Here is a 41,214-nt window from a genome sequence, read left to right on the forward strand (position 1 = left end):
GCGCAGGCGTTGCTCGAGCCGGCAGCGCTCGAGCGGCACCGCGCGCTCGTCGAGCGCCACGAGGACGAACTCGAGGTGCTGCTGCAGCCGTGCGGCGGCGCGCACGACGGGGTGCGGCCGCTGCTCGGGCGGTTGCGGGATGCCGGCGTGACCGTCGCGCTCGACACGGCCACGCTCGCTCACGACGCGTCGCTGCTCGAGTTCGCGAGCTGGGTCACGCAGTGCGCGACGCCCGGCGACACGGTGGCGCCGGCCGATGACGCAACTGTGCCGAGCGGCGGGCTGTTCTGCGGCCTGGTGGTGCGATGGCGCGATCTGCGCAACGGATGGCGGCGGCCCGAACGCGACGAAGCGCCCGCGCGCACGCCGCAAACCGTCGCGGCGGATGCGGCCGAGCATATCGCGGCCGGCGATCCGGGCGGACAGGTACTCGGCGCGCTGCTCGACGCCGACGACGCAACCACCGGCGCGGCGCTCGACACGCTGTCGGACGCGGTGCGCGCACGGCGGATCAGTGCGGCAACGCGGGCCGGCTGGCCGCTCGAGCGGCGCCTGTGAGCGCCGTCGTCGCGGCCGCCGACGCGCGCGCCCTGCCCGCCCGCGCAATCCTGGTCGGCATGATGGGCGCGGGCAAATCGACGCTCGGCCGCGCGCTCGCAGCATCGCTCGGCTGGACGTTTGTCGACAGCGACGACGAGATCGAGCGGCGCACCGGACGTTCGGTCGCCGCACTGTTCGATCAGGTCGGCGAAGGCGGCTTTCGTCTGCTCGAAACGCAGATCGTCGACGAACTGACGCAGCGCCCGAACGCCGTCGTGGCGACCGGCGGGGGCGCGGTGCTGAATCCACGCAACCGCGCGCGCCTGAGCGAGCGCGGTTGCGTGATCTACCTGCATGCGGACCCGGACGCGCTGTGGCGCCGCACGCGCGACGACCCGCGCCGGCCGCTGCTGCAGGTGGCCGACCCGCGGCAAACGCTCGCCGCGTTGTACTGCTTGCGCGACCCGCTGTATCGCGAATGCGCGCATGCGCTCGTCGATACGACTTCGCAGGATGTCGCCCGCGCGACGGCCGATGTACTGACGGTGCTGCTGGCGCGGATCGACGCACCGGATTGACGGCGCGCACCGCGAATGTTCGCTTCCCTGTCCTGGGTTCGGCAGCGAGAAGCACGAAGGCGGCCCGGACGGCGGGTATCAGACGCGTTTTCGAATCGGCGAGTTTGGATTCTTCATGGTGCTATTTTGATAAGAAAAGTTATCCGGATAGACGTGACAGATTATCCAGCTGCGTGTTTTGTGACAGATGAATCGGCTCGTCAGACCGCAGGAAAATCGTTCCTTTCGGTGAGATCGCGCCACGATTGAGCGCATTGAGGGCGACGTCGATCGCCGGTTAGGCGAGCAGCAGGCCCAGCGGCGGCGCATCGCAGTTCAACCGCGAATATCGCGGGCATTTGAGCCGGCCTCCCTGTGAAGAGGCTGAACGCGTGTAGTCGGGCAACACAGTGCCGATGCCCGGCGTCGGGCCGTCCACTCCACGCGCCCACTAGCCTGACTCGCAACCCGCCACCCCTCCCCGCATTTGTTCCCCCGACGCAAGACTGTTGCTCCACGGTGGGTATTCGAGATCGCAGCCGGCGCGCCTACAGTTCGCCCATCGGATTCACGGATCCGGTCGGCACCGAAGCCGAGAACCCTTCACCCATCGAGGCAAATCATGAGCGCATCCAAAGTCATCATCGTCACCGGCGCATCGCAAGGCATCGGCGCGGCAACGGTCGACGCATTCCGGGCCCGCGGCCATCGCGTCGTCGCAACGTCACGTTCGATCGGGCCGTCGAACGATCCCGACCTCGTCACCGTCGCGGGCGACATCGGCGACGCGGCCGTCGCACGGCGCGTGGTCGACGCCGCCGTCGAACGCTTCGGCCGCGTCGATACGCTCGTCAACAACGCGGGCATCTTCATCGCGAAGCCGTTCACGCAGTACACCGCGGACGACTATGCGCAGATCACGAGCGTCAACCTGAGCGGCTTCTTCCACGTCACGCAGCATGCGATCGGCGCGATGCAGAAGCACGGCGGCGGCCACGTGGTCAGCATCACGACGAGCCTGGTCGATCACGCGAACAGCAACGTGCCGTCGGTGCTCGCGTCGCTGACGAAAGGCGGATTGAATGCGGCGACGAAGTCGCTCGCGATCGAGTATGCGAAGGCCGGCATTCGCGTGAATGCGGTGTCGCCCGGGATCATCAAGTCGCCGATGCACGCGCCCGAAACGCACGCGACGCTCGCGTCGCTGCATCCGGTCGGCCGCATGGGCGACATGAGCGACATCGTCGACGCGATCCTGTACCTGGATTCGGCGCCGTTCGTCACGGGCGAGATCCTGCATGTCGACGGCGGCCAGAGCGCCGGGCATTGACGCGCGGTGTCGAAACCGCGAGCCGGCGCGCCTAACGCGATGCGCCGGCTCGTCTGGCGCGTGTCCCGGCCGGCTGCGTGGCCGGCGCGCGCGCCAGATGCTCGACGAGAAAGTCGACGAACACGCGCACGCGCGACGACAAAAAGCGCGCATGCGGATACAGCAGCATGAACGGCCGCGACCGGCCGCCGAGGCCGGGCAGCACTTCCACGAGCGTGCCGGCCCGCAGATCCTGCTCGACGATGAAGCGATAGGTCTGGAACAGCCCCGCACCGCTGCGCGCGAGCGTCACACCGGCAAGATAGTCGCCCGACGTGCCGTAGCTTCCCGTCGTTGCGACGTCGATCCCGTCCGATCCATCGTTGAACAGCCACGGAATCGTTCGCCCGCTGCTCGGCAGCTCGAACTGGATGCATTCATGTGCATGCAGGTCGTCGACGGCGGTCGGCGTGCCCGCGCGCTTCAGGTAGCCGGGCGTCGCGACGATCACGAGCTCGGCATCCTCCAGCTTGCGTGCGATCAGGTTCGAATCGGCCGGCGCGCTGCCGCGGATCGCGAGATCGTAGCCTTCCTCGGCGAAATCGATGTTGCGGTTGCTCAGGTGGGTGTCGACGCGCACGTCCGGATACCGCTCGCGAAACGCCGGCAGCAGCGGCAGCACGCGATAGTGCCCGTACGGTGTCGGCATGCTGATCCGCAGCACGCCGGCGGGCGTCGCCTGCTGGCCGGTCGCCTCGCGCTCCGCGTCGACGAGTTGCGACAGCGCGTCGCGACACTGCTCGAAATAGCGGCGGCCGGAATCGGTCAGGCGGATCTGGCGGGTCGTGCGCACGAACAGCCGCACGCCGAGACGCGCCTCGAGCCGCGCGACCGAACGGCTGACCGCGGCCGGCGTGACGCTCGCCGCGTTGGCCGCCAGCGTGAAGCTGCCGAGTTCGGCCGCGAGGCAGAACAGCTCGATGCTGCCCAGCAGCAGATCGTCGAATTGTCGTTGCATGAGGCGATTCCTGCCGTCTGCGGCGCGTGGCGCGCGATGACGCCGAGTGTGCATGAATCTCGCGGCGGAAACCAGCGGGCGTATCGGGCGCGATTCGTTACACCGCGTCGTGAGTCAATTGCGCTGCCGACATTTACCGGCTTCGGCCGCATGACTACAGTGACTCACAGGCAGCACCGATCGCCCGAACCCTTTTCCCGCAAGGAGCACGACATGACCGTCGAACAGAAACTGGCCGACCTCGGCCTCGCGTTACCCGAGCCGCCGAACCCGCTCGGCAGCTATACGGCCGCTAGCGAAGCCGGCAACCTGCTGTTCGTCTCCGGACAACTGCCGCTGGTCGACGGCAAGGTTGCCTGTACCGGCCGCGTCGGCGAGCAGTTGAGCGTCGACGAAGGCAAGCATGCCGCCCGGCTCGCGGCGCTGAACGTGCTCGCGCAGATCCGCCGGCACCTGCGCGGGTTCGAGCGCCTGCGCAAGATCGTGCGCGTCGAGGGGCACGTGAGTTCGGCCGACGGCTTTTTCGGGCAGCCGGCCGTGATCGACGGCGCGTCGGACCTGTTCGCCGCCGTGCTGGGCGAAAAGTCGGGCCACGCGCGCTCGGCGTTCTCCCAACGCCAGTTGCCGGCCGACGCGGCCGTGATCCTCGTCGTGATCGCCGAGATCGACCCGGCCTGACCGATCGGCCGCCCTGCGGGGCGGCCAGCCGTTTCCGGGGCGTTTTCACCTGCCCTGCCCGGATTCGTTGACTCGCGAATATCAGGGATCGATCGCCGGAAAGCCTTCTCCCGCAAAGCTGTACACGTTCCAGATACATTGAAATACAAAATATCGCATGCGATTTAATCGAATGCGCTTGACGGAGAAGGTCGTCTCGACGAAACTCCATCGCATGCGATCGAATCGCATCTGAAACAAACCACCCAACCGACGGAGCAAATGATGAGCAAGATCGACAAATTGCTGTACACGGGCAAGACGCATACGACTTCGGGCGGCCGCGACGGCGCGGCACGCAGTTCCGACGGCCGCCTCGACATCCAGTTGTCGTCGCCGGGCAGCGCCGGTACCGGCACCAACCCGGAACAACTGTTCGCGGCCGGCTGGTCGGCCTGCTTCATCGGTGCGATGCAGCTTGCGGCGCGTGCCGCGAAGGTAACGCTGCCGGCCGATCTCGCGGTCGACGCCGAAGTGGATCTCGGCACCGCCGGCGATGCGTACTTCCTGCAGGCCCGGCTGAACGTGAGCGTGCCGGGGCTCGATCGCGACGTCGCGCAGCGCATCGTCGATGCGGCACATCAGACCTGCCCGTATTCGAAGGCGACGCGCGGCAACATCGACGTCGACATCCGTATCGCTTGAACGATGCATCAGGCGGCCTGGCGCCGCCTTGCCGAATGCCCGCTTTCCTTTCTTTCTTATTGAGGTGAATGATGAATACCCGACTGATCGCCGCCCTTCTCGTGGCCGTTTCCGCATCCGCTGCCGCCCCGGCGTTCGCCGACGCAGGCGCCGTATCCCGCGCGCAGGTGCGTGCCGAACTCGTGCAGCTCGAACAGGCCGGCTATCGGCCGGGCCGCGCGAACGATCCGCACTATCCGGACGATCTGCAGGCCGCACTGACGCGCATTCACGCGAACGACACCGCAGTGGCCGAGGCCGCGACGTCCGGTTACGGCAGCGATGCCGCCGCCGCGACGCAGTCGGGCAGCCGGCCTGCGACGCGAATCGCCGAGCGCTCGATCTACTTCGGTCATTGAACGAAACCGCGAACGGCGCCGGTGGCCGGCGCATGGTGCGCAACTGCTGAATCCCCCTTTTCTTGTCGAGGTGAATGATGAAGACCCAACTGATCGCTGCCGTTCTCGTTGCCGTGTCGGCTGCCGTTGCCGCGCCGGCGTTTGCCGGTGACAGCACCGTGACGCGCTCGCAGGTGCGTGCGGAACTGGCCGCGCTGCAGAAGGCCGGCTACCTGCCGAACCGGCCCAACGACCCGAACTATCCGGACAACCTTCAGGCTGCGCTGCGCCGGGCCCACGACACCGATGCAATCGCGGCCGAGTCGCAGGCATCCGGTTACGGCAGCGACGCCGGCAGTGCAACGCAGTCGGGCAGCCGCAGCGTGGTTCGCATGGCCGAGCGCTCGATCTACTTCGGCCATTGAGCATCGCGCGTCGGAATCGTCGCGCCGATCCGGGCAGTTCGGTACGGGGTGTGAGAAACGGGAGCGCGCGAGCACGGCGCGCGCCTCGCCGGTCGTCGGCGAAAAACTGCGTTGCAGGTCGGCGCGCCCTACGTGCTCGTGTCGGCCCGGGAATCGACGGTGCGCCGTGCCGATGCGGCTGTCGACGCTCGCGGCCCGTGATCGTCGAAGCAGAACATCAGCCGTGGCAGGCCGGACAGCAACCCGTGCCCGAGCGCGCTCACGACGACGCACTTCCCTCTGTCGATGGCCGCATGCCGCTCGAATCGAGCGATGGCATGGCATCGAAGCCGCGCAAGATAGCGGCTTCCACAACTGCATCGCGCAACGGCCGCGCAACGGGCCGCTGATGGCCGGCCGCATCGATCCGGCGGTCGAAGCGATACACGATGGCGGGCGGGAAGTTCATCCACGCGACACCCACCCGGACGGCGCGAATGCGCATGGCCTCCAGGTCGCGCGCCGGGATCGGGCAGCGCGGCACATACGTGAACTGGTAGAACGCACCATCGGCAGCAAGGTGGCGCGCAAACGCGCAGCGAACGATCGCGACGGCTCGTTCAACCGGCATCGCGACGAGCGGCAACCCGCTCACGATCGCATCCGCGCGCGCCCCGCCGAAGAAGTCGCCCGTCATGCCGAGTTGCGCCGCATCCATCTGCATGACCCGCAGCGCGGGAAACTGATGCCGCAGCGTGTTCGCGAAAGCGGGATCGGCTTCCACCAGCACCAGCCGGTCGCTCGTGACGCCGCGTGCGAGCAGTGCCCGCGTGAACACGCCGGTGCCCGCACCGAGCTCGATCACGGTGGCGCCGTCGCGCGGGATATCGGCGGTGATCAGCGCGGCGAGCGCCGGGCCGGACGGCGCGAGCGCGCCGACGCGGCGCGGATGGCGCAACCAGGTACGCAGGAACAGCATCCAGTCGGGGATTCGCATCGACGGGCTCCAGTCGGGATCGATCGGTCAACGGCATGTCGGGCTAGGCGGCCGCGCGTGCGGCCAGGTAGCCCGCCGTGATGAACAGCGTGTTCCAGAGCGCGATGCCGGCCGCAGCACCCGACGCGAATCGCGCGAAACTCGTTTCCAGCAAGCCGGCGAGCGCCGGTGCGACGAGCCGGACGAACGGCACCAGTTGCGACCAGAGCGCAAGCCGCGTGGGCCGCGCGCGGATGCCGTCGATCAGCGCGTCGATTCTTGCGGGCTGCAGCCGGCCCAGCGGCGCGATGCGGTGCAGCAGGGTCAGCACGCTGTCTTCCGGCCACAGGTTGCCGAGCGCGTAATGCAGCAGGCAGCCGGCGAAACTTCCGAGCGCCGTGACGACGATCGCTTCCGGCAATGTCCATGCGCCTTGCGCGCTGGCGACGCCGATCATCGTGAGGAGCGCGTGGGACGGCAGCACGGGGATCAGCCGCTCGATCAGCGACAGGCCGACGAGGCAGGCAGTGCTGTTGGCGCCGGCCACGCTGAGCGCGAGGCCGAACGGGACGAGCGTGGCGAGCTGGTTCATCGCACCGCTCCCGCGCGGCCGGCGCTCGACGCGCACGACGCGCACAACGCACGTGGCCTTCCGTGCCAGAATGGCCCGCACCGGCGCGGCGCGAAGGTGGGGCGTCGTGCCGCATTGCATTGCAGCAACGGAATTGAAGGACGTGACACGGTCATCGCGAGCCTCTCGAGGAAACGCCAGATGCATTGCACCGGCAATGCGGCGAATGGCACGCATCGTGGCCCCCGGGCTTTAAGAAGTTTTTAATCGCGGTCGGTCAGGCTGGCGACCTCGACAATCGAGGAGCGAAACCGATGCATATCCTGCTGGTAGAAGACGATGTCATGCTGGCCGACGCCGTGTGCGCGGGCCTCAGGCAGAACGGCTGGCGCGCGGACTGGTCGGCGGACGTTCCCGCCGCGCGGCTCGCGCTCGTCGGCCACGACTACGACGCGGTGCTGCTCGACCTGCAACTGCCGGGTGCGTCCGGCTTCACGCTGCTCGCTGCGATGCGCGCGAACTACGACCCGACACCGGTATTGATCGTGACCGCGCGCGATCAGCTGAGCGACCGGATCCGCGGCCTCGACGCAGGCGCCGACGACTATCTCGTGAAGCCGTTCCAGCTCGACGAACTCTACGCGCGGCTGCGCGCGCTGACGCGGCGCAGCCAGGGCCGCGTGTCGGAACGCCTGGTCTACCGCGACGTGCACGTCGATCCGGCGCGCAAGGAAGTCACGCGCGCCGGCGAACCCGTTGTGCTCAGCATCCACGAGTACCGCACGCTGCTGGCGCTGATGGAGCGGCAAGGCCGCGTCGTCACGCGCACGCAGCTCGAAGCGCGCGTGTACGGCAACGACAGCGAAATCGAAAGCAACACGATCGCGGTGTACATCCATCAACTGCGGCGCAAGCTCGGCGACGAGCTGATCGTGACGGTGCACGGCTTCGGTTATCGCGTCGGGGAGAGCCCGGCATGAAGTCGTTACGCGTGCGCCTGCTCGCGACCGTGATGGCGGCGGTCGTCGTGTTCTGGGCGAGCTGGGGCGCGTTTCTCGGCATCGGCCTGTGGCGTGAGCAGCGCGGCTGGCGCGACGGCATGCTCGAGAGCGCCGCGCAACTGCTGCTCCTCGCATTGCCGGATACGATCGATCGCCTGCCCGCGGCGAACGCCCAGGCGGTCGTACCGAAAACGGCGTATGGCAAATACGACGTCGCGTTCCAGGTCTGGGTCGATGGCCGGAACGTGATGCACAGCGTGGACGCACCGGGACCGGCCCTCAAGGCCGACCTGCGGGACGGATACGGGGTGAGCACCGGGCGCGGCGTCGCGCACGACGAGACCTGGCGCGTGTACTCGCTGTCGGATCCGGCAGGCCGGATTCACGTCCAGACGGGCGGCCCGGCCACGACCTGGCAGGAGAAGGCGAACAATGCGCTGCAACTCGGCCTGTTCAACACGGCGGTGATGCTCGGGATGCTGGGCGTCGTGATCTGGTGGGTGATCCGCTGGTCGTTCGGGCCGGTGCGCGACGTCCAGCAGACGATCCAGCGCAAGGCGGCGTTCGATTTCTCGCCGTTGCCGCTGGTGACGCTGCCGCGTGAGTTGCGGCCGCTCGTCGAATCGTTCAATCGCCTGCTCGCGCGGCTGAGTCAGGCTGTCGACACCGAGCGCCGCTTCATCGGCGATGCGGCGCACGAGTTGCGCACGCCGCTCGCTGCGTTGTCGGCCCAGGCGGAAGTGGCGTTGCAGGCGGACAGCCTGGCGGACAAGAACGAAGCACTGCGCCGGCTGGCAACGGGCGTCGAGCGCAGCGCGCGGCTATCCGGGCAATTGCTCGAACTGGCGCGGCTGGATGCAGGGTCACGGGCCGACCAGCACGGGCCGGTCGACCTGTCGCGGCTCGTTGCACTGATCGCGAGCGACTTCGACGCGGCCGCGCATGCGCGCCGGCAGACGATGCGGATCGCGGTCGAACCGGTGCGCGTCTGGGGCGACCTGGACGAGATCGCCATTGCGGTGCGCAACCTGATCGACAACGCGCTGCGATACGGCCGTGACGGCGGGCGGGTCGAGATCACGTGCGACGTCCCTGCCGATGCAGACGGTGCACGGGTCCGGCTGCGGATCGCGGACGACGGGCCCGGTGTGCCGGCCGACGAGCGCGAGCGGATCTTCGAACGCTTTTACCGGGTACCGGGGACGGTGCAGCCGGGCAGCGGCATTGGCCTGTCGCTCGTCGCCCGGATCGCCGAGTCGCACGGCGGGCCGGTCGAGGTGACGGCCGGGATCGAGGGGAACGGGCTGACGGTGATCCTGTCGTTCCCGATATGGGTGGATCCGCAGCGCTGGCAGCGTTAGCTGGCGTGCCGCGCCCTGTCCGTCCGATCCCGGTCTATGCTGTGCGACCGACACCTTCAATCGAGGAGCAGCTCATGTCCGATGCAACGACCGGAAACGCGCCAGGCAGTGCACACCCGCTCGACCGTGTGGTGTGGAACGCGCTGACGGGCAGGCAACGCCGCTTGGCGCTCGGTCATGGCCGTGCATGGCGGTTTCCGGTAGCCATCGCGCCGTTTGCCGCGATGGAGGATGCGAGCGCGGCGTCGTTCGACGCATTGCGTCCGTTGATCGCGGCTCACGGGCCGGCGGCGCTGGTCACGCCGGACGAGATCGAGCTGCCGGCGGGATTGTCGGCGATCCGGCGCGCGAACCTGTTGCAGATGGTCTGGCAAGGGACGCTCGGTCCGGCACCCGAATCCGGCCATGTCACGCTCGCGGAAGCCGACGTGCCCGAGATGCTCGCGCTGACCACGGCCGCGCAGCCCGGCCCGTTCGGGCCGCGCACGTTCGAGCTCGGCCATTACATCGGCATCCGCAGCGAAGGCAGGCTGGCCGCGATGGCCGGCGAGCGGATGCAGGTCGACGGGTATACGGAGATCAGCGCGGTGTGCGTCGATGCCGAGTTCCGGCGGCAGGGGCTGGCGACGCGCCTGATGCGGTCGCTGATTGCGGAGATCGATGCGCGCTCGGATACGCCTTTCCTGCACGTCCTCGCGTCGAACCAGGTGGCGATCGAGCGCTATCTCGCACTCGGTTTTGTCGTCCGTCGCGAGATGCACCTGCTGGTGCTCGGCGACGGAAACGCATGACGACGCGGCCGGCACGGTGGACGTGCCGGCCGCGGCGGGTATGCGTGTTTATTCGTCGGTCGAGCGGATCAGGTTGCCGCGCAGCGTCACGATCGCCTTCTGCATCTTCGCGAATTCGTCCGGCTTCAACCCGGTGGCTTCGACCAGATTCATGTCGAGCCCCTTCTCCCTCACGCGGCGGCCGGTCTTCGTCAGGCTGACCAGCACCTGGCGCTCGTCCGACGGATCGCGGTGCCGTTCCAGGTAGCCCATCGCCTCGAGCTTCTTCAGGATCGGCGTCAGCGTATTGGATTCGAGGAACAGCTTCTCGCCGAGCTGGCCGACCGTCTGGTTGTCCTGCTCCCACAGCGCAATGATCGTGATGTATTGCGTATACGTGAGGCCGAGCTCCTCGAGAATCGGCTTGTAGGCCTTGCCGAACGCGAGGTTCGTCGAGTAGATCGCAAAGCACAGGAACTCGGACAGCTTCGGCGCGGCGGCGGATGGGGCTTCGGTCGGTTTCATGAACGTCCTCCAGCGGCGCGAACGGCCGCAGATGGACGCATTATATATCGCATGCGATCTTATCGGAAGCTCGATAATCGCTCCCGATGAACCGGCACGCCGTCAGCCCGCCCTGCGGCGCTTGCCGGTCTGTGTCCGGCTGACCGACAGCAGCGTGCATTGCACCGGATGTGCGATTTCGGTTGCGAGCCCGCCTGCGGCAAACAGCAGGATCATCAGCCAGCGTTTCATGCGTCCTCCACGACCGAGAGGCTCGCGCCGTCCGCTACCGTTGCATCGAGCGCATACGGGTCGACGCCGTCGAGGCAGCCGAGATTGACGCGCCAGCAGGCGGGGTCCTTGCGCGTCTGATGGAACGGATAGATGCCGCAATGGCTGCAGAAATAGTGGCGGGCCGTGCGCGTGTTGAACTGGTAGCACGTCAGCGCGCCCTCGCCCTCGACGATCTTCAGTTCGCCGGCGGCGAACATCGGGCTCATCAGTGCGCCGCGCCGGCGGCACATGCTGCAGTTGCAGCGAGTCGCCGGCGTCACGGCCGTTCTGACTTCGAATTTGACGGCCCCGCAATGGCAGGACCCGTTGAACCAGGTTGCAGACATGATGGACTCCCGAATCGGTCATGCCTGCTTTATAACGGACCCTCGAGCGTGCTTTGTATCGCGATGTATCCGGGGTTCGTGCAGATACAGAACATTGCAAATTGGCCGCGGGCCGCGACATATCGATTCGGCGATCGGGGTGCGCTCACCGATCGCCGCGATATGCGTGCGGTTCGCCGCCCGCGAATCGTGCGATCAATCCAGCACGTGCTGCAGCCGCTCGATCGCCGCCCGCGTTTCGCGTTCGAGCGCGGCGAACAGTTCGGCCGCCGGCAGCGACCGCGCGAGCGGCGCCGCCTGCCCGGCCCACTGCGCGCCGTAGCCGAATTCACCCTTCGCCTTCGCGGCCGCGTGCAGCGCCTTGCCGGCGTCATACGCGATCGGGTACGCGGGCGTGGCCGGCGCGTGCGGGTCGTCGCCGAGCGCGGTCAACCGGTTCGCGAGGCCGCGTGCGATCCGGCCCGAGATCGCGGCCGTAAACGTCGTGCGGCGCGCCGCATCGCCCAGCAGCGCGCGGCGATAGCCGTCGTCGATCGACGTTTCCGGGCACGCGACGAACGCGGTGCCGAGCTGGGCGGCCTGCGCGCCGAGCGCGAGCGCGGCGGCGATGCCCTCGCCGTCCATGATGCCGCCGGCCGCGATCACCGGCAGCGCGCATTCGCGCACGATCAGGCGCGTGAGCGCGAACGTGCCGAGGCGGTCGTCATGCGCGGTCGAATCGAACACGCCGCGATGCCCGCCCGCTTCGATCCCCTGCGCGACGATCGCGTCGACGCCGGCGGCGGCGATCTGGCGTGCTTCGTCGAGGTTCGTCGCGGACGCGAACAGCGTGACGCCCGCGCGCTTCAGCGCGGCGATCACGTCCGCGGACGGCAGCCCGAAATGGAAGCTGACGACGGCCGGCTTCTCTTCGACGAGCATCGCCTGCATCGCATCGTCGGCGACGAAGCTCGTATAGATCTCCGACAGCGATGCGGGCGGCGTCGCGCCGTATTCGCGGAACGCCGGCGCGAGCCATTCGAGCCACGCGCGTTCGATGGCCGCGTCGGCGTGCGCCGGCTGGTGGCAGAACACGTTGATGTTGAACGGCCGGTCGGTGAGCGCGCGCGTGTCGCGGATCATCTTGCGGGCGCCGTCGGCGTTCGTCGCGCCCACGCCGAGCGAGCCGAGCCCGCCCGCATTCGACACGGCGGCCGCCAGCGCCGGCGTGCTGACGCCGGCCATCGGCGCCTGGACGATCGGGGCGCGCATGCCGAGCGTGCGCAGCAGCGTCCGGTTGTCGGTCGATTGATTCATGTCGCTTGCCTCCTGCAAGATTCGTCATCGAAATGCGTCGGCCGGATGCGGGCCGATGCGCGTGGGTCGGGTTCGGATCGGTGCGCGTTCGTCGTGCCTTGTGCGCGACCGGTCATGTGAAAGTCATGTCGAATGCAATGGGTAGCCGCCGTGCGGTGTGGTGTCTGCCGTGACGGAAAACGCATCGCGCGACGAAGGGGGCGTCGTTTTCCTGCGCGCCACCCGTAACTGCACCCATCCTACGCCAGCCCGCGATCCGCCGGCCAGCCGCTATCGGCCGCGCGCCCAATGCGCGAGCCCCGCACAGGCCGCCAGCAGCGCGCCCGTCACGAAGAACACCGAATGCAACCCCAGCGCGACGCCGATCTGCCCGCCGATCACCGGGCCGACCACCTGCCCGCTGAACTGCGCGGACTGCAGATAGCCGAGCATCTGCCCGGTCGCGCGCTCGTCGACCGATTGCCGCACGAGCTTGCCGATCGACGGCAGCAACCCCGCGAGCGACATGCCCATCAGCCCGCGCAGCGCGGCAAGCTGCCACCAGTGCGTGACGAACGCCTGCGGCACCATCGCGAGCGCGGTCAACAGCAGGCAGCCGATGATCACGTTCCAGCTGCCGACACGATCGGCCAGCGCGCCGAGCCGTGCGGCGGTCAGCATGCTGCCGAGTGCCGAACACGCCATCACGACGCCGGCGACACGCGCAAGATGGTCGCCGCCCACGCCGAGGCCGCCGATATAGACGGTGATGATCGGCTCGATCGACATGTTCGCGAGCAGCACCATCATCGCCGTCACCAGCAGCGCGGCGACTGCCGCGCGATTCGTGCGGTGCGGCGTGCCGGCTGCGGCGCTCGAGGTGCGTGTGCGGGCATCGGTGGCCGCGTGGAAGTCTTCCTTCACGACGAAGATCGTCAGCAGCGCGGCGACGGCGATCATCGCGCCACCGGCGAAGAACGTGCCGCGAATGCCGAGCCATCCCGGCAGCAACCCGCCGACGAGCGGCCCGACCAGGTTGCCCGCGAGCGCACCGGTTGACAGGATCCCGAGCGCCCAGCCCGCGCGCTCGCGCGGCGCCTGCGTGCCGACCATCACGGTCGACGCCGACGCGTAGCCGCCGACCAGCCCCGCAAGCAGCCGCAGCGCGACGAGTTCGACCACGTTGTGCGCGACGCCGATCAGCGACATCACGATCGCCATCCCGATCGCGGCACGCACGAGCATCGGCTTGCGACCGAAGCGGTCTGCAAGGCGGCCCCACAGCGGCGCGGTGACGGCCGTGCCGAGGAACGTCGCGCCGAACGCGATGCCCGACCACTGGATCACGGCCGACTGCGCGTCGACGCCGAGTTGCCGCACGTACAGCGGCAGGAACGGCAGCAGCATGCTCAGGCTGACGAGCGTCGTGAACGACCCGAACACGCAGACGGCGAGATTGCGTCGCCAGTAGCGCGCGTTGCGTTCGGCGTAGCTGGCGGTGGGACGTGCGGCCCGTGTCGTGACGGGCGCATGCGAGATCGTGCTCATTGCGTGCTCACCGGCGTGACGAAGCTTGCCGATGACGGCACGCATGCGAAACGGGCGATGCCGATGCCGGACACCACGCGGTGCGTCAGTCCGAACGCACCGGCACGAAGCTGGACGGGAAGCGCTTGATGCATGTTGACCTCCATTCGCTGAACGGGCGCCATTCGCGTCCGTCGGTTGAAGGAAGTCTAGATTGAGCCGATTACCGAGTGAATCCATGCCGTGCGAAAGCCATTCTTCCGTGTTTCGGTTCAATCGTCGTCAGTAATGGCTGCCAGCCGCGCAAAGTGCTCGCGCAGGCGCGGCGCCGCGAAATCGACGAATGCGCGCACCTTCGGCACAGAAAGGCGTCCGTAAGGCGTGACGAGATGGATGGGCAGCGGCGCGTGTTCGCTGTCGCGCAGCACGATCCGCAGCGTGCCGTCCCGCACCGGTTCGGCCACGTGATACGAGAAGAGCCGCGTGACGCCGTGCCCGGCGACGGCCGACGCCACCGCGCCGCGAATCGTGTTGATGATGAAGCGCGGCGTGAACTGGACGACCTGCGGCAGCGCCGACGGTGCGGGCGGCGGGAAGCTCCACGAGTCGAGGCCGAAGTGCGTCATCGAGATGATCCGGTGCTGCGCGAGATCGGCCGGCGTCTCGATCGCCGGATGCTTCGCCAGGTAATCGGGCGACGCCACGACGACCCGCCGCACCGCGCCGACCGGGATTGCGACCAGCGTCGAATCGGTCAGGTGTGCGATCCGCAGCGCGACGTCCATTCCTTCGTCGATCAGGCTGACGGGACGGTCGAGCAACTGCAGCCGGATCGACACGGCCGGATGGCGTTCGATGAATTCGTCGAGCAGCGCGCGCAACACGTCCTCGCCCGCAGCGACCGGCGCAGTGACCGTCAACAGGCCGCGCGGCGCCGAACGTTCGTCGGCGACCAGCATGTCGGCTTCCTCGAGATCGGACAGGATGCGGCGGCACGCGGCCGCGTAGCGTTCGCCGGCCTCGCTGAGCCGGATCGTCCGCGTCGTGCGGTACAGCAGCGCAGTGCCCGTGTGCGCTTCAAGGAACGCGATCGCGCGGCTGACCGCCGCCGGCGAGCGGCCGAGCTTGCGGCCCGCGCCCGCGAGGCTGCCCTCGTCCAGCGTGGCGACGAACACCTTCATCGCATCGATTCGATCCATGGCGTATCAGCGGGGGCGAGCGGTCGTGTAGTGGGTGGTGGGCAGGCGAGCGTGCAGTCTACCGCACGCGGGTGAGGCGCTTTGCCGGGGGATACTGCGCTTGCCGTTTTGGCCCTACAATGCGCAGGCGAAGAAACCGCATGATCGGCCGTCAGGGTGCCGCGTTCATCGAACGCAGCGCCCGACATTCAAGCGGTTCCGCTGAATAACCAACAACATCCAACAGCACACATGAAAAGAAGAACATTTCTCGCGCTGCCCGCCGTGGCGGCGTCCGGCATGCTTGCCGGCTGCTCCGACGCCAACATCGGCCCCATCACCAATCGCATGCTGAAGGATCCGGAATACCGTGAAACGCTCTCGGCATTTCTGATCAGCGCGGACGGAAAGAGCCTCGTGGTCATCGGCAAGCAGTATCACTACATTTTCGATGTGCCTCCGGCCCTCGCCGTCAATCTCACGGCACCCTATCGCGCCAAGCTGTATACCGATTTCGATGATTTCGAGACGCACGGCGACAAGATCTCGGGGCGTTACGTGTTGCGGCTCGCGCGCGAGGACGCACCGGCCGGCTCCGAGCTTCGCGAGCGCGCGCTTGCCGACGGTTTCAAGGACGGGCGGTTTGAACTGACGGAGAGCGGCACGATCACCGGAAAGCGTTACCAGCCGAACGATGTCACGCCTTCGTCGATACCCCAGGCGTTCAATCATCCGTACAACGTCAAGGTGATCGAGCGACCGTCGGTGCTCGGTAAGGGGGCGAAGATCGCGCTGTCGCCGATCACGATTGCAGCCGATGGTGCGCTCGGCCTGCTGGGTGTCGCACTTGCGCCGATCGCACTTACCACGATCCTCGTGCTGGCCCACTAGGGTCACGGCATCGCGACGTCACCGAGCTGCGTGCTCGCGCGACGCAGCAGAATCCCGCGCTGAAAATGAAACGAGCCGGTACGCCGCGGCGAATTGCGGCGTACCGGCTCGTGTCGCGATGTCGCCGCATCACACTTCATACCGCACCGCATGCGCTTCGGTCGGCAGCGGCAAATCCCAGCGCAGCAGCATCGACTCGAGCACGCGGTTCGTCAGCGACGTGTCGCGCCGCGCGTTGCGGCGCAACAGTTCCGCGCGCGGCTGTTCGAGATAGACGAGCGTCACGTCGGCGTTGTACGCAAACAGCAGATCGAGCGTCTTCTTGCGCATCAGCGGCGACAGGTTCGTAGCATTCCACACGAACGGTTGTTGCGCGCGCAACAGTGCCTTCGCGGCGTCGACCGCGTGGTGCGCGACGGCGCCCTCGTTCTGCCCATGACGCAGCCCCAATGCATCGCGTGCATCGTCGAACGACACGACCGGCAGATCCGGATGATGCCGCGCCACCCACGTGTTCTTGCCCGACGCGGGCAGGCCCGACATCACGATGACCCGCGAGCCCGGTGTGCGAAACAGCGGATAGTCGGGGTGCACGTCCGCGCCGCGGAAGTAGCTGAGCGCGGTATGCGCGTCGGCGAACGCACGCGGCTGGCCGTAACAGCCCTCTTCCCGCGCCAGTTCGCGCAACAGTTCGATGTTGTCGAGCACGCGCTGCGTGTCGCCGCAGATGCGCCCGCGGATATCGGCTTCGGCAAGCAGGCACAGCAGCGGCAGGCTGACCTGCCACGACAGCTCGCGCGCGATGAACTCGGGCGTGCCGCGGCGCGACCCGCTCATCGCGAAGAACGGCACCTGGTGCACCGCGATCATCCGGCAGATCGCCTCGCGCACCGCGAACGGCACGCCGGCATTCCACAGTGCGATCCGCGCGTCGATCGCGCCCTTGCGCGAATGGCCGGGATGGCCGATCGCACCGGTAACGGGGTCGACGGCCGTCGTGCCGTGCTTCGCGATGTCGTGCAGCAGCGCGGCCAGGAACACGATCTCCTGGTCGGCGCGCGACGCGGCCTGGTACTCGGGCAGCGCGAGCAGCGCGTCGATCACCATCATCGTATGCGTCCACACGTCGCCTTCGCCGTGGTGCGCGGGCTCTTGGGGTGTTGCCTTTGCGTGTTCGAGCGCGGGAAATGCCGCGAGACACGCGTGATAGTCCGGCTGCCGGCCGGGTGCGGGCACGAGTGCCTGCAACTGTTCGTACTTCATGATCAAGACTCCTCTCGAAACGGCGCTCGGCCGTTCCGCATTCATGTGTTCGGGTGCGCAGCGCGGCGCGAGGCCCACGTTACGGTCGGGCGCGGCGCATACAGGTCGACACCCGGCGCGAGCAGGTTCGGGATGAACGGCTGCTCCGAGTGATGGCGCGCCGATTCGAGAATGGCCTGCACGAAATCGTGGCGCACCCACTTCAGGCGCGCGGTCGTCGTGTCGTCCGTCTCGACCTTCACGTAGAGCCCTTCGGAGCGCTCCGACTTGTCGCACTGCTGCCATGCCCGCGCGAGCTCGAGCCCCTGCCGCCGCACGGTTTCCTCGAATGCGCGACGCCAGTCCGGCGTCTTCGCGAGCGACGGCCCGAGCATGGCCTTCAGGTCCGCGAGCCGCGCCGGCGCGATGCCTTCGTACAGTACGGGCACCGACAGCACGGGGCCGTCGGCGAGCAGCGCGCGACGCGCGGGGGTCGACAGGAAGCGGCCCGTCGCGCGATCGAACACGTCGAACTCGAAAAAGTGATGCGGCAGTGCGTCGTAGAACACCGCGTGTTTCTTGCTCATCGTCTCGCCGTACATCACGTAGCGATCGCCGAGGCGCTCGAGCAGCCAGCCGGCATGGGCGGCGGCCCAGGTCTTCACGAACCCGAACTGCCGCTCGCGGCCGCCGCCGGCCAGATAGTGGCCGCGTGACTGCAGCAGCAGTTCGCCCGCGGGGCTGAAACTGATGCCCGTGTTCGCGCCGTCGAGCTTTTCCTCGACGACGAGATGGGCGCCCGCGAGGGTGCGATAGGGAACGTGGTCGTGACCTTCGTCGCCGTCCTGCAGGCGCGAGCCTTCGAGGTGCGGCGTGCGCGGGTAGCGGGCGAGGTCGAGCGATTGCGCGTAGGCGCGAAAATCCAGCGTCATGGTCTTTCTCCGGAAATATCAGAAAAAGCCGACGACGGGAACGAACGATGGGGTATGCGTTGCGGTGTCAGTGCGTGTCCGGGCGCGGCCCTGCGACACTGTTCCGGCGCCGCGAGGCGGACGGAAACGGGCAGGACGACACGCGGCCGGGACGGCAGTCGTCGGCGTATCAGGCGAAGGGACGAATGTTTGCGGGCACTTGGATCACCGATTCGATGAGGGTTCAGGGATGAAGCAGGCGGATGCTACGAAACGGTATTTGCGCTGTCAAGCGTGATGGCGTTCAGCCATTGCGGGTGTCGGCGTGCGTCGAATGCCTGCTGCGGCGTGCCAGGCACGCCATCGACATGGGAGTGATATGGATTCCTACTTGTGTGTTTTTCGCCACATCAAGCGGTGATTCGATGCGCAACGCTGCGCCCCCCGCTTGCTGCGCCCGTCGCGTGCGTGCTAGAGTCGCCGCCATTCCGATCAACCCCTCACTCGCAAGGAGAAAAAATCATGACGTCACGCCAATACTCCTCCCGTCGCGGGTCGTAGTTCGGGTTTTTCGCGTCCGTTCGTTTCATCGTTCACGCCACCAAGCAGCACCACGTATCGCCGTCACGGCGATGAGCCGGGTCGTTCCGATCCGGTCGTGCCGCCCTCTTCCCGACTTCCGATGCCGGGCAGCGCATGTGTGCGCTGCCTGTGCCATGGCCCGCCGTTCTCCTTTTTCATCGAACGGAAACCTCCATGGGCAATTCCATGCAATACCTGGGCGAGCGCATCACGTTGTGCGCTTGCGCCACCACCTGGATCGAAGGTGAGGCCATCCGGCAGCTCGAACACGCTGCCACCCTCCCCGGCATGCGGCGCGTCGCCGGCATGCCCGATCTTCACCCCGGACGCGGCTACCCGGTGGGCGCCGCGTTCTTTTCGACGGGCCAGTTGTATCCGGCGCTGATCGGCGGCGATATTGGCTGCGGGATGGCGCTGTGGCAAACCGCGCTCGATGCGCGGCGCGTCAGTGCGTCGAAGCTGGCGAGCCGGCTCGGCTCGATCGACGCCACGCCCGATGCAAGCTGGCAGCCGTTCATTGCGGACGCCGGGTTCGCGGATCATGCGTACGCGGCATCGCTCGGCACGATCGGCAGCGGCAATCATTTCGCGGAGGCGCAGCGGATCGACGCGGTGTACGACGCCGAGCCCCTCGCGGCGCTCGGTCTCGATCCCGATCGCCTGCTGCTGCTCGTGCATAGCGGGTCGCGCGGCTTCGGCCAGTCGATCCTCGAGCAACACATGCGCGAGCACGGCTACAACGGCCTCGTCGACACGGACGCCGCATGCACGGCATACCTCGCGCGTCACGATGCGGCGTTGCGCTACGCGATCGCGAATCGCGACCTGATCGCGCGGCGCATGCTGGCACGCTGGCGCACCGATGGCCGGTGCGTGCTCGACGTGAACCACAATCTGGTGAGCCGCGCGAACGTCGACGGCGAGCCGGGCTGGCTGCATCGCAAAGGTGCGACGCCGGCCGATGCGGGGCCGGTCGTCATTCCCGGATCGCGCGGCGACTACAGCTACCTCGTCGCACCGGTGCGGCCCGACGATGCGGCCAGCCTGGCGTCGCTGGCGCACGGTGCGGGCCGCAAGTGGGCGCGCGGCGATTGCAGGGGGCGCCTCGAACGGCGCTTCACGCCGTCGCAGCTCACGCGCACGCCGCTCGGCAGCCACGTGATCTGCGAAGACCGCGAACTGCTGTACGAGGAAGCGCCGCAGGCCTACAAGCCGATCGACAGCGTCGTCGACGCGCTCGAAGCGGCCGGGCTGCTGCGCAAGCTGGCGCGGCTCGCGCCGGTGCTGACCTACAAGACGTCCGGGGAGGCTGGCCGATGCTGATGCAGATTTCTTCGGCGCACGGCCCGCTCGAGTGCCAGCTGGCCGCGGCCAATGCGTTGCGGCGCCTGCAGGCGGAAGCCGATACGCAGCGCGTCGTTGTCACCGTGCTCGATGCTCAGCCGGGCGAACGGCCCGGCACGCTGCGCTCGGCGTTGCTCGATCTCGACGGCGAAGGTGCGCAGGCACTCGCTGACCGCTGGACGGGCACGCTGCAATGGATTTGCGCGAGCCCGTACCGGTTGCGTCATCCGCGCAAGAACTGGTTCATCGGCGTCACGCGCTGCGCCGACGCGCGGCCGCTGCCGGATGGCGACGTGCGGTTCGAAGCGATGCGCGCGCGCGGGCCGGGCGGCCAGCACGTGAACAAGACGAGCTCCGCGATTCGTGCGACCCATGTCGCGACCGGCCTGTCGGTGCGCGTGGAAAGCGAGCGCAGCCAGCACGCGAACAAACGCCTGGCGCTGCAGTTGTTGCAGGTTCGCCTGCAGCAGGAATCCGATCGTCACGCGTGCGATGCGCGCCGGCAGCGGCGGATGCAGCACTTTGCGCTGGAGCGCGGCAACCCCGTGCGCGTGTTTTACGGGGCGGCGTTCGTGCCGGCTGATTGAGCCCGAATGCCTGGCCGCCGGGGGTTTTCGCGCCGGCGGCCAGGCCACCGGCCTCATGGTTTTCCCGCCCTGCCGGTTGCGCGAGCGCGCCATCGGCTCCGATGCGTGAGCGCGCGTCAGGCCGGCTGCACGGGCCTGCCGCGTGCATGCGGGCTGCCGCATGTTCCGCACCCTTTCTGCGCGGGAAAGGACGCTTGAAGCATCCGCAATTATCGCGTGCCGCGGATTTGCCCACCATGTGTCGAACGATCGGGACAGCCCGCCTATTCGGCCCTTTCACTGGACTTGCGGTGCCTGCCGCCACGTCGTGCGACCGGATGCATCGCGCCGGTCGCGAACGGCCGGGCCGCGCGCCACGGCGGATCGATAATCAGGAGACACGATGAACAGCCATTCCCTCGATCTCGGCGGCAACGCGGGCGGCCCCGCTTCCGCACGACCACCGGCCGCTGCCGCCGGCGTCGGTGCCGATGCGTCGGCCCGCCCCGCCCGCCGCGTCACGCTCGGCGATTTCATGGACGACCTGCCCGTCGGTGCGTTGCACCGGTTCGTCGTCTGGGTGATCGGCATCGGGCTGTTCTTCGACATGTACGAGATATTCCTCGTCAGCACGATCGGTGCCGCATTGCAGAACGAATACGGGCTGAGCCGGCAGAGCACCGATTTCAAGCTGCTGCTCGCATCGGCATTCATCGGCATGTTCGTCGGTGCGATGTGCCTCGGCAGCCTCGCCGACCGCATCGGCCGGCGCAAGGCCTTCCTGCTGACGCTCACGTGGTACAGCGCATTCTCGCTGGTCGGCGCGTTTTCGGTGAATGCCGACATGCTCGTCGCATGCCGGTTCCTGACGGGTATCGGCGTCGGCGCGATCTATCCGGTTGCCGACAGCTTCCTGTCCGAGATCCTGCCGAAAGAGAAGCGCGGGCGGCTCGCCGCGTGGGCCTACACGACCTCCTATGTCGCGGTGCCGCTCGTCGGGTTCCTCGCGCTGTGGCTCAACCCGTTGCATGTGGGCGGCGTAGCCGGCTGGCGCATCATCCTCGCGATCGGCAGCCTCGGCGCCGTGTACGTGCTGCTCGTCCAGCATCGGCTGCCGGAGAGCCCGCGCTGGCTGCTCGCGCAGGGGCGAACGGCCGATGCGTACGCGGTAGCGCGGCGCTTCGCGGAAAGCACCGGCGTGCGCGTGCCCGAGCAGTTCGCGGAGCCGGTCGAGCCGCAACGGCCGCTCAGGCTCGGCGAGCGTATCGCGCTGCTGCGACGCGAACCGTACAGCGCGCGCTACGTGATGCTCGCGATCTTTCACCTGTTCCAGGGCTTCGGTTATTACGGCTTCGGTACGCTGGCCGGCACGGTCGTGAAGAGTCGCGGCTTCGACGTGACGGACAGCACGCTGTTCATCGCGCTGTCGTTCATCGGCTATCCGGTCGGCTCGCTGCTGTCGATTCCGCTGCTCAACTGGATCGAGCGCCGCACGCTCGTGATCGTGTCGATCCTGTCGATTGCCGTGTTCGGGCTGTGCTTCGCGTATTCGGGCAATACCGTGCTGATCGTCGGCTTCGGGTTCCTCACGACCTGCGCGTCGAACGTGTTCAGCAACGCGTATCACGTGTACCAGGCGGAGATTTTCCCGGCGCGGGTGCGCTCGACGGCGATCGGCAGTACCTATGCGCTGTCGCGGATCGTCAGCGGTGCGCTGCCGTTCGTGTTGTTGCCGGTGCTCGTGCGTGATGGTGCAGGTGCGATGTTCGGGGTGATCTCGGTCGCGCTCGGTATCGTCGCGGTCACGCTGCGCGTGCTCGGGCCGCTGACGACGCGGCGCAGTCAGGACGAGATCAATCCGGTTTGATGGGGGGTGCGGGGGCATGAGAACGTGCGCCCGCATCACTTTCGATGGCTGGCGGATTTCCTGGACGATCTGTTGCGAGTCATCTGAGGTGACACGTTCGCCCGATCCCGAAAGGGCGCCCGTGACGCCACGCTACCTGCGGAACAGGAAGCCCCACATGAGGACCGTACAGAACACCAGCCCTATCCACCCCTGGAATCGGGTGATTCGAACCATTCTGGCCGACATGACGTCTTCGGTAGACATGTTGTAAATGAATTTGTACCACCATCGCCAGGCCCTCGATCGGCAATAGAAGGCCAATATTCGTTCCGGACGAAACGCCATGACAGCGGACATCGCGATACCGTAAGCAATAACGACAAAGCCGAAAATAAGGCGGTAGTTCGATTCGTTCATGTAGCGGCCCCGCATCCAGCTGTTGAGGGATTGGACAGAACGTCGGAAATCTGTGCGAACGCGGCCCTAATGATTGTGTTCTCCGGAATCCGGGCCGAACCGGCTTTGCCGAATTCAACCCCGCCTCACCGCGCCGACATGAAATCGAACAGCTTCGCGATATCGGTTGTCAGCACACTCCCCGCCTTCACCCCCACCCACAGCGTTCTCGTCGCCCACGCATCGTCGAGCTTCACGACCCCGAGCCGCGCCGCGCGCTCGCCCGTCACCGCATCGCGCGGCAGGATGCCGATGCCGAGCCCTGCCTCGATCATCCGGCTCACGCCGTCGAAATTCGATACCTGGATTCGCAACTTCAGCGAGCGCTCGACCGCGAACGCCGCGTCGGTCATGCGCGCGAGCAGCGAGCTGCCGTCGCTGAGCCCGACGTAGTCCTCGTCGAGCGTATCCGCGAAGCGGATGCTGTCGCGCGCGGCGAACCGGTGCGTGCGCGGCACGAGCAGCACGAGCTCGTCGCGCCGGTACAGCCGCCGTTCGATTCCGGGCGCCGGCACGTTGTCGGCGAACACGCCGAGATCGGCCTTGCCGGACGCGAGCGCGTCGACGATCTCGTGGCTCAGCCGCTCCTCGAGGCTAACCTTGATGCCCGGATTGTCGGTGAGGAACGCGGCGAGGTCGGCGGGCAGGAACTGGACGATCGCGGACGTGTTGGTCCACACGTGGATGTGGCCGCGCACGCCGGCGACGTAATCGCTCATCTCGTGCGCCATCCGGTTGACCTGCTCGATCACCTTCGCCGCATGGTCGAGCAGCGCGCGGCCTGCGGGCGTGAGCTCCACACCGCGTGCATGCCGGACGAACAGCGCACTGCCCGTCACGCTCTCGAGCTCGGCGATGCGCTTGCTGACCGCGGACAGCGTGAGCTGGCCGTGTTCGGCCGCTTTCGTCAGGCTGCCGTGCTCGGCGACGAGCGCGAACACGCGCAGCGACTGCAGATCGAAATGAAGCGGGTTCACCATGTCGTGGGTCCTGGGAAGGCCGTGCCGGCGCATGCCGTCAGCGCGGCGGCCTGACGCCGATCATACGCGCGGCCGCCCCCGCGCGATACGGCGCGCCTAGCGCGGCGCGATCGACAGCAAGGCGGTGAGCATCGCACCGTCCGGCTTCTCGAGATCGTCGAGCACGTCGAAGTGCTGCATGCCGGGCAACCCGACATGGGCGATCCGTTCGCCCGCCGCTTCGCACGCCGTCGCGTAGTCGCGTGCCTGCCGGACGAGTTCGGGCAGTTCGGCATCGCCGACCGCCACGACCGTCGGCGCGCCGCGCCCGACATGGCGCAACGGGCTGTACGCGTCGACTTCGTGCGCGGTGAGCTGCAACTTGTCGTTCAGGCAGCATAGCGAGATCGGTTCGAGATCGACGAGCGGGCTGATCGCGAGCGCCGACACGACGGCCGGATGCGCGCGGTGCACGGCCGTCAGGTGGCCGCCGGCCGAATGGCCGCTCAGATGGATCGGCCGCTTCGCCGTACCGAGGCCGTCAGGGTCGTTCGCCAGGTAGTCGAGCAGCGCGCCGATCTCGCCGACGATGTCGGTCATCGTCGCGACCGGCGCGAGCGTGTACTCGGCGAGTATCACGTCGAAACCGCGCGCGAGCGGCCCGCTTGCGGCGTAGGCGAAATCCTCTTTCGCGCAGTGCTGCCAGTAGCCGCCGTGAATGAACATGAACAGCGGCGCATCGGGCTGACCGCACGACAGCCAGTCGAAACGCTGCGCGGGTTGCGCGCCGTAACGCAGGTCGCGCCTGACGGATGCGGCTTCATAGAGCGCTGCGCTGCGCGCCTGCATCGACGCGAGCAACGCGGGGAAATCAGGTACCACCTTCGTGTTCAGATAAGCGGCGTCGAGCGCCGCGCGGTCCATGCCGCGATAGAGGATCGTCATCGGGAATTGCCTGGGTCGGGTTGGGGAAGCGCGGGCGCAAGCGTTGCGTCCGCTGCGAAGGCGGCTTCTCAGTCGCCGATGCCTGCATTATCCGCAGCGCGACACGGGCCGGCTATCCGGATTCGGCGAGCGCGGAAACCGGCTGTCCGATTTCGGCGGGAGATCGGCGCGGCATGCGGCCGCACCGTGTTCAGGTCCGCACACACGCGTGCGACGGCGCGATACGGCGCGGCGGTGCGCCGGAGCTCAGATCAACTCGGAGATCTCGATCAGGTTCAGGTCGGGATCGCGTACATAGACCGACCGGATCTTCTGCGTCGCGCCCGTGCGCTCGACCGGCCCTTCGACGATCGGCCAGTCGACGCGCTTCAGGTGCGCAATCACGTCGTCGAGCGGCACGGACGCGATGAAGCACAGGTCGAGCGCGCCTGGCACCGGCACATGCGCTTTCGGTTCGAACTCCGCGCCACGCACGTGCAGATTGATCTTCTGGATGCCGAAGCGGAATGCGATCCGGCCGGCGCCGAAGGTTTCGAGCTGCATCTGCAGTACCTCGGTGTAGAAATGCGTGGTCCGGTCGGGATCGACGCAGGTCAGCACGAGATGGTCGAGGTGGTCGATCAGCGCCATGAGGTCCGCTCCTGTTCGTGGTTCACGAGAACGCGCGCTGCGCGGGCATGTCGCCTGCGTCCGCGCGCGGCGCCGGATGAAGGTCCGAGCGGCGCCGGGCCTTCAGGATCTGGCTCGGCACGTCATGGCCGATCAGCGCGGGCAGCCGTGCCGACGCTGCCAGCACGGCCGCGAGATCGATGCCCGTATCGTAGCCGTCGAGTTCGAGCATGTGCACGAGTTCTTCCGTGCATGCGTTGCCGGTCGCGCCCGGTGCGTACGGGCAGCCGCCGAGCCCGCCGAGCGACGCGTCGAAGCGGTCGATCCCGGCATCGAGTGCCGCGAGCGTGTTCGCGAGCGCCATCCCGCGCGTGTTGTGGAAGTGCAGCGTGAGCTGCAGCGCGCCGAAGCGCTCGCGGGCCCGTGCCGACAGGTCGCGTACCTGCGACGGAAACGCCATGCCCGTCGTGTCGCACAGCGTGAAGCCGTGCACGCCGAGATCCGCGAAGCGCTGCATCCAGGCGAGTACGCCTTCGGCTGCCACATCGCCTTCCATCGGGCAGCCCATCGCGGTCGACAGCGACACGTTGATCGCGACACCGGCGCCGCGTACCGCGTCGATCACGTCGTGCAGTTGTGCGAACGACTGCTCGCGCGTCATCCGCAGGTTCGCGCGGTTGTGGCTTTCGCTCATCGACATCACGAGGTTCACTTCGTCGACGCCGCACGACGCCGCACGCTCGGCACCGCGCACGTTCGGCACGAGCACCGTATAGACGACGCCGGGTGCGCGCGCGATGCCGTGCATCACGGCCTCCGCGTCGCGCAACGCGGGGATCGCCTTCGGCGACGTGAACGACGTGACCTCGATCTTCGCGTAGCCGCACGCGCTCAGCGCGTCGACGAGCGCGATCTTGTCGTCGGTGTCGACGAACGCCGCTTCGTTCTGGAAACCGTCGCGTGTCGCGACTTCGTGGATGTAGAGCCGTTTGCGTTGCCCGTTCATGTCGTCGTCTCCTGTTTCCGCTTCTCAGATCACGCCGCGCGTGCGCCAGTCGCCGCGCGTCGCCGCATCGATGCCGAGCGATTCGAGTACCGCGTCGGTATTGGCGCCGAGCGCGGGCGCCGCGTGTTCGATGCGCCCGGGCGTCGCGCCGAGCTTCGGCACGATGCCCGGCACGAGTACCGGCGTGCCGTCGGGCAACACGGCATCGACGAGCATGTCGCGGGCGCGGTAATGCGGATCGGCCGCGATGTCGGCCACGTCGTAGATGCGGCCGGACGGAATGCGCGCGTCGTTCAGCGCGGCCAGCACGGCGTCGAGATCGTGCTGCGCGCTCCATTCGCCGATCGCCGCGTCGATGCGTTCGACCTGCGCGACGCGCCCGTCGTTGTGCGCGAGCGCGGGATCGTTGCCGAGATCGGGCCGGCCGATCAGCTCCATCAGGCGCCGGAAGATGCTGTCGCCGTTGCCGGCGATCAGCGCGTACTTGCCGTCGCGGCAGCGGTACGCGTTGGTCGGCGCGATGCCGGGCAGGCTGCTGCCGGCTGCCTCGCGCACGGCGCCGAACGCCGAGTATTCGGGCAACAGGCTTTCCATCATGTTGAATACCGACTCGTACAGCGCGACGTCGACGACCTGCCCCTTGCCGCCCTGCTGTTCGCGATGCCGCAGCGCAAGCAGCACGCCGATCACGCCGTGCAGCGCCGACAGCGAATCGCCGAGCGAGATGCCGACGCGCACGGGCGTGCGGCCGGGCTCGCCGGTCAGGTGCCGCAGGCCGCCCATCGCCTCGGCGATCACGCCGAAGCCGGGACGGTCGCGGTACGGGCCCGTCTGGCCGAAGCCCGACACGCGCAGCATCACGAGCCCCGGGTTGATCGCGGACAGCGCGTCCCAGCCGAGCTCCCAGCCCTCGAGCGTGCCAGGCCGGAAGTTCTCGATCAGCACGTCGGTTTCGGCGACGAGGCGACGCACGACATCCTGCCCTTCGGGCGTGCGCAGGTCGAGCGTGAGCGAGGTCTTGTTGCGCGACTGCGCGGCCCACCAGACCGACGTGCCTTCATGCAGCAGCCGCCATTTGCGCAGCGGGTCGCCGAGCCCGGGCGGCTCGACCTTGAGCACGTCGGCGCCGAATTCGGCGAGCATCCGGCCCGCGAACGGCCCGGCGATCAGTTGGCCGAGTTCCAGCACGCGGATGCCGTCCAGGGGGCGTGTCATGACTGTCTCCGATGCAATCGTGTTGTCGATGAAGGCGATCATGACGGCGTTCGCGACCGGCGAAAATCGATCGATGCTCAACCCGCCTTTCCGTTTCGGAAAGGCGCGCGTCGCGCCTCTCATGCAGGCATTGCGTCAGCCTTTCCATCCGGGAAAGCGCGCTCGTCGACGCATTGCAGTCGGGGCAGATCGCGGGCGCGGGGTTCGACGTGGTCACGCAGGAGCCGCTGCCGGCCGCGCATCCGTTCCACGCGATTCTGTCGCATCCGGCATTCATCCTGACGCCGCACGTTGCGTGGGCGAGCGACGAAGCGATGCAGACGCTTGCCGATCAGCTCGTGAACAATGTCGCCGCGTTCGCGGGCGGGATGCCGCGGCACGTGGTGTGACGCGCGTGGCGCATGGCGCTGCGGAAGGTGATTTGAACCGCGCAAACGGAACGGCCCCGCTCGATGGCTCGAAGCGGGGCCGGCTGAATTCGGGGGCTGCTTACGCCAGCGACTCGGCACGTTACGGGTTCGTGCATCCGCCCTATCTTGCGGCCGGTTTCTGAATTCCTGATGGGCTCTACTTTAAGGAATCCAGACGACCAGAGATATAGGACAAGTCCGAAACTGGATGGGGCCGATTCTGGAAACGTGCGTTTCGATCGCAGCGCACGGCGCCGACGTGACCGACGCGAATCTCAGTAAGCCGACATCTCGACGCAAGGATCGACCTTGGACGGCGAGCAGATGACCGAGTACTTGGCGCTCTCGCGCATCAGCGCTTCGCCTTCGTGCAGCGCGATCTTGATCTCGGGGTGACGCTCGTACGCGAGGAATGCCGAGCACACGACGGCGGACATCACGACGAGGGAAAACACAAATTTTTCAAGGGTTTGGAAACGTTCAGGCATGGTTCTGACCTATCTCTTAGGCCATGATTATATCTCGAAATAAGGGTTTTCCCTATAACCCGGCCCGCATACCGAAGATGCGTTCGGTCTTTGGGGAGCAGGTGTTCGAACCCCTTTTCGGTGAATCGGTGCCGAACGCGGGCCGCGCCGGTCGGATGGCGCCGCCCCGCCGCCCGCAGTCTTGCCTGCACGGGCGATGGTCGTCGATGGCTTGAAGAAACGAGGCGAGCGCGGCCCGCCAGGACGAAGCCGCGCGCACGCGGAATCAGCGTGCGCCGTGGCGCCAGCGCGTCACTGCGGCGCCGACGCGCCGCTCGCCGCGTTGCCGGGCCACGCCTTGCCGATCTCGTCGACCAGCGATTTCGCGGCGCCGGACACGATCGCCGCGTCGACGCCGGACGTCTGCCACGAGCCGTCGGCGGCTTTCACGAAGGTCAGGTTCGCGCGCGAAGGCTTGTAGTCGGCATTGCGCCACGTGACCACGACGTCGCACGAGTACGTACGATCGCCGAGCTTCTTGCAGTCGCCGTCGGGCTTCGCCGACACGACATCGGCCGAGACCGGCAGCGGCTGGCCGAACAGTGCGTTCAGGCCGCCGTGGTTTTCCGCCTCGAGCGCGCGGCGCACGGCGGCGTCGACGTCGCTCGACCCGGGGCCGTCGTGGAGCAGGTTGCAGGCGGCCAGCAGCGTCGATGCACCGGCGAGTGTCAGCAGCGTGTGGAGCTTCATGGATATCCGTGATCGGGTGAACGCCGCGTAGTCTGCAACGTCCGCGTGTCGTGCGCGGTATCCATTTGTAACCAATTGCACGGATGCGCTGGCGGCATCGCGCATCCGCGCGTCGCCCTTGTCTACTGCCGCTCCTGCTTCACGCGGCTCACGAGCTGCGTCGGGCTCACGAACTGCAGTGCGATCACGACCCAGACGAGCGTGATGGCCATGTAGATCATCGCCATCGCGTCGATCGACTGCGGTGCGCGCACGCCGGTCGAGAACACCGCGTAATACAGCGCGACGACGAGCGTCTGCGTGCTCGGCCCCGCGGTGAAGAAGGTCAGCTCGAACATCCCGATCGTGCGCACCAGCACGAGCAACCCCGCCGCGAGCATGCCGGGCACCAGCAGCGGCAGCAGCACGTAGCGGAAATAGCGCCACGTGTTCGCGCCGAAGATGCGCGCGGCGGCTTCGAGATTCGGGTCGATCTGCTCGATGAACGGCGTCATCACGAGGATCACGAACGGCAGCGCCGGCACGAGGTTCGCGAGGATCACGCCGGGCAGCGTGCCCGCGAGCCCGACCTTGTACATCACGGTGGCCATCGGGATCCCGTACGTGACGGGCGGCACCATCAGCGGCAGCAGGAACACCAGCAGCGCGAAGCGCTTGCCGCGAAACTGCACGCGCGCCAGCGCATACGCGGCCGGCACGCCGAGCGCGATCGACAGCAGCACCACTGCGCCGACGACCTCGACGGTCACCCACAGCACGCTCGCGAGCTGGAAGTCCTCCCACGCCTTCGCGTACCAGTGCAGCGTGAAGCCCTGCGGCAGCGGCGTGCCGAACCAGCGGGTCGCGATCGAGTTCACCGCGACGGTCGCGATCAGCAGCAACACGTTCAGCAGGAAGAACGCCATCAGCCCCCACACGAGCGCCTTCCAGGCGCGGCCGGCGAGATTGCCTGTCATCTTCTGCGGTTTCCCCGCGTCGACGCGGGGCGCATCGGGCGCATCGGGCCTGTCGTGCTTCGGCGGCCAGGTGCGCGCGGCATGATTGTCGGTCGCCATCAGCCCTTGCCTCCCGTCACCGCGCCCGCATAGAAAAAGCGGCGCGCGCCGAGCATCGACGCGACCACCAGCAACTGCACGAAGCCCATCACGATCGCGATCGCCGATGCAAGCGAATAGTCGTAGCTCTCGAACGCGGCTTCCGCCGCCGCGATCGAGATCACGCGCGTGGGCCCGGCCGGCGCGCCGAGCAGCACGGCCGACGGAAACACCGAAAACGCCTGCACGAACGACAGGCACGCGGCCATCGTGAGCCCCGGCACGAGCAGCGGCAGGTAGATCTGCCGGAACTGCTGCCACGGGTTCGCGCCGAGCGTTGCCGCCGCGCGCGCGAGCGTCGGGTCGATGCCGCTGATGTACGACAGCATCAGCAGGAACGCGAACGGAAAGCCCGACACGATCAGCGACAGCAGCACGCCCCAGTAGTTGTGCGTGAGGCGCACTTCGTCGGTGTACAGGTGCAGCCCCTGCAGCGCCTGCGGGAACCAGCCGTTCGGCCCGAAATACGTGAGCATCCCGTCGGCGACGAGCACCGTGCCGAGCGTGACGGGAATCACGAGCAGCGTCGTGACGAACTTCTGGTACGGCGAGTGGCGGCGCAGCGCGAACGCGACGGGCACCGCGATGCCGACGTTGATCAGCGTCGCCGGCACCGCGAGCTTCAGCGTGACGAGCACGGTCGGCCACATCGCGGTGTCGGTGAAGAACTGCACGTAGTTCGCGAGCGCGCCGCCGCCGTTCATCGGCTGGAACGACAGCACGAGGCCGTACGCGAACGGATAGACGAACAGCGCGACGATGAACCCGAGCGCGGGTGTGACGAGCCAGGCTTTCGCGTCGCGCGGCGTGCCGCCGGACGCGAACGTGCTCATGCGGCCTCCCGGTGTAACCGCGCCGCGGCTGCGCCGCTCATGTCGGCGCTCCCGGGTAGACGAGCGTGCGCGACGGCGCGACGCGCAGCCGCAGCGGCTCGCCCTCCGTGAATTCGCCGGCCACGCGCGCCCAGATCGGGCCGAACGGCGTGACCGCGCGGATCAGCGAATCGCGGCCGCCGTACTCGACCGTTTCGACCGTCGCGTCGAACGTGTTGTCGCCGCCCTCGTCCGCGCGCTCGATGTCGTCGGGTCGCAGCGCGACCATGACCTCTTTCGCGTCGAAGCCGGCCATCGGCACGCCGGTGACGCGAACGCCACCGGCCGCCACGTTCACATAATCGCCGGCCATCCCTTCGAGCGTGAACGGCAGCACGTTGCGATAGCCCATGAAACGCGCGACATGCAGGTTGTGCGGGCGCGTGTAGACGTCCTTCGGCGTCGCGACCTGCTGCACGACGCCCTCCTTCATCACGACGATGCGGTCGGCCATCGACAGCGCCTCGTCCTGGTCGTGCGTCACGTAGATCGTCGCGCGTTCGAGCTGCGTGTGGATGCGGCGGATCTCGGCGCGCATCTCGATGCGCAGCTTCGTGTCGAGGTTCGACAGCGGTTCGTCCATCAGCACGAGCGGCGGCTCGATCACGATCGCGCGCGCAATCGCGACACGCTGCTGCTGCCCGCCCGACAGTTGCCCCGGCAGCTTGCCCTCGTGGCCGACGAGCTGCACGAGTTCGAGCGCCTGCTGCGCGCGCCGCCGCGTTTCCTGCTTCGGCACGCCGCGCATCTTGAGGCCGAAGCCGACGTTGTCGAGCACCGACATGTGCGGAAACAGCGCGTAGTTCTGGAACACCATCCCGAAGCCGCGGCGCTCGGGCGGCAGCACGTCGATGCGCGTGTCGTCGAGCCAGATGCCGCCGCGCGTGAGCGGCTGCAGCCCCGCGATGCAGTTGAGCGCGGTCGACTTGCCGCAGCCCGACGGGCCGAGCAGCGCGATGAATTCGCCGCGCCGGATCTCGAGATCGAGCCCGTTCAGCGCGGCGACCTGCGCGCCTTGCGCATTGGTGAAGCTGCGGCACACGCCATCGAGCCGCAGCCGTTCGAAACTGTGCTTCATTGCGCGAACTCCCTCGACGCGGGCGCCGCGGCGCCCGCCGGACCATGCGTCACTTCGACTTCTGCGCGCCGATCTCGCGATCCCACTTCTGGAACGCGGCGACCATCGCCTGCGCGCTGAGCGGCTGCACGTGCGGGCGATCCGCGAGCAGCTTCGCGTACTCGGGGCGGCCGAATTTCTTGATCACTTCCTGGCTGTGCGCGGGCGCCATCTCGAGCGTCACGCCCTTCACCGCCGGGCCCGGATAGAAATAGCCGTCGTCGTAGGTCATCGCCTGTTGCGCCGGTTCGAGCAGGAAGTTCATCAGCTTGAACAGCACGTCGAGCTTTTCCTTCGGCACGCCCTTCGGGATCACCATGTAGTGCGCGTCGTTGACCCACGTCATGTTGTCGAACGCCTGGACCCTGAACTCGGCCGGCACGATGCCGAGCGCGCGCGGGTTGAGATCCCAGCCGGTGACGGTCACGGTCATGTCGCGCGTGCCCTCGCCGAGCTCCTTCATCACCGCCGACGTCCCGCCCGGGTAGTACGGCACGCAATCGTTCAATGCCTTGAGGAACGCCCAGGTCTTGTCCCAGCCGTTGATCGGATCCTGCGGGTTCCTGTCGCCGAGCACGTACGGCAGCCCCATCAGGAACGTGCGGCCGGGGCCCGAGTTCGCCGGGCGCGCATAGATCAGCTTGTTCGGGTGCGCCTTGCACCAGGCGAGCAACTGGTCGGGCGTCCTGGGCGGGTCGCCGACCTTCGCCGGGTTGTATTCGAGCAGCGGGCCGGCCGGCATGTAGGTGACTTCGAGGCCGTAGCCCTGCGCGAGATCCTGCATCTTGCGCGGGCCGGGTGCGTATTTGTCGAGCACGCCGGGGAACGCGGCCGCGTCGTCGGGCAGCAGCTTCTGCCACAGGTTCTGCTCGATGCCGGCGGCCAGCGCGTCGGTGCCCGTCAGCACGAGGTCGATGTCGGCGCGCCCCGCCACCTGCATCGCCTTGATCTTGCCCGGCAGCTGCGGCGCGGGTGCGTTCGTGAACGTGACGTTCGAGACGAGGTTCGGGTTCTTGTCCTTGAAGGCTTCGATGGCCTTTTGCGTGAGCTGCAGGTTGCCAGCGACATCGACGATGTTCAGCGAGACGGGCGCGGCGACGGCAGCCGCGGCGGACAGCGTGAAACCCAGGACGAGTGCGATCCGGCGGACACGGCGAGCGATCGGGGTGGCGTTCATGTCTCCTCACTTCGGTCGGTGGATGGGACCTTTCTTTTCAGGAAATCATGACGGCGTTATACGATGTCGGTCAACAAAAAACCGCCGCGCACGGGGCGGGACTTTCCCTGACAAACAGCTTCCGGCGGGCAGTAATTTGGTTGCTGAACGATATGGTTCGAGGAATTAATGTTGGAAGAGGAATCGTCTTGTGACGTCATATCTCCTGGGATCCATTCCTGATGGAGTGGATCCGACGCGCATCTGATATGGATCGGCACGCGTCAGACTCAGGCATTGCGTTGGCCGGAGCGGTCGGATATGAATTGGAGGGCGGGAGCTTGTATGAGGCAGCCGCGTTGTTGGCGACACGCATGCCCCGTAGCCGCTTGGTAGAGGGGCGATTTCAGCGAGCCAACGAAGTTTCCCAGATTGCGCTGAAATATTCGGCCAGCTCTTCGCTGGTGACGGTGCCGTCGGCTACGTCGACCATCAAATCTTCGAGATCGGCGAGGCGAGGAATCGAAATGCCCTGCCGCTCCATGTACGTCAAAGCGCAAGTCAGGCCGGTACGCTTGTTTGCGTCATTGAACACGTGGCCGCGTGCAATCGCGACGGCGTAGGTAGCGGCAATGCCAAATACGTCGTCAAGGCCCGCGTAATGGACATGATTTTCGACGCGATGGAGGCGGCCTCGACACCGCCCCGGCCAGCATGCGCGAAACCGCAGAGGCCGCCAAGATCCCGGATGATCTCGTCGTGGATGGTGATGACGTAGTCAAGATCCAGCAAATTAGCGGTCCTTCAACGCGATCAGCACGTCCCGGTGTTCGGAAATGACTTTTCGCGCCGCGCGAAGCACGTCGCTTTTCTCGGCTTCGGTCGAAGCCTTGACCTCGGTGGTGGGACGGATGATCGTACGGGGTTTCAACTCAACCCCGTACAGTACCTTTCGTTTGGGAGCCATGACAGCGTTCCGCCTAAAAAATCGATAACAATCAGCCGCTTATCCTGTCAACGGACGGCAGCTGCACGTCGCTGTCAATCATAGCCCCCGATGAGCAGGCGAAGTCAGCCCAGGGCCGGCAGACGTTGCTCGACGAACAGCCCTATCGGTCGGAACCCCTGTAACCCAACATAGCCACCTCTTCGATCAGCCGCTCCGCATCCCGCCACTCGCCATACCCGGACGCCGGGTTCAGGTGCCCGACCTCTCCCAGATCGACGAGCGTGCTGCCCCACCCGGCCGCCAGCGCTCCAACGCGTTCGAAACGCGCGAGCGGATCGTTGCGGCTCGCGGCGACGATGCTCGGAAACGGCAGCCGTTCGATCGGTATCGGCGTCCAGCCGTTCGCGGCGATCGCATCGGGCGCCGGATAACCGGCGGGCATCGGCGATTCGAGATCGGCCGGCGTCGCGAGCAACGCGCCGTGGATCCGGCGCGTGGCCTTGCGCGCCCAGTGCACCGTGATCATCACGCCCGCGCTGTGCGCGACGAGGATCACGGGGCCGTCGATTCCGGCCAGCGCCGCATCGAGCGCCGCGACGCGCGCGGCGCGGCTCAGCTTGTCGGCTTCGAGCGGCGCGACGGAGCGCGCGTTCGGCAGGCGCCGTTCGAGGTGGGTTTGCCAGTGGTCTTCGACGTGATCGCGCAAGCCGGGCACGATCAGGATGGTGGGGGCGGTCGTCAGGGTCATGCAGTCTCCGAAGCGTTCAGGAAAGTGGGGATACGCGCCGTTCGCGTTCGACGCGTGCGAGGTCGGCCACATAGCTCGCGCGGCCGATGGCGAACAGCACGGCGGCCATCAGCGGCACGACGGGAATCCATTGCAGCGCGCCGACGAGGCCGGCGCGATCGGCGACCCACCCCGTCAGCAGCGGGCCCGGCGCCATGCCGAGCAGGTTGTTGGCGAGCGTGAGCGTGGCGAACGCCGATGCGTGGATCGCGGCCGGCGTCAGGTTCGCGACCATCGCGCCCGACGCGCCGGACGCACCCGCGCCGACCAGCATCCCCGCACAGATCAGCGCGAGCTGCAGCGGCCCGGGCGGGAGCCGGAATGCAATCGCGAGGCACACGCCCGTGAGTACGCAATACGCGATCGCGGTCAGCCACTTGCGCTTGCCGTCGATCTTGCCGACGCGGTCGGTGACGATCCCGCAGCCGACCATCCCGACGCCCGCGAGCAGCACGAAGCCTGCCGCGAGCACCGCTGCGCGGTCGGGCGCCATCGCGTAGTAACGGTTCAGGTAGCTCGGCAGCCACGCGAACAGCGCGCCCGGCACGAACAGGTGCAACCCGCTGCCGAGATACGCGCAGATCACCGAACGCGAAGCGAACAACCCTGACATCAGCGCGCGCACGTTGCCGCGCAGGTCGCGCGGCGCGCCGGCGTCGCGCCGGCACGGTTCGATCCGGTACGCGGCGAGCCGCCGCTCGGTCACGACGCAGCGATACGCGACGAGCAACACGATGCCGAGCGCGGCCATCACGCCGAACGACCAGCGCCAGCCGAGATGCGCGCCGACCAGCCCGCCGAGCGCCATCCCGAACACGGAGCCGAATGCGCCGCCGGCCATGAACGCGCCGGTCAGCGTCGCGCGCAGCCGTGCCGGAAAGATGCTGAGGATCAGCGCGACGCCGACGCTGCCGTACGCGGCTTCACCGAGCCCGACGAGGCCGCGCGCGACGAGCATCTCCGTGTAATTGGTCGACAGCGCGCAGCCGAGCGTCGCGATGCTCCACAACGCGGCCATCAGCACGATGCTGCGCACGCGTCCGAAGCGGTCGGCGAGCACCGACAGCGGAAACGTCAGCAACCCGACCAGCAGCGCGACGACGCCGGACAGCGAGCCGAGCTGCGTGTCGGACAGCCCCCACGCGTGCTTGAGCAGCGGGAACACGGCGTTGAGCACCTGCCGCGACATGTAGTCCGACAGCAGCAGGCCGACGGTCAGCCCGAACACGAGCCACGCATACGCGGGCGCGCGCCGGCCAGCGGCGGCGACGTCCTGCATCGACGGCTCGACATGATGGATCAGCATGCGTGTCTCCTCCGGCGCCGGAACTCGTGCTCCGGCGCGGCTTGCGTGGCCCCGCTCCGTTGGCCGGAGTCAGCCCCCGCGCCGTGCGCGAGGATGGGTGCCACGCCACAACGATCGGCGGGCGGCGTCCCATGCGGCCGCTCACCCGGATGCGCGAACGCGCGGCGCTTCAGGCTGCCCGCAGCGGCACGTTCACCTGGCCGGAGCGGCGGTTCGGCGCCATCCCGAGGTGCGCCAGCGTCTCGTCGATGCCGTCGTACTGCACGCCGATCCGGTAGATCGCCTTCGCCTCCTTGCCGCTGGCGATGTCGCGGCCGAGTTCGCGCGCGATCCGCACGCACTGCTCGACCTGCTGCACCGACGTCATCCGGTTGCCCTTCTGGTCGATGATCGTGTCCTCGATCCCGCAGCGCGGATGCAGGCCCAGCGCCATCGCGACCGTGTTGATCGGCAGCACGTTCTTCATCAGCGATTCGAGCGTGATGCACGCGCCGTCCGGGCAGCGCCGCACGAATTCCATGAAGTTGTACGGATTCGGGCCGTCGAAGCCGCCGCCGATGCCGACCCACGTGACGTTCAGCGGGCCGCGATAGACGCCGCGGCGGATGATCCGTTCGAGCGTTTCCAGCGCGTGCATGCCGGTGAGCTGGAAATGCGGCTGGATGCCGGCCGCCTGCAGGCGGCGCAGGTGCTCGTCGACCCAGCCGGGGCCGGCCGGCACGGTCATCTCGCGGTACGCGTCCCACAGCGCGGCTTCGTTCAGCGACGTGCCGGCGATGTCCCGGCGGTCCATCAGCTCGGTGATGTTCATCTGCACGGTGTTGATCGCGACCGTCACCTGGTCGGGCTTCGGCGTCAGCTCGGCGAGCATGTGGCGCGTGTCGTCGGACAGCCATTTCGCGTCGGCGCCCTCGCCTTCCGGCGCGAACGAGATCGAGCCGCCCACCTGCAGGATCATGTCGGGCACCGCCTCGCGCAGCCGGCCGAGCAGCTCGTTGAACTTCGACAGCCGCTTGCTGCCCTTGCCGTCGAGCTCGCGCACGTGCATGTGCAGCACCGTCGCGCCCGCGTTGTAGCAGTCGACGGCCTTCTGCACGTGCTCGTCCATCGTCACCGGAATGTCTTCCGGAAAATCGGCGGGCATCCATTCGGGGCCGTACGGCGCGACCGTGATGACCACCTTGTCCTGGTTTTCCGGGTGCAGCGAATCGTCGAGAAATTGCATGTCGTCCTCCAGTGGAAATCGTTGTATTTCGGGCGTACGGGCGTGCGTATCCCGCCGCGCCGGGCGGCGGGCCCGGCGCGTTGCATGGGGTTTCAGAAATTGGCTACCGTGCTGGCGGGCTCAGAACGGCACGTCGCCGACGATGCCCGCGCGCTCCATCTGGCGCACGCACGGCGGGTAGTCCATCACCGCGTAATGCTGGGTGCTGCGGTTGTCCCAGATCGCGACGCTGTGCTTCTTCCAGCGCCAGCGCACCTGGTACTCGGGGATCATGGCCTGGCTGATCAGGTATTGCAGCAACTGGCCGGCGCCGGGATTCGCGTCCTGCCCGAAGCGCACGCGCGCCGGCGTGTGGAAGTTCGTGAAATGCGTGGTGAACGCATTCACGTACAGCACCTTCTCGCCCGTTTCGGGATGCGTACGCACGACCGGATGCTCGGCGTCCGGATACTGCGCCTTCAGCGCGAGGCGCTTGTCGATCGGCATCGCCGCGCCGAAGCTCGCCTCGATGCTGTGGCGTGCACGCAAGCCGTCGATCTGCTGCTTCACGTGTTCGGGCAGGCGTTCGTACGCGAGCACCATGTTCGCCCACATCGTGTCGCCGCCAACCGGCGGACCGTCGATGCAGCGCAGCACACAGCCGAACGGCGGCGCCACGCGCCAGCTCGCATCGCTGTGCCACGCATTCTCGTAGCGGTCGTTCGGCTGGTCGGGCGACTTGTAGATCCGCACGAGCCCCGGGTGCTCGGGATCGCTGCCGGCCACCGGATGATCCTCGAGCTCGCCGAAGCGCCGTGCGAACGCGACGTGCTCGGCGCGCGTGATGTCCTGGTCGCGCAGGAACAGCACGCGATGCCGGATCAATTGCGCGCGGATCTCGGCGAACAGGCCGTCGTCGTGCACGGCGTCGGCGAGGCTCACATCCAGCAGTTCCGCGCCGATCGCGCAGGTCAGGGGTTCGACTCGCATGCGCGTCTCCTCAGACGATGAACACCGACGAACCGGTCGTCTTGCGCGATTCGAGATCGCGATGTGCCTGTGCGGCGTCCTGCAGCGCGTAGCGCTGGTTGATCTCGATCCGGATCCGGCCGGCCGCGACGTGGGCGAACAGTTCGCCGGCCAGGTCGTTCTTCTCGGCCGGATCGGCGATGTAGTCGGCCAGCGCCGGGCGCGTCAGGTACAGCGAGCCCTTCATCGCGAGGCGCTGCGGATCGAACGGCGGGATCGGGCCCGACGCGGTGCCGACGCACACCATCAGCCCGCGCCGCTTCAGCGAATCGAGCGAGCCTTCGAAGGTGTCCTTGCCGACGCTGTCGAACACGACGTCGACGCCCGCGCCGTCCGTCAGTTCGCGCACGCGTTTCGCGACGTCCTCGCGGCTGTAGTCGATCGTGTGGTCGCAACCGTGCGTGCGGGCGATTTCGGCCTTGTGCTCGCTGGAGACGGTGCCGATCACCGTGAGCCCGAGCAGCTTCGCCCATTGCGACACGATCAGCCCGACGCCGCCGGCGGCCGCGTGCAGCAGGATCGCGTCGCCCGGCGCGAACGCGTGGATGCGGCGCAGCAGGTAGGCCGACGTCAGGCCGCGCATCGTCATCGCCGCGGCCGTCTCGCACGCAATGCCGGCCGGCAGCCGCACGAGCGGCGCGGCGGGGATCAGCCGTTCGGTGCTATACGCGCCGAGCGTGTTCAGGAAGCCCGTGTACGTCACGCGGTCGCCGACGGCGACGTTCGTCACGCCGGGGCCGACCGCCTGGACCACGCCGGCCGCCTCGACGCCGAGGCCGGCAGGCAGCGGCACCGGATACAGGCCGCTGCGGAAATACGTGTCGGCGAAATTCAGGCCGACCGCGTCGTGCCGCAGGCGGACCTGGCCGGGGCCCGGGTCGCCGACGTCGACTTCCTCCCAGCGCAGGACCTCGGGGCCGCCGGTTTCGTGGAATCGCACTGCATGTGCCATGGTGTTCTCCGTAGGGTGTCAGTCGGATGCGTGTCGCGCATCGTCGGGTTCGTTCGGTTCGTTCGCGCTTGGCGGCGTCGCGGCTGCGCCGTCCGCCAGCGATTCATCCAGTCCAGCCCAGTCCGCGTCGCCGAGATAGCGCCGCGCGGCCGGGAAAATCACGCCTTCCATTCGCCCCATCTGCTCGAACGCGCCGTGCGCGTAGCGGGCGAGCGCCGTGTCGAACGCGGCCGACGGCAGCCCTTCCGCGGCGATCCGCATGAGCGCATCGAGCGCTTGCGCGTCGCGCTGCCGCTGGCGGTCGAGTTCGTCCAGCTCGGCCGCGACGCACTCCGCACGGTCGCGCAATGCCGCGAAAAGGCGCGCTTCGGCGGCCGTGCCGACCCGGGCGTGCTGCAGGGCGGCGAGCGATGCCAGCGCCTCCTGCGGGTCGGCCGCGTGCTGTTGCGGTGCGTCCACTTCCGCGTGCAAGCTCGAGGCCATCAGCGCACGCAGCCACCCTTCGACCGCACGATGCGCATCAAGACACTGCGCCATCACGCGCACCTCGGCAGGCGTTCGCCGCTGCGTGCACACGAGCACCGGTACGCCGCTCGTCGCGAGCAGGTGCTGCCGTTTAGCGCAGGCCGCCGCGTCGGCATCGGGCGGCAGTGCCGCGACGCCGATCAGGTCGCAACCGAGTTCGGCCGCCAGCACGCCGGGGGCAGCGTCGCCGGCCCCCGGACGGCCGGCCCCAGGATGGCCGGCCCCCGCAATCACATGGGACAGCCCCTGCGCCCGCGCGGCCGCTTCCACTTTCGCACCGTGCTCCGGCAGCCGCGCTCCGGATAAACGCGAGTCCGGCGCGGCGCCGGGCAGCACGAACGTGACCCGGGCGCCGACCGCGCGCGCCAGTTCGAGCGCATGGCCGATCGCGTCGATGCCGCCGGGCGCGCCGTCGACCGTCACGAGCAGATGGCGGTACATCGTGCCGCTCCGCTTATCCGGCGAATGGCGCACTGCGCCGCGTGCCGGTCGATACGATCTTCATGGGGGCTCCTCGTGGTGTTCGTCATGCATCGGAACCCATGCTATCGATGCGGTGCCGGTGCGGCCCCACTCGTCGCGGGGGGGATTGACGCGCGAACGCGGTTCGACCGATCCTTCCCCCCACACCCACCCCGACGCTGGCCCGCACGGCACCGCCGGATTCCGAC

Annotated in this window: 45 protein-coding genes and 1 pseudogene; 15 read left to right on the forward strand and 31 right to left on the reverse strand. The window is 67.7% G+C overall.

Features of this window, described 5'->3' with window-relative positions:
• The 3 genes from FFS49_RS42255 to FFS49_RS37250 form a co-directional block, all read left to right on the forward strand.
• Positions 1-558, forward strand: a 558-nt coding sequence (locus FFS49_RS42255; protein ID WP_171026895.1) for a hypothetical protein, incomplete at its 5' end; no start/stop codon positions are given.
• Positions 555-1,118, forward strand: a complete 564-nt coding sequence (locus tag FFS49_RS37245) for a shikimate kinase (RefSeq protein ID WP_226285436.1) — start codon at positions 555-557, stop codon at positions 1,116-1,118. The genes FFS49_RS42255 and FFS49_RS37245, both read left to right, overlap by 4 nt.
• Before the next feature lie 601 nt (positions 1,119-1,719).
• Positions 1,720-2,427, forward strand: coding sequence for an SDR family NAD(P)-dependent oxidoreductase (locus FFS49_RS37250; protein ID WP_105816419.1), 708 nt, complete (start codon positions 1,720-1,722; stop codon positions 2,425-2,427).
• Between the two features lie 31 nt (positions 2,428-2,458).
• On the opposite strand, the gene FFS49_RS37255 is transcribed toward FFS49_RS37250, so the two are convergent.
• The gene (locus FFS49_RS37255; RefSeq protein ID WP_039354896.1) at positions 2,459-3,424 is read right to left on the reverse strand and encodes a LysR family transcriptional regulator; all 966 of its coding nucleotides are present in this window, start codon (positions 3,422-3,424) and stop codon (positions 2,459-2,461) included.
• Positions 3,425-3,637: 213 nt separating this feature from the next.
• Here FFS49_RS37255 and FFS49_RS37260 point away from each other — a divergent pair, with 213 nt between their 5' ends.
• The 4 genes from FFS49_RS37260 (at position 3,638) to FFS49_RS37275 (ending at position 5,588) form a co-directional block, all read left to right on the forward strand.
• Entirely contained in the window at positions 3,638-4,102 is a 465-nt protein-coding gene (locus FFS49_RS37260) for a RidA family protein (RefSeq protein ID WP_039354899.1), read from the forward strand.
• A 264-nt stretch (positions 4,103-4,366) separates the two neighbouring features.
• Positions 4,367-4,786, forward strand: a complete 420-nt coding sequence (locus FFS49_RS37265) for an organic hydroperoxide resistance protein (protein WP_105816445.1) — start codon at positions 4,367-4,369, stop codon at positions 4,784-4,786.
• Between the two features lie 68 nt (positions 4,787-4,854).
• Positions 4,855-5,184 carry a DUF4148 domain-containing protein gene (locus FFS49_RS37270; protein WP_105816420.1) on the forward strand — a complete coding sequence of 110 codons (330 nt, stop codon included), beginning with the start codon at positions 4,855-4,857 and terminating at the stop codon, positions 5,182-5,184.
• 74 nt (positions 5,185-5,258) lie between these two features.
• Entirely contained in the window at positions 5,259-5,588 is a 330-nt protein-coding gene (locus FFS49_RS37275) for a DUF4148 domain-containing protein (RefSeq protein WP_071334498.1), read from the forward strand.
• A 259-nt stretch (positions 5,589-5,847) separates the two neighbouring features.
• Here the strand turns inward: FFS49_RS37275 and FFS49_RS37280 are convergent, their stop codons facing one another.
• Both FFS49_RS37280 and FFS49_RS37285 read right to left on the reverse strand, forming a co-directional pair.
• Complete coding sequence (locus FFS49_RS37280; protein WP_105816421.1) at positions 5,848-6,564, reverse strand: rRNA adenine N-6-methyltransferase family protein; 717 nt, start codon at positions 6,562-6,564, stop codon at positions 5,848-5,850.
• 43 nt (positions 6,565-6,607) lie between these two features.
• Positions 6,608-7,135 (reverse strand): VTT domain-containing protein, encoded by a 528-nt coding sequence (locus FFS49_RS37285; protein ID WP_039355043.1) that lies wholly within the window; start codon positions 7,133-7,135, stop codon positions 6,608-6,610.
• Between the two features lie 293 nt (positions 7,136-7,428).
• Here FFS49_RS37285 and FFS49_RS37290 point away from each other — a divergent pair, with 293 nt between their 5' ends.
• The 3 genes from FFS49_RS37290 (at position 7,429) to FFS49_RS37300 (ending at position 10,267) form a co-directional block, all read left to right on the forward strand.
• The gene (locus tag FFS49_RS37290) at positions 7,429-8,094 is read left to right on the forward strand and encodes a response regulator transcription factor (protein ID WP_039354911.1); all 666 of its coding nucleotides are present in this window, start codon (positions 7,429-7,431) and stop codon (positions 8,092-8,094) included.
• The gene (locus tag FFS49_RS37295) at positions 8,091-9,476 is read left to right on the forward strand and encodes an ATP-binding protein (protein WP_105816422.1); all 1,386 of its coding nucleotides are present in this window, start codon (positions 8,091-8,093) and stop codon (positions 9,474-9,476) included. The genes FFS49_RS37290 and FFS49_RS37295 overlap by 4 nt, the downstream gene beginning before the upstream one ends.
• 74 nt (positions 9,477-9,550) lie before the next feature.
• The gene (locus tag FFS49_RS37300; protein ID WP_105816423.1) at positions 9,551-10,267 is read left to right on the forward strand and encodes a GNAT family N-acetyltransferase; all 717 of its coding nucleotides are present in this window, start codon (positions 9,551-9,553) and stop codon (positions 10,265-10,267) included.
• 48 nt (positions 10,268-10,315) lie between these two features.
• On the opposite strand, the gene FFS49_RS37305 is transcribed toward FFS49_RS37300, so the two are convergent.
• From FFS49_RS37305 to FFS49_RS37325, 7 genes are all read right to left on the reverse strand, one after another.
• Positions 10,316-10,771, reverse strand: a complete 456-nt coding sequence (locus tag FFS49_RS37305) for a MarR family transcriptional regulator (RefSeq protein WP_039354918.1) — start codon at positions 10,769-10,771, stop codon at positions 10,316-10,318.
• Between the two features lie 102 nt (positions 10,772-10,873).
• Positions 10,874-11,002, reverse strand: coding sequence for a hypothetical protein (locus tag FFS49_RS43030; RefSeq protein ID WP_258181720.1), 129 nt, complete (start codon positions 11,000-11,002; stop codon positions 10,874-10,876).
• The gene (locus FFS49_RS37310; protein ID WP_105816424.1) at positions 10,999-11,370 is read right to left on the reverse strand and encodes a GFA family protein; all 372 of its coding nucleotides are present in this window, start codon (positions 11,368-11,370) and stop codon (positions 10,999-11,001) included. The genes FFS49_RS43030 and FFS49_RS37310 overlap by 4 nt, the downstream gene beginning before the upstream one ends.
• A gap of 195 nt (positions 11,371-11,565) precedes the next feature.
• On the reverse strand, positions 11,566-12,666 hold the full coding sequence (locus FFS49_RS37315; protein ID WP_105816425.1) for a nitronate monooxygenase: 1,101 nt from the start codon (positions 12,664-12,666) through the stop codon (positions 11,566-11,568).
• A 270-nt stretch (positions 12,667-12,936) separates the two neighbouring features.
• Positions 12,937-14,193: an MFS transporter gene (locus FFS49_RS37320; protein ID WP_105816426.1), complete on the reverse strand. Its 1,257-nt coding sequence runs from the start codon at positions 14,191-14,193 to the stop codon at positions 12,937-12,939.
• The gene (locus FFS49_RS42260) at positions 14,190-14,327 is read right to left on the reverse strand and encodes a hypothetical protein (protein ID WP_171026896.1); all 138 of its coding nucleotides are present in this window, start codon (positions 14,325-14,327) and stop codon (positions 14,190-14,192) included. The genes FFS49_RS37320 and FFS49_RS42260 overlap by 4 nt, the downstream gene beginning before the upstream one ends.
• A 117-nt stretch (positions 14,328-14,444) precedes the next feature.
• Positions 14,445-15,371 carry a LysR family transcriptional regulator gene (locus FFS49_RS37325; RefSeq protein ID WP_039354931.1) on the reverse strand — a complete coding sequence of 309 codons (927 nt, stop codon included), beginning with the start codon at positions 15,369-15,371 and terminating at the stop codon, positions 14,445-14,447.
• Between the two features lie 156 nt (positions 15,372-15,527).
• Between FFS49_RS37325 and FFS49_RS37330 the strand changes: the two genes are divergently transcribed.
• Entirely contained in the window at positions 15,528-16,241 is a 714-nt protein-coding gene (locus FFS49_RS37330; protein ID WP_226285437.1) for a 5-formyltetrahydrofolate cyclo-ligase, read from the forward strand.
• Positions 16,242-16,370: 129 nt separating this feature from the next.
• Here FFS49_RS37330 and FFS49_RS37335 read toward each other — a convergent pair whose 3' ends face one another.
• Positions 16,371-17,504: an AAA family ATPase gene (locus FFS49_RS37335; protein ID WP_105816427.1), complete on the reverse strand. Its 1,134-nt coding sequence runs from the start codon at positions 17,502-17,504 to the stop codon at positions 16,371-16,373.
• A 41-nt stretch (positions 17,505-17,545) separates the two neighbouring features.
• Positions 17,546-18,415 (reverse strand): RNA ligase family protein, encoded by an 870-nt coding sequence (locus tag FFS49_RS37340; protein WP_105816428.1) that lies wholly within the window; start codon positions 18,413-18,415, stop codon positions 17,546-17,548.
• Between the two features lie 735 nt (positions 18,416-19,150).
• Here FFS49_RS37340 and FFS49_RS37345 point away from each other — a divergent pair.
• The 3 genes from FFS49_RS37345 (at position 19,151) to FFS49_RS37360 (ending at position 22,753) form a co-directional block, all read left to right on the forward strand.
• Positions 19,151-20,299, forward strand: coding sequence for an RNA ligase RtcB family protein (locus tag FFS49_RS37345; protein WP_105816429.1), 1,149 nt, complete (start codon positions 19,151-19,153; stop codon positions 20,297-20,299).
• Positions 20,293-20,907: a peptide chain release factor H gene (gene prfH / locus FFS49_RS37350; RefSeq protein WP_105816430.1), complete on the forward strand. Its 615-nt coding sequence runs from the start codon at positions 20,293-20,295 to the stop codon at positions 20,905-20,907. Before FFS49_RS37345 ends, prfH begins: the two co-directional genes overlap by 7 nt.
• Positions 20,908-21,289: 382 nt before the next feature.
• Entirely contained in the window at positions 21,290-22,753 is a 1,464-nt protein-coding gene (locus tag FFS49_RS37360) for an MFS transporter (RefSeq protein ID WP_105816432.1), read from the forward strand.
• A 524-nt stretch (positions 22,754-23,277) separates the two neighbouring features.
• Here the strand turns inward: FFS49_RS37360 and FFS49_RS37365 are convergent.
• The 5 genes from FFS49_RS37365 to FFS49_RS37385 all read right to left on the reverse strand — a co-directional run bounded on the left by FFS49_RS37365 (position 23,278) and on the right by FFS49_RS37385 (position 27,925).
• Positions 23,278-24,171 (reverse strand): LysR family transcriptional regulator, encoded by an 894-nt coding sequence (locus FFS49_RS37365; protein ID WP_043182881.1) that lies wholly within the window; start codon positions 24,169-24,171, stop codon positions 23,278-23,280.
• Positions 24,172-24,267: 96 nt separating this feature from the next.
• Entirely contained in the window at positions 24,268-25,095 is an 828-nt protein-coding gene (locus FFS49_RS37370) for an alpha/beta hydrolase (RefSeq protein WP_105816433.1), read from the reverse strand.
• A gap of 246 nt (positions 25,096-25,341) precedes the next feature.
• Positions 25,342-25,725, reverse strand: a complete 384-nt coding sequence (locus FFS49_RS37375; protein ID WP_105816434.1) for a VOC family protein — start codon at positions 25,723-25,725, stop codon at positions 25,342-25,344.
• Between the two features lie 22 nt (positions 25,726-25,747).
• Complete coding sequence (locus FFS49_RS37380; RefSeq protein WP_105816435.1) at positions 25,748-26,710, reverse strand: hydroxymethylglutaryl-CoA lyase; 963 nt, start codon at positions 26,708-26,710, stop codon at positions 25,748-25,750.
• A 24-nt stretch (positions 26,711-26,734) separates the two neighbouring features.
• Positions 26,735-27,925 (reverse strand): CoA transferase, encoded by a 1,191-nt coding sequence (locus FFS49_RS37385; protein ID WP_105816446.1) that lies wholly within the window; start codon positions 27,923-27,925, stop codon positions 26,735-26,737.
• 152 nt (positions 27,926-28,077) lie between these two features.
• Here FFS49_RS37385 and FFS49_RS37390 point away from each other — a divergent pair.
• Positions 28,078-28,314 (forward strand): annotated as a pseudogene (locus FFS49_RS37390) (NAD(P)-dependent oxidoreductase); the annotation flags it as partial.
• Positions 28,315-28,610: 296 nt separating this feature from the next.
• On the opposite strand, the gene FFS49_RS37395 reads toward FFS49_RS37390, so the two are convergent.
• From FFS49_RS37395 to FFS49_RS37455, 14 genes are all read right to left on the reverse strand, one after another.
• A complete protein-coding gene (locus FFS49_RS37395; RefSeq protein ID WP_006497261.1) occupies positions 28,611-28,823 on the reverse strand; it encodes a hypothetical protein in 213 nt (70 codons plus the stop codon).
• A 291-nt stretch (positions 28,824-29,114) separates the two neighbouring features.
• Positions 29,115-29,552, reverse strand: coding sequence for a hypothetical protein (locus tag FFS49_RS37400; protein ID WP_047850874.1), 438 nt, complete (start codon positions 29,550-29,552; stop codon positions 29,115-29,117).
• 122 nt (positions 29,553-29,674) lie between these two features.
• Positions 29,675-30,607, reverse strand: coding sequence for an ABC transporter permease (locus tag FFS49_RS37405; RefSeq protein WP_105816436.1), 933 nt, complete (start codon positions 30,605-30,607; stop codon positions 29,675-29,677).
• Positions 30,607-31,479 carry a sugar ABC transporter permease gene (locus FFS49_RS37410; protein ID WP_105816437.1) on the reverse strand — a complete coding sequence of 291 codons (873 nt, stop codon included), beginning with the start codon at positions 31,477-31,479 and terminating at the stop codon, positions 30,607-30,609. The genes FFS49_RS37405 and FFS49_RS37410 overlap by 1 nt, the downstream gene beginning before the upstream one ends.
• 37 nt (positions 31,480-31,516) lie before the next feature.
• The gene (locus FFS49_RS37415; protein WP_105816438.1) at positions 31,517-32,596 is read right to left on the reverse strand and encodes an ABC transporter ATP-binding protein; all 1,080 of its coding nucleotides are present in this window, start codon (positions 32,594-32,596) and stop codon (positions 31,517-31,519) included.
• 49 nt (positions 32,597-32,645) lie between these two features.
• On the reverse strand, positions 32,646-33,812 hold the full coding sequence (locus FFS49_RS37420; RefSeq protein ID WP_105816439.1) for an extracellular solute-binding protein: 1,167 nt from the start codon (positions 33,810-33,812) through the stop codon (positions 32,646-32,648).
• A gap of 385 nt (positions 33,813-34,197) precedes the next feature.
• Positions 34,198-34,521, reverse strand: coding sequence for a type II toxin-antitoxin system death-on-curing family toxin (locus tag FFS49_RS37425; RefSeq protein ID WP_224756007.1), 324 nt, complete (start codon positions 34,519-34,521; stop codon positions 34,198-34,200).
• Positions 34,522-34,584: 63 nt separating this feature from the next.
• Entirely contained in the window at positions 34,585-34,758 is a 174-nt protein-coding gene (locus FFS49_RS42265) for a hypothetical protein (protein WP_171026897.1), read from the reverse strand.
• A 142-nt stretch (positions 34,759-34,900) separates the two neighbouring features.
• Complete coding sequence (locus tag FFS49_RS37430) at positions 34,901-35,488, reverse strand: alpha/beta fold hydrolase (RefSeq protein ID WP_105816440.1); 588 nt, start codon at positions 35,486-35,488, stop codon at positions 34,901-34,903.
• Between the two features lie 16 nt (positions 35,489-35,504).
• The gene (locus FFS49_RS37435) at positions 35,505-36,833 is read right to left on the reverse strand and encodes an MFS transporter (protein ID WP_105816441.1); all 1,329 of its coding nucleotides are present in this window, start codon (positions 36,831-36,833) and stop codon (positions 35,505-35,507) included.
• Positions 36,834-37,002: 169 nt separating this feature from the next.
• Positions 37,003-38,058 carry a 3-keto-5-aminohexanoate cleavage protein gene (locus FFS49_RS37440; protein WP_039354991.1) on the reverse strand — a complete coding sequence of 352 codons (1,056 nt, stop codon included), beginning with the start codon at positions 38,056-38,058 and terminating at the stop codon, positions 37,003-37,005.
• A 120-nt stretch (positions 38,059-38,178) separates the two neighbouring features.
• Complete coding sequence (locus FFS49_RS37445) at positions 38,179-39,027, reverse strand: TauD/TfdA family dioxygenase (RefSeq protein WP_039354994.1); 849 nt, start codon at positions 39,025-39,027, stop codon at positions 38,179-38,181.
• Positions 39,028-39,037: 10 nt separating this feature from the next.
• Complete coding sequence (locus tag FFS49_RS37450; protein WP_105816442.1) at positions 39,038-40,018, reverse strand: quinone oxidoreductase; 981 nt, start codon at positions 40,016-40,018, stop codon at positions 39,038-39,040.
• A gap of 18 nt (positions 40,019-40,036) precedes the next feature.
• Positions 40,037-40,984 (reverse strand): universal stress protein, encoded by a 948-nt coding sequence (locus FFS49_RS37455; protein WP_105816443.1) that lies wholly within the window; start codon positions 40,982-40,984, stop codon positions 40,037-40,039.
• Between the last annotated feature and the right edge of the window lie 230 nt (positions 40,985-41,214).

This window comes from Burkholderia sp. 4NA327C6 (assembly GCF_005502655.1).
In the GTDB taxonomy this organism is placed as follows: Bacteria; Pseudomonadota; Gammaproteobacteria; order Burkholderiales; family Burkholderiaceae; genus Burkholderia; species Burkholderia contaminans.

Coding starts and splice junctions, on each gene's coding strand:
- FFS49_RS37380 (WP_105816435.1), bottom strand. CDS start 26,710: ATGAACGGGCAACGCAAACGGCTCTACATCCACGAAGTCGCGACACGC.
- FFS49_RS37455 (WP_105816443.1), bottom strand. CDS start 40,984: ATGTACCGCCATCTGCTCGTGACGGTCGACGGCGCGCCCGGCGGCATC.
- FFS49_RS37445 (WP_039354994.1), bottom strand. CDS start 39,027: ATGCGAGTCGAACCCCTGACCTGCGCGATCGGCGCGGAACTGCTGGAT.
- FFS49_RS37370 (WP_105816433.1), bottom strand. CDS start 25,095: ATGACGATCCTCTATCGCGGCATGGACCGCGCGGCGCTCGACGCCGCT.
- FFS49_RS37440 (WP_039354991.1), bottom strand. CDS start 38,058: ATGCAATTTCTCGACGATTCGCTGCACCCGGAAAACCAGGACAAGGTG.
- FFS49_RS37285 (WP_039355043.1), bottom strand. CDS start 7,135: ATGAACCAGCTCGCCACGCTCGTCCCGTTCGGCCTCGCGCTCAGCGTG.
- FFS49_RS37415 (WP_105816438.1), bottom strand. CDS start 32,596: ATGAAGCACAGTTTCGAACGGCTGCGGCTCGATGGCGTGTGCCGCAGC.
- FFS49_RS37260 (WP_039354899.1), top strand. CDS start 3,638: ATGACCGTCGAACAGAAACTGGCCGACCTCGGCCTCGCGTTACCCGAG.
- FFS49_RS37345 (WP_105816429.1), top strand. CDS start 19,151: ATGGGCAATTCCATGCAATACCTGGGCGAGCGCATCACGTTGTGCGCT.
- FFS49_RS37430 (WP_105816440.1), bottom strand. CDS start 35,488: ATGACCCTGACGACCGCCCCCACCATCCTGATCGTGCCCGGCTTGCGC.
- FFS49_RS37290 (WP_039354911.1), top strand. CDS start 7,429: ATGCATATCCTGCTGGTAGAAGACGATGTCATGCTGGCCGACGCCGTG.
- FFS49_RS37275 (WP_071334498.1), top strand. CDS start 5,259: ATGATGAAGACCCAACTGATCGCTGCCGTTCTCGTTGCCGTGTCGGCT.
- FFS49_RS37325 (WP_039354931.1), bottom strand. CDS start 15,371: ATGGATCGAATCGATGCGATGAAGGTGTTCGTCGCCACGCTGGACGAG.
- FFS49_RS37450 (WP_105816442.1), bottom strand. CDS start 40,018: ATGGCACATGCAGTGCGATTCCACGAAACCGGCGGCCCCGAGGTCCTG.
- FFS49_RS37395 (WP_006497261.1), bottom strand. CDS start 28,823: ATGCCTGAACGTTTCCAAACCCTTGAAAAATTTGTGTTTTCCCTCGTC.
- FFS49_RS37265 (WP_105816445.1), top strand. CDS start 4,367: ATGAGCAAGATCGACAAATTGCTGTACACGGGCAAGACGCATACGACT.
- FFS49_RS43030 (WP_258181720.1), bottom strand. CDS start 11,002: ATGAAACGCTGGCTGATGATCCTGCTGTTTGCCGCAGGCGGGCTCGCA.
- FFS49_RS37400 (WP_047850874.1), bottom strand. CDS start 29,552: ATGAAGCTCCACACGCTGCTGACACTCGCCGGTGCATCGACGCTGCTG.
- FFS49_RS37410 (WP_105816437.1), bottom strand. CDS start 31,479: ATGAGCACGTTCGCGTCCGGCGGCACGCCGCGCGACGCGAAAGCCTGG.
- FFS49_RS37420 (WP_105816439.1), bottom strand. CDS start 33,812: ATGAACGCCACCCCGATCGCTCGCCGTGTCCGCCGGATCGCACTCGTC.
- FFS49_RS37365 (WP_043182881.1), bottom strand. CDS start 24,171: ATGGTGAACCCGCTTCATTTCGATCTGCAGTCGCTGCGCGTGTTCGCG.
- FFS49_RS37335 (WP_105816427.1), bottom strand. CDS start 17,504: ATGAAGTACGAACAGTTGCAGGCACTCGTGCCCGCACCCGGCCGGCAG.
- FFS49_RS37405 (WP_105816436.1), bottom strand. CDS start 30,607: ATGGCGACCGACAATCATGCCGCGCGCACCTGGCCGCCGAAGCACGAC.
- FFS49_RS37360 (WP_105816432.1), top strand. CDS start 21,290: ATGAACAGCCATTCCCTCGATCTCGGCGGCAACGCGGGCGGCCCCGCT.
- FFS49_RS37250 (WP_105816419.1), top strand. CDS start 1,720: ATGAGCGCATCCAAAGTCATCATCGTCACCGGCGCATCGCAAGGCATC.
- FFS49_RS37385 (WP_105816446.1), bottom strand. CDS start 27,925: ATGACACGCCCCCTGGACGGCATCCGCGTGCTGGAACTCGGCCAACTG.
- FFS49_RS37270 (WP_105816420.1), top strand. CDS start 4,855: ATGATGAATACCCGACTGATCGCCGCCCTTCTCGTGGCCGTTTCCGCA.
- FFS49_RS37255 (WP_039354896.1), bottom strand. CDS start 3,424: ATGCAACGACAATTCGACGATCTGCTGCTGGGCAGCATCGAGCTGTTC.
- FFS49_RS37305 (WP_039354918.1), bottom strand. CDS start 10,771: ATGAAACCGACCGAAGCCCCATCCGCCGCCGCGCCGAAGCTGTCCGAG.
- FFS49_RS37340 (WP_105816428.1), bottom strand. CDS start 18,415: ATGACGCTGGATTTTCGCGCCTACGCGCAATCGCTCGACCTCGCCCGC.
- FFS49_RS37300 (WP_105816423.1), top strand. CDS start 9,551: ATGTCCGATGCAACGACCGGAAACGCGCCAGGCAGTGCACACCCGCTC.
- FFS49_RS37295 (WP_105816422.1), top strand. CDS start 8,091: ATGAAGTCGTTACGCGTGCGCCTGCTCGCGACCGTGATGGCGGCGGTC.
- FFS49_RS42265 (WP_171026897.1), bottom strand. CDS start 34,758: ATGGCTCCCAAACGAAAGGTACTGTACGGGGTTGAGTTGAAACCCCGT.
- FFS49_RS37435 (WP_105816441.1), bottom strand. CDS start 36,833: ATGCTGATCCATCATGTCGAGCCGTCGATGCAGGACGTCGCCGCCGCT.
- FFS49_RS37375 (WP_105816434.1), bottom strand. CDS start 25,725: ATGGCGCTGATCGACCACCTCGACCATCTCGTGCTGACCTGCGTCGAT.
- FFS49_RS42260 (WP_171026896.1), bottom strand. CDS start 14,327: ATGCATCAAGCGCTTCCCGTCCAGCTTCGTGCCGGTGCGTTCGGACTG.
- FFS49_RS37310 (WP_105816424.1), bottom strand. CDS start 11,370: ATGTCTGCAACCTGGTTCAACGGGTCCTGCCATTGCGGGGCCGTCAAA.
- FFS49_RS37320 (WP_105816426.1), bottom strand. CDS start 14,193: ATGAGCACGATCTCGCATGCGCCCGTCACGACACGGGCCGCACGTCCC.
- prfH (WP_105816430.1), top strand. CDS start 20,293: ATGCTGATGCAGATTTCTTCGGCGCACGGCCCGCTCGAGTGCCAGCTG.
- FFS49_RS37280 (WP_105816421.1), bottom strand. CDS start 6,564: ATGCGAATCCCCGACTGGATGCTGTTCCTGCGTACCTGGTTGCGCCAT.
- FFS49_RS37315 (WP_105816425.1), bottom strand. CDS start 12,666: ATGAATCAATCGACCGACAACCGGACGCTGCTGCGCACGCTCGGCATG.